This is a genomic window from Sphingomonas sp. 28-62-20, from assembly GCF_002281505.1.
Window position 1 is genome coordinate 1 of record NZ_NCGH01000003.1, and the last position, 57,531, is coordinate 57,531.

52 protein-coding genes, 2 tRNA genes and 1 pseudogene (1 of these 55 only partly in view) are annotated in these 57,531 nt (G+C 60.0%); 28 read left to right on the forward strand and 27 right to left on the reverse strand.

Annotation, left to right across the window (positions count from 1 at the left end):
- Positions 1-120: 120 nt before the first annotated feature.
- Positions 121-501, reverse strand: coding sequence for a heat shock protein HspQ (gene hspQ, locus B7Y43_RS03305; protein WP_374130201.1), 381 nt, complete (start codon positions 499-501; stop codon positions 121-123).
- 132 nt (positions 502-633) lie between these two features.
- Between hspQ and B7Y43_RS03310 the strand changes: the two genes are divergently transcribed.
- Positions 634-720, forward strand: a tRNA-Ser gene (locus B7Y43_RS03310).
- Between the two features lie 113 nt (positions 721-833).
- Here B7Y43_RS03310 and B7Y43_RS03315 read toward each other — a convergent pair.
- The 5 genes from B7Y43_RS03315 to cysS form a co-directional block, all read right to left on the reverse strand.
- Positions 834-908: transfer RNA gene (locus tag B7Y43_RS03315), tRNA-Glu, on the reverse strand.
- A gap of 43 nt (positions 909-951) precedes the next feature.
- Positions 952-2,325: a 3-deoxy-7-phosphoheptulonate synthase class II gene (locus tag B7Y43_RS03320; protein ID WP_374130202.1), complete on the reverse strand. Its 1,374-nt coding sequence runs from the start codon at positions 2,323-2,325 to the stop codon at positions 952-954.
- A gap of 106 nt (positions 2,326-2,431) precedes the next feature.
- On the reverse strand, positions 2,432-3,367 hold the full coding sequence (locus B7Y43_RS03325) for a D-2-hydroxyacid dehydrogenase (RefSeq protein ID WP_374130203.1): 936 nt from the start codon (positions 3,365-3,367) through the stop codon (positions 2,432-2,434).
- A complete protein-coding gene (locus B7Y43_RS03330; RefSeq protein ID WP_374130204.1) occupies positions 3,364-4,368 on the reverse strand; it encodes a phytanoyl-CoA dioxygenase family protein in 1,005 nt (334 codons plus the stop codon). The genes B7Y43_RS03325 and B7Y43_RS03330 overlap by 4 nt, the downstream gene beginning before the upstream one ends.
- 54 nt (positions 4,369-4,422) lie before the next feature.
- Positions 4,423-5,862, reverse strand: a complete 1,440-nt coding sequence (gene cysS / locus B7Y43_RS03335; protein ID WP_374130205.1) for a cysteine--tRNA ligase — start codon at positions 5,860-5,862, stop codon at positions 4,423-4,425.
- A gap of 158 nt (positions 5,863-6,020) precedes the next feature.
- On the opposite strand from cysS, the gene rpsU reads away from it, so the two are divergent.
- Together rpsU and B7Y43_RS03345 are read left to right on the forward strand one after the other, a co-directional pair.
- A complete protein-coding gene (gene rpsU / locus B7Y43_RS03340; RefSeq protein ID WP_034160206.1) occupies positions 6,021-6,227 on the forward strand; it encodes a 30S ribosomal protein S21 in 207 nt (68 codons plus the stop codon).
- An 80-nt stretch (positions 6,228-6,307) separates the two neighbouring features.
- Positions 6,308-6,919, forward strand: a complete 612-nt coding sequence (locus B7Y43_RS03345) for an FKBP-type peptidyl-prolyl cis-trans isomerase (protein ID WP_374130206.1) — start codon at positions 6,308-6,310, stop codon at positions 6,917-6,919.
- Between the two features lie 466 nt (positions 6,920-7,385).
- Here the strand turns inward: B7Y43_RS03345 and B7Y43_RS03350 are convergent, their stop codons facing one another.
- From B7Y43_RS03350 to B7Y43_RS03360, 3 genes are all read right to left on the reverse strand, one after another.
- Positions 7,386-7,832 carry a hypothetical protein gene (locus tag B7Y43_RS03350; RefSeq protein WP_374130207.1) on the reverse strand — a complete coding sequence of 149 codons (447 nt, stop codon included), beginning with the start codon at positions 7,830-7,832 and terminating at the stop codon, positions 7,386-7,388.
- 132 nt (positions 7,833-7,964) lie between these two features.
- Positions 7,965-8,723 (reverse strand): metallophosphoesterase family protein, encoded by a 759-nt coding sequence (locus B7Y43_RS03355; protein WP_374130208.1) that lies wholly within the window; start codon positions 8,721-8,723, stop codon positions 7,965-7,967.
- 149 nt (positions 8,724-8,872) lie between these two features.
- On the reverse strand, positions 8,873-10,066 hold the full coding sequence (locus B7Y43_RS03360) for a glycosyltransferase family 4 protein (RefSeq protein WP_374130209.1): 1,194 nt from the start codon (positions 10,064-10,066) through the stop codon (positions 8,873-8,875).
- A 368-nt stretch (positions 10,067-10,434) separates the two neighbouring features.
- On the opposite strand from B7Y43_RS03360, the gene B7Y43_RS03365 reads away from it, so the two are divergent.
- From B7Y43_RS03365 to B7Y43_RS03375, 3 genes are all read left to right on the forward strand, one after another.
- The gene (locus B7Y43_RS03365; RefSeq protein WP_374130210.1) at positions 10,435-11,619 is read left to right on the forward strand and encodes a glycosyltransferase; all 1,185 of its coding nucleotides are present in this window, start codon (positions 10,435-10,437) and stop codon (positions 11,617-11,619) included.
- The gene (locus B7Y43_RS03370; RefSeq protein WP_374130211.1) at positions 11,616-12,785 is read left to right on the forward strand and encodes a glycosyltransferase; all 1,170 of its coding nucleotides are present in this window, start codon (positions 11,616-11,618) and stop codon (positions 12,783-12,785) included. The genes B7Y43_RS03365 and B7Y43_RS03370 overlap by 4 nt, the downstream gene beginning before the upstream one ends.
- Before the next feature lie 238 nt (positions 12,786-13,023).
- Entirely contained in the window at positions 13,024-14,358 is a 1,335-nt protein-coding gene (locus B7Y43_RS03375; RefSeq protein ID WP_374130212.1) for an oligosaccharide repeat unit polymerase, read from the forward strand.
- A gap of 30 nt (positions 14,359-14,388) precedes the next feature.
- On the opposite strand, the gene galE is transcribed toward B7Y43_RS03375, so the two are convergent.
- A complete protein-coding gene (galE, locus tag B7Y43_RS03380) occupies positions 14,389-15,378 on the reverse strand; it encodes a UDP-glucose 4-epimerase (protein WP_374130213.1) in 990 nt (329 codons plus the stop codon).
- Positions 15,379-15,613: 235 nt separating this feature from the next.
- On the opposite strand from galE, the gene B7Y43_RS03385 reads away from it, so the two are divergent.
- From B7Y43_RS03385 to B7Y43_RS03400, 4 genes are all read left to right on the forward strand, one after another.
- Positions 15,614-16,363, forward strand: coding sequence for a polysaccharide biosynthesis/export family protein (locus B7Y43_RS03385; protein ID WP_374130214.1), 750 nt, complete (start codon positions 15,614-15,616; stop codon positions 16,361-16,363).
- Between the two features lie 19 nt (positions 16,364-16,382).
- Entirely contained in the window at positions 16,383-18,638 is a 2,256-nt protein-coding gene (locus B7Y43_RS03390; RefSeq protein WP_374130215.1) for a polysaccharide biosynthesis tyrosine autokinase, read from the forward strand.
- Positions 18,639-18,849: 211 nt separating this feature from the next.
- Positions 18,850-19,824: a tetratricopeptide repeat protein gene (locus tag B7Y43_RS03395; protein WP_374130216.1), complete on the forward strand. Its 975-nt coding sequence runs from the start codon at positions 18,850-18,852 to the stop codon at positions 19,822-19,824.
- On the forward strand, positions 19,821-21,212 hold the full coding sequence (locus B7Y43_RS03400) for an O-antigen ligase (protein ID WP_374130217.1): 1,392 nt from the start codon (positions 19,821-19,823) through the stop codon (positions 21,210-21,212). Before B7Y43_RS03395 ends, B7Y43_RS03400 begins: the two co-directional genes overlap by 4 nt.
- Positions 21,213-21,285: 73 nt before the next feature.
- Here B7Y43_RS03400 and B7Y43_RS03405 read toward each other — a convergent pair whose 3' ends face one another.
- Positions 21,286-22,245 (reverse strand): UDP-glucuronic acid decarboxylase family protein, encoded by a 960-nt coding sequence (locus B7Y43_RS03405; RefSeq protein WP_374130218.1) that lies wholly within the window; start codon positions 22,243-22,245, stop codon positions 21,286-21,288.
- 438 nt (positions 22,246-22,683) lie between these two features.
- Here B7Y43_RS03405 and B7Y43_RS03410 point away from each other — a divergent pair, with 438 nt between their 5' ends.
- Positions 22,684-23,886 carry a glycosyltransferase family 4 protein gene (locus tag B7Y43_RS03410; protein WP_374130219.1) on the forward strand — a complete coding sequence of 401 codons (1,203 nt, stop codon included), beginning with the start codon at positions 22,684-22,686 and terminating at the stop codon, positions 23,884-23,886.
- A gap of 1 nt (position 23,887) precedes the next feature.
- Here B7Y43_RS03410 and B7Y43_RS03415 read toward each other — a convergent pair whose 3' ends face one another.
- Entirely contained in the window at positions 23,888-25,180 is a 1,293-nt protein-coding gene (locus B7Y43_RS03415; protein ID WP_374130220.1) for a sugar transferase, read from the reverse strand.
- 178 nt (positions 25,181-25,358) lie between these two features.
- Complete coding sequence (locus tag B7Y43_RS03420; RefSeq protein WP_374130221.1) at positions 25,359-26,300, reverse strand: GDP-L-fucose synthase; 942 nt, start codon at positions 26,298-26,300, stop codon at positions 25,359-25,361.
- A gap of 306 nt (positions 26,301-26,606) precedes the next feature.
- On the opposite strand from B7Y43_RS03420, the gene B7Y43_RS03425 reads away from it, so the two are divergent.
- The 9 genes from B7Y43_RS03425 (at position 26,607) to B7Y43_RS03465 (ending at position 35,554) form a co-directional block, all read left to right on the forward strand.
- A complete protein-coding gene (locus tag B7Y43_RS03425; RefSeq protein ID WP_374130222.1) occupies positions 26,607-27,533 on the forward strand; it encodes a glycosyltransferase family A protein in 927 nt (308 codons plus the stop codon).
- A complete protein-coding gene (locus tag B7Y43_RS03430) occupies positions 27,530-28,093 on the forward strand; it encodes an acyltransferase (RefSeq protein WP_374130223.1) in 564 nt (187 codons plus the stop codon). Before B7Y43_RS03425 ends, B7Y43_RS03430 begins: the two co-directional genes overlap by 4 nt.
- Complete coding sequence (locus tag B7Y43_RS03435) at positions 28,083-28,970, forward strand: glycosyltransferase family 2 protein (protein WP_374130224.1); 888 nt, start codon at positions 28,083-28,085, stop codon at positions 28,968-28,970. Before B7Y43_RS03430 ends, B7Y43_RS03435 begins: the two co-directional genes overlap by 11 nt.
- Positions 28,967-29,821, forward strand: coding sequence for an ABC transporter permease (locus B7Y43_RS03440; RefSeq protein ID WP_374130225.1), 855 nt, complete (start codon positions 28,967-28,969; stop codon positions 29,819-29,821). Before B7Y43_RS03435 ends, B7Y43_RS03440 begins: the two co-directional genes overlap by 4 nt.
- Positions 29,818-31,161 carry a polysaccharide ABC transporter ATP-binding protein gene (locus B7Y43_RS03445; RefSeq protein ID WP_374130226.1) on the forward strand — a complete coding sequence of 448 codons (1,344 nt, stop codon included), beginning with the start codon at positions 29,818-29,820 and terminating at the stop codon, positions 31,159-31,161. Before B7Y43_RS03440 ends, B7Y43_RS03445 begins: the two co-directional genes overlap by 4 nt.
- Complete coding sequence (locus tag B7Y43_RS03450; protein WP_374130227.1) at positions 31,158-31,964, forward strand: FkbM family methyltransferase; 807 nt, start codon at positions 31,158-31,160, stop codon at positions 31,962-31,964. Before B7Y43_RS03445 ends, B7Y43_RS03450 begins: the two co-directional genes overlap by 4 nt.
- Positions 31,965-31,979: 15 nt before the next feature.
- Positions 31,980-33,188 carry a glycosyltransferase gene (locus B7Y43_RS03455; protein ID WP_374130228.1) on the forward strand — a complete coding sequence of 403 codons (1,209 nt, stop codon included), beginning with the start codon at positions 31,980-31,982 and terminating at the stop codon, positions 33,186-33,188.
- A gap of 114 nt (positions 33,189-33,302) precedes the next feature.
- Positions 33,303-34,352 (forward strand): NAD-dependent epimerase/dehydratase family protein, encoded by a 1,050-nt coding sequence (locus B7Y43_RS03460; RefSeq protein ID WP_374130229.1) that lies wholly within the window; start codon positions 33,303-33,305, stop codon positions 34,350-34,352.
- A 29-nt stretch (positions 34,353-34,381) separates the two neighbouring features.
- Complete coding sequence (locus B7Y43_RS03465; RefSeq protein ID WP_374130230.1) at positions 34,382-35,554, forward strand: hypothetical protein; 1,173 nt, start codon at positions 34,382-34,384, stop codon at positions 35,552-35,554.
- Between the two features lie 58 nt (positions 35,555-35,612).
- Here B7Y43_RS03465 and B7Y43_RS03470 read toward each other — a convergent pair whose 3' ends face one another.
- The 3 genes from B7Y43_RS03470 to wecB all read right to left on the reverse strand — a co-directional run bounded on the left by B7Y43_RS03470 (position 35,613) and on the right by wecB (position 38,933).
- Positions 35,613-36,377 (reverse strand): DUF268 domain-containing protein, encoded by a 765-nt coding sequence (locus tag B7Y43_RS03470; RefSeq protein ID WP_374130231.1) that lies wholly within the window; start codon positions 36,375-36,377, stop codon positions 35,613-35,615.
- Between the two features lie 122 nt (positions 36,378-36,499).
- Positions 36,500-37,798 (reverse strand): UDP-N-acetyl-D-mannosamine dehydrogenase, encoded by a 1,299-nt coding sequence (wecC, locus tag B7Y43_RS03475; RefSeq protein WP_374130232.1) that lies wholly within the window; start codon positions 37,796-37,798, stop codon positions 36,500-36,502.
- Complete coding sequence (gene wecB, locus B7Y43_RS03480) at positions 37,782-38,933, reverse strand: UDP-N-acetyl glucosamine 2-epimerase (RefSeq protein ID WP_374130233.1); 1,152 nt, start codon at positions 38,931-38,933, stop codon at positions 37,782-37,784. Before wecB ends, wecC begins: the two co-directional genes overlap by 17 nt.
- 120 nt (positions 38,934-39,053) lie before the next feature.
- Here wecB and galU point away from each other — a divergent pair, with 120 nt between their 5' ends.
- Both galU and B7Y43_RS03490 read left to right on the forward strand, forming a co-directional pair.
- Complete coding sequence (galU, locus tag B7Y43_RS03485) at positions 39,054-39,929, forward strand: UTP--glucose-1-phosphate uridylyltransferase (RefSeq protein ID WP_374130234.1); 876 nt, start codon at positions 39,054-39,056, stop codon at positions 39,927-39,929.
- A gap of 77 nt (positions 39,930-40,006) precedes the next feature.
- Entirely contained in the window at positions 40,007-41,086 is a 1,080-nt protein-coding gene (locus tag B7Y43_RS03490; protein WP_374130235.1) for a dTDP-glucose 4,6-dehydratase, read from the forward strand.
- Here B7Y43_RS03490 and B7Y43_RS03495 read toward each other — a convergent pair.
- The 3 genes from B7Y43_RS03495 to dut are packed head-to-tail and all read right to left on the reverse strand — an operon-like array spanning position 41,083 to position 42,688.
- The gene (locus tag B7Y43_RS03495; protein WP_374130236.1) at positions 41,083-41,448 is read right to left on the reverse strand and encodes a peroxiredoxin; all 366 of its coding nucleotides are present in this window, start codon (positions 41,446-41,448) and stop codon (positions 41,083-41,085) included. The two genes, B7Y43_RS03490 and B7Y43_RS03495, sit on opposite strands and share 4 nt — an antisense overlap.
- Positions 41,445-42,212 carry a HesA/MoeB/ThiF family protein gene (locus B7Y43_RS03500; RefSeq protein ID WP_374130237.1) on the reverse strand — a complete coding sequence of 256 codons (768 nt, stop codon included), beginning with the start codon at positions 42,210-42,212 and terminating at the stop codon, positions 41,445-41,447. The genes B7Y43_RS03495 and B7Y43_RS03500 overlap by 4 nt, the downstream gene beginning before the upstream one ends.
- Positions 42,212-42,688, reverse strand: a complete 477-nt coding sequence (gene dut, locus B7Y43_RS03505) for a dUTP diphosphatase (RefSeq protein WP_374130238.1) — start codon at positions 42,686-42,688, stop codon at positions 42,212-42,214. The genes B7Y43_RS03500 and dut overlap by 1 nt, the downstream gene beginning before the upstream one ends.
- Before the next feature lie 103 nt (positions 42,689-42,791).
- Here dut and B7Y43_RS03510 point away from each other — a divergent pair, with 103 nt between their 5' ends.
- Positions 42,792-44,246 (forward strand): glycosyltransferase, encoded by a 1,455-nt coding sequence (locus B7Y43_RS03510; RefSeq protein WP_374130239.1) that lies wholly within the window; start codon positions 42,792-42,794, stop codon positions 44,244-44,246.
- Between the two features lie 6 nt (positions 44,247-44,252).
- Here the strand turns inward: B7Y43_RS03510 and coaBC are convergent.
- From coaBC to B7Y43_RS03530, 4 genes and pseudogenes are all read right to left on the reverse strand, one after another.
- Positions 44,253-45,427, reverse strand: a pseudogene (gene coaBC, locus B7Y43_RS03515) (bifunctional phosphopantothenoylcysteine decarboxylase/phosphopantothenate--cysteine ligase CoaBC).
- Complete coding sequence (locus B7Y43_RS03520; protein WP_374130240.1) at positions 45,424-46,542, reverse strand: hypothetical protein; 1,119 nt, start codon at positions 46,540-46,542, stop codon at positions 45,424-45,426. Before B7Y43_RS03520 ends, coaBC begins: the two are co-directional and overlap by 4 nt.
- Positions 46,543-46,556: 14 nt before the next feature.
- Positions 46,557-48,092 carry a 2-polyprenylphenol 6-hydroxylase gene (ubiB, locus tag B7Y43_RS03525; protein WP_374130241.1) on the reverse strand — a complete coding sequence of 512 codons (1,536 nt, stop codon included), beginning with the start codon at positions 48,090-48,092 and terminating at the stop codon, positions 46,557-46,559.
- A gap of 31 nt (positions 48,093-48,123) precedes the next feature.
- Positions 48,124-48,855 (reverse strand): class I SAM-dependent methyltransferase, encoded by a 732-nt coding sequence (locus B7Y43_RS03530; protein WP_374130242.1) that lies wholly within the window; start codon positions 48,853-48,855, stop codon positions 48,124-48,126.
- 60 nt (positions 48,856-48,915) lie between these two features.
- On the opposite strand from B7Y43_RS03530, the gene mutM reads away from it, so the two are divergent.
- From mutM to dnaA, 3 genes are all read left to right on the forward strand, one after another.
- The gene (gene mutM, locus B7Y43_RS03535; RefSeq protein WP_374130243.1) at positions 48,916-49,728 is read left to right on the forward strand and encodes an Fpg/Nei family DNA glycosylase; all 813 of its coding nucleotides are present in this window, start codon (positions 48,916-48,918) and stop codon (positions 49,726-49,728) included.
- A 101-nt stretch (positions 49,729-49,829) separates the two neighbouring features.
- Positions 49,830-50,093, forward strand: coding sequence for a 30S ribosomal protein S20 (gene rpsT / locus B7Y43_RS03540; RefSeq protein ID WP_374130244.1), 264 nt, complete (start codon positions 49,830-49,832; stop codon positions 50,091-50,093).
- A 452-nt stretch (positions 50,094-50,545) separates the two neighbouring features.
- Positions 50,546-51,937 carry a chromosomal replication initiator protein DnaA gene (dnaA, locus tag B7Y43_RS03545; protein ID WP_374130245.1) on the forward strand — a complete coding sequence of 464 codons (1,392 nt, stop codon included), beginning with the start codon at positions 50,546-50,548 and terminating at the stop codon, positions 51,935-51,937.
- Positions 51,938-52,033: 96 nt separating this feature from the next.
- On the opposite strand, the gene B7Y43_RS03550 is transcribed toward dnaA, so the two are convergent.
- From B7Y43_RS03550 to secB, 4 genes are all read right to left on the reverse strand, one after another.
- On the reverse strand, positions 52,034-52,711 hold the full coding sequence (locus B7Y43_RS03550) for a DUF4136 domain-containing protein (protein ID WP_374130246.1): 678 nt from the start codon (positions 52,709-52,711) through the stop codon (positions 52,034-52,036).
- 108 nt (positions 52,712-52,819) lie between these two features.
- Positions 52,820-53,827, reverse strand: coding sequence for a tryptophan--tRNA ligase (trpS, locus tag B7Y43_RS03555; RefSeq protein WP_374130247.1), 1,008 nt, complete (start codon positions 53,825-53,827; stop codon positions 52,820-52,822).
- A complete protein-coding gene (murJ, locus tag B7Y43_RS03560) occupies positions 53,827-55,413 on the reverse strand; it encodes a murein biosynthesis integral membrane protein MurJ (protein ID WP_374130248.1) in 1,587 nt (528 codons plus the stop codon). The genes trpS and murJ overlap by 1 nt, the downstream gene beginning before the upstream one ends.
- 35 nt (positions 55,414-55,448) lie before the next feature.
- Complete coding sequence (secB, locus tag B7Y43_RS03565; RefSeq protein ID WP_374130249.1) at positions 55,449-55,952, reverse strand: protein-export chaperone SecB; 504 nt, start codon at positions 55,950-55,952, stop codon at positions 55,449-55,451.
- 194 nt (positions 55,953-56,146) lie between these two features.
- Here secB and B7Y43_RS03570 point away from each other — a divergent pair, with 194 nt between their 5' ends.
- Positions 56,147-56,827 (forward strand): Tim44/TimA family putative adaptor protein, encoded by a 681-nt coding sequence (locus tag B7Y43_RS03570; protein ID WP_374130334.1) that lies wholly within the window; start codon positions 56,147-56,149, stop codon positions 56,825-56,827.
- A 5-nt stretch (positions 56,828-56,832) separates the two neighbouring features.
- Positions 56,833-57,531, forward strand: partial view of a murein transglycosylase A gene (locus B7Y43_RS03575; RefSeq protein WP_374130250.1) — the 5' portion only. 558 nt of this gene lie beyond the right edge of the window; only the first 699 of its 1,257 coding nucleotides appear in the window; the start codon lies at positions 56,833-56,835; the stop codon falls past the right edge of the window.

The window sequence follows — 57,531 nt, forward strand, 5'->3', positions numbered from 1 at the left end:
ATAATCTGCTCTTCGCTGAACCTGCTTGCCTTCATCATCCGACTCCCTTGGTGGGCCGGACTCTACTCAAATCTGGAGGAAAACGCGGGGCTCAGACCACATGATCCACCGCAACTAACCTTAATGTCGGTGTTCGCGGCGCAGATTGTAGCGGCCATCAGCATAGCCAGTGAACAGCCCGGCGATGGCGGGATGATCAACTGGCTCCTCGCTTTCGTCCAAAATCAGATTTTGCTGGCTGACATAGGCAACATAGCTGCTTTCCACATTCTCGGCGAGCAAGTGGTAAAAGGGCTGGTCCTTGGGCGGCCGGATGTCGAGCGGGATCGCATCATACCATTCATCGCTATTGGCAAAGATCGGGTCGACATCGAAAATCACGCCGCGAAAATCGAACAAGCGGTGCCGAACGACATCGCCAATTGCAAAATTCGCATGGGCGACCGCCGGCAGCGGGACGGAGGAATTGGCAGGGAGGGCGGGGATGTGAGAGCGGTGCATGCTGGTAATCTAGTGGTTGTTGCGCGCGGCACAAGCGGGATGCTTGTATCTGCGGAATGATTGGGCTAGTGGCCCGCCTTCGACCGGTCAGCGGGGGCACTTTTACGGGTGGCCACCGCGCGATTCCCTCGCGGAGAGGTGGCAGAGTGGTCGAATGTACCGCACTCGAAATGCGGCGTGGGTGCAAGCTCACCGTGGGTTCGAATCCCACCCTCTCCGCTTGGTTCAGCGCGAGGGGGCTGCCCTCAAACGATGGCGCAATCGGTTGGCTAACTTTTGCGCAAGGACTGAGCGGCCCGCAGCAATGTCCTGTTGGGGTTTTGGCTTGGCGATGGTGACCCCTACGAGAATCGAACTCGTGCTTACGCCGTGAGAGGGCGTCGTCCTAACCGCTAGACGAAGGGGCCGTGCGCAGTGAAGGCGGCGCTCTACGGTGGTGGTGGGGGCGCGTCAAGCTGCCGCGCGCCGCCTTTCTTCCATCTCCACATTCAGCATTTCCGCCAGCAGGAAGGCGAGTTCAAGGCTTTGCCCTGCGTTCAGGCGCGGGTCGCAATGGGTGTGGTAGCGATCGGCCAGGTCCATCTGCGTCACATCCATCGCCCCGCCGGTGCATTCGGTGACATTCTGGCCGGTCATTTCGACATGGATGCCGCCCGCGATTGATCCTTCGGCGCGGTGCACGGCAAAGAAACCGCGTACCTCGGCGAGGATGCGTTCGAAGGGCCGCGTCTTATAGCCATTATTGGTCTTAATGACGTTGCCGTGCATCGGGTCACAGCTCCACACCACCGGATGGCCTTCGCGCTGCACGGCGCGGACCAGCTTGGGCAGGCCGGTTTCGATCTTGTCATGGCCATAGCGCGTGATCAGCGTCATTCGCCCGGCGATGCGGGCCGGGTTGAGCGTATCGAGCAAGCGGAGCAGCGCATCGGGTTCCAGGCTCGGGCCGCATTTCATGCCGATCGGATTGCCGACACCGCGCAGGAATTCGACATGCGCCGACCCTTCAAAGCGGGTGCGGTCGCCAATCCACAGCATGTGCGCCGACGTGTCATACCAATCGCCGGTCAGCGAATCCTGCCGCGTCATCGCCTGCTCATATTGCAGCAGCAATGCTTCGTGGCTGGTATAGAATTGCGTGCCCTTCAGCTGCGGCACCGTTTCCGGGTTGATGCCGCACGCCTCCATGAATTCCAGCGCTTCGCCGATCCGGTCGGCGACATCGGCGAATTTCTTCGCCCAGGGGCTGCGGCCCATGAAATCATGCGTCCAGCGATGCACCTGGTGCAGGTTCGCATAACCGCCGCTGGCAAAGGCGCGCAGCAGGTTGAGCGTCGCGGCGGACTGCAGATAGCCCTGCACCATCCGCTTCGGGTCGGGCGCGCGGCCTTCGGGGGTGAAGGCGATGTCGTTGACATTGTCGCCCCGGTAGCTGGGCAATTCGACGCCATCGATGGTCTCGGTATCGGCCGATCGCGGCTTGGCGAACTGGCCTGCCATCCGCCCGAGCTTTACGGTTGGCAGCTTCGACGCGAAGGTGAGCACCACCGCCATTTGCAGCAGCACGCGGAAGGTGTCGCGGATGTTGTTCGGGTGGAACTCAGCGAAGCTCTCCGCGCAATCGCCGCCCTGCAGCAGGAACGCTTTGCCCTCCGCCACGCGGGCGAGGTCTGCGGTCAAGTCGCGCGCTTCGCCAGCAAAGACCAGCGGCGGGTAATTGCGCAACGTATCGGTCGCCGCGGTCAACGCGTCGGCATCGGGATAGAGCGGCAACTGGCGTGCTTCATGCGCGGTCCAGCTATCGGGGGCCCAGTTGGTGGCCATTGGTTTGCGTCCAGTCGTCTTGAAATTTGGTCAAATTCCATGCGCGTAAATGGCTGCGCGCGCAATCAGGGATTAACGATCAGCCTGATCGGTTCTGGCGCATAGCCTAATAGCCCGCGTCGAGATCGACCTGATTCTCCAGCGGTTCACCAGCCATGAATGCCTTCAAGTTCCGCAGGAACAGCGCCGTGGCGCGCTGGAACATCTTGGTCTGGCTGCGGCCCGACAGGTGCATCGTGTGGATGGCGTTGGGCGCGGACCAGAGCGGGTGCTCAGGCGGCAGCGGCTCGGGCGTCACCACGTCGAGAAACGCACCGGCGATGCGGCGCTTGGTCAGCGCCTCGATCAACGCGTCCTGATCGACCATATCGCCGCGCGCGATATTGATCAGCCAGGCGCTGTTTTTCATCGCGGTGAACTCGTCCGCGCCAAGCAACGCCTTGGTCTGGTCGGTCGACGGGGCGGCCAGGATCACCCAGTCGAAATCGCCAATCCGGGCTGGCCATTGATCAGGTGTCAGCGTGCCGTCGCGGCCCGATCTTGTGACGCCGGTCACCGCCACCCCGAAAGCCGCCAGCCGGTCGCCAATCAGCTTGCCGATCGCGCCATAGCCGATGATCAGCGCGGTCGTATCGAGCAGTTCGATCTGGCCGGGGGCGGTAATTGTCCATTCGTGCCGGTCGGCGATCCGCACGACTTCATCGAAGCGCTTCGCGGCGGCGAGCACCCCCATCACCGCATATTCGGCGACGGCGATGGCGTTGATGCCGACACCGTTGGTCAGCACCGTCCCGCGTTCTTTGAGCAAAGCGAGCGGAAAGGCATCCAGGCCTGCATAAATCGTGCTGACCCATTTGAGCGTGCTGCCCGCTGCCACGGCCTCCGCGGTCCATGCCGGGCGCTGCATATCGACCCAGGCGATATCGGCATCGGCCACCATCGCGGTCGCCTCTTCGTGATTGGTGAACCACGCAACGTCGAGCCCGGCGGGCAATTGCGGCCCAATCAGTCGGCGAGCGAGGGCGGGGAGGACGGCTTTCATGCGACGGTAAGCTCCAGTGCCGTGGTGTAGGCAGTCATGTCCCAGCCCGGCCAGCGTTGCTGGGTGCGGGCGAGCGTGGTCGGCGTCCAGAAGGGGTCGCCGGGCAGGGGAATGCCCAGGCACGCGAGTTGCTCCGGAGTTGCGGCCTCGATCAGCCGCCGCCAGGGGCGCAGGAAGTGGAACGGCCACGCGGCCCAGCCGATCATGTCGTTGCCCGCCGCCTTATAGCTCGCGGTGATTGTATAGCGGTGCCCGCCCGGTCGGGTAAGGTTGGTGCCGCGATGATAAACGTCGATGCCGTAGGCAAAGATCGATCCGGCGGGGGCGGCACCCGATCGTTCATGGGCCTTCAGCGCATGCTGGGCGGGGTGGCCGAAGCCGGTTGCCTCGGTCTGGTCGAACGAGATCGTGCTGCGGTTAAGCCCTTTGCCGTCAAACGCTTCTTCGGGCAACACGGTGCGCAAGGGGCCAACCACGTCCGTCGCAGCAGGATTGGGCACATAGTGGATCGCGCCCAGATCATCGCTGACGTCGGTCACATAGATCATGAAGTTGATGGTCTTTTGGTCGGCGTCGTCGCCCGGCACAGTCAGCGTGTGGTTCTTGAAATCGCAGTGGAAGGGCTGATCATAATCGGCATCACCGGTATATTTCGCCCAGGCGTCGCATTGGTAGAGGCGCACATCTTCCACGCCCAGCGCAGCGCGGGCAAAGGCGATCAGCCGGGGATTCAGCCCGATCAGGTTGATCGCCGCACTGGCAGCAAAGGGCAGCTGCTCCTGGTTGCGGAACTGCGCGGGATCGAACACCCCGATGCCGCCGCCGGGCTTGCGATCGATCGCTTCTTTCGCCGTGGCGCGCCCGGCGAAGATGGTGTCGCAATCGGCGCAGACCGGGGTGATCTCTTCAGAGCTGAAGAAGCGATCGAGCACGACGGCACCGTCGCGGTGCCATGTCGCCAGATCGCTGGCATGTTTCTGCTCCCCTGCGCCCGTTGACATCAATCCGCTCTCCTTCTTTCTTTGGCAAAGGCTAGCCGTTCCGGCGCGGCGATCCTAGACGTCGATTTTCCAGTCCCAACCGAGCGGGTCGCCATCCATGACCTCGACACCGGCTGCGGTGAGCTGGTCGCGGATGGCGTCGGAACGGGCAAAGTCTTTGGCAGCGCGGGCCTCTTTGCGGGCGGCTAGGTGAGTTTCAATGTTGGTTTCGGTCAGGGTGGCCGAAGCGGGGCGGACGCGCAGGTCAGCGCGGGTGAGCGTTAGGAGGTCCAGACCGAGGACCTCATCAATTTTCATTATCGCTGCCAACCGCGATCGTGCGCTTGCATTCATCTTGGCAGCTGAAAGTATTTCCAGATGAGTAAGTGCTCTTGCGGTGTTTAGATCGTCTGACACCGAAGCGTCAAAAAGTCGGACTTGTTCATCAACCAGGGGTGAGGTTTCGGTAGCATCTGGTTCAGCGCGATTTCTCAGCAGGCCAATAGCGATCACCAGTCGCTTCAGCCGCACACTGGCCGCCGCCAGATTGTCCCAGCTAAACTCTAATTCGCTGCGGTAGTGCGCCTGCAGGCACATCAGCCGATAGGCGAGAGGGTGGAAGCCGGCGTCGATCAGCGTTTGGAGCCGCAAAAACTCGCCCGCCGATTTGCTCATTTTGCCGCCGCGATCGACCAGGAAATTATTGTGCATCCAGATGCGCGCGCCGCTATCCTCGCACCCGCAAAACGCCTGATTCTGGGCAATCTCATTGGGGTGGTGAATTTCGCGGTGGTCGATGCCACCGGTGTGAATGTCGAACGGGTGGCCAAGGTGCTGCAGGCTCATCACCGAGCATTCGAGATGCCAGCCGGGTGCGCCGCGCCCCCAGGGTGAATCCCATTCCATCTGGCGCTGCTCGCCCGGTGGCGATTTCCGCCAGATCGCGAAGTCTTGCGGATGGCGCTTGCCGGAAACGGGGTCGATCCGGCTTTCGCCCTCATCGGTCGCGGCGCGCGCGAGGGCACCGTAATGCGGCACCTTTGATGTATCGAAATACAACCCGCCCTCAATCTCGTAGCAATCGGCTTCGATCTTCTTCGCGAAGTCGATCATCTGCGGAATGTGATCGGTGGCGACGGTCCATTCAGTCGTTGTGGTAATGTTCAGCCGCGCGACATCCTGCTTGAATGCCTCAGTATAATGTGCGGCGATTTCCCAGATCGATTTGGCCTGCGCGGCGGCGGCTTTCTCCATCTTGTCGTCGCCGGCGTCGGCATCGCTCGTCAAATGGCCGACATCGGTAATGTTGATGATGTGCTTTGTAGGATAGCCTTTCCAGCGAAGCACCCGCCCCAGCGTATCGGCGAACAGGAAGGCGCGCATGTTGCCGATATGCTGATAGTTATAAACGGTCGGCCCGCAGGTATAGACCCGCACATTGCTGGGATCGATCGGCACGAATGGCTCAAGCGATCGCGTCAGGCTGTTATAGAGGGTGAGGGGGCTGCCGGTCATCCGCGCGCCATAGCGGCGTGGGGGCTGGCCCGCAAATCCCCCGAATGACTTGGCCAAATGGCTTGATATCCCCCACCCACGCTGTTAGGGGCTGCCCAATACGGCGCGGACCAACGTCTGCGACGACATATTCCTATTGATCGGAGACTACGGCGTTTATGCAAATCATTGTTCGCGACAACAACGTCGATCAGGCGCTGCGCGCCCTGAAAAAGAAGCTGCAGCGCGAAGGCGTTTATCGTGAGATGAAGCTGCGCCGTCATTACGAAAAGCCGTCGGAAAAGCGGGCGCGTGAGCGCGCGGCTGCGGTTCGCCGTGCCCGCAAGCTTGAGCGTAAGCGCCTGGAGCGCGACGGCGCGCGGTAATGTGCTAACGGGGGACGTGGTCCCCCGCTGCGCCTTTTGGCGTCTAGTTTGACGATTCTCGAACATCTGGACCTTTCCCCATGTCGATCACCGCCGTGCCGATTCCGCCCACCAAGCGTGGTACGCTATTGATCTTGTGGCTGGGGATTGCGCTGGCGGTGGCATTGGCAGGCTTGCTTGCTTTTTACGGCACCGCGCATGCCGTGGCTGAAAAGGGCGATAACGCCGCATTCCTGGCCTATAACAAGACCCAGGCTGGCGTGATCGAGACCGAATCGGGCCTGCAATATCGGGTGATCAAGCCGGGTACAGGTGATCTGCAGCCGACCGATGCCGATGTCGCGCTGATCAACTATTCCGGGTCGCTGCGCGATGGCAGCGTGTTCGACGCGTCAAAGCAGCCGACGCCGCTGCCGGTCGCGGGTGTGGTGAAGGGTTTTTCCGAAGCCCTGAAGCTGATGAAGAAGGGCGAAAAGATTCGCGCCTGGATCAAGCCAGAGCTCGGCTATGGCGAGCAATCACCTGATCCGAACAAGATGCCGCCGAACTCGCTGCTGGTGTTTGATATCGAACTGCTCGAATTCCTGCCGGAAAGCGTGCTTCGCCAGGCGCAGCAGCAGCAGCAGATGCAGCAGCAGATTCCGGGTGGCCCACCCCAGGGCGCCGCGCCGCCGCCCGCGCCCGGCCAGTAACGCTCGACTTCGGTCAGCGAAGCGTTGGGTTGGTCGGCGGCGATAGGCCAGGCATCAGCTGCACCCAACCCATTGCCGTCGGGCTCCATCCATTCCGAACGCGGCATTGGGTAGCCGAGGCAGTCGGCAATCGTCATGTTGCGGCTGGATCGCATCCGCCTAGAGCGCCGTGCCATAATTCTGAACCACCCGTCATTGCGAGCGCAGCGAAGCAATCCAGCGTGCCGCATGCGGAAAGGCTGGATTGCTTCGCTGCGCTCGCAATGACGATTCATATTTCAAGCGCGATGCTCTAGCGATTTTGATGTGGCTGGCTCAGCCCATCGAATCGAAGGAATAGTTGGAGCCGTCCTTACCGATTCCCTGCACGCCGTATGGCCATTCGCCCGAGGTGAACGCACAAAAAAAGGGCCGGGAATTGATCCCGGCCGCTTTTTCTGATCACCATGTTACGGTATCGACGCCCTTAGGGGGAAGTCGATAAGCCAATCGCCAGGCCAGTAGCCAACCCAGCCCCGCCAACGCCGATCCCAATGAGCGCAGCGGTGCTCAACCCCTCACCGCCGCCAAGTACGGCGCCACCAACGGCTTCTTCTTCCTGGGGAGCAAAAGATTGCGCTTCACTGCAGCTATTGCTGATCGGCAGGATAGAGGTTGGCTGCATCACGACGGTGCACCCTTTCATCGCCACCTTCGCGCGCGCTTTGCCACGGGTGATCACCCGATCACCCATGAAAAGGGCCTGGCCTGACCGCGCAGTAACGAGTTTGCCGTTACGAACGATGAATGTCCCCTCCGACGCGGCCTGGACCTTGCCAACCGCCAATGCGGGATTGGTGGATGCGGGCTTCGCAAAAGCCGGGGCCGCCATGGCAATTACTGCCAGCGTTGCAGCGATCGTTCCGATCTTCATTGGGGTCTCCAGATGCGTGAGTCCACAGTCAATAAGATAAATCATTATCGTAGAAATCATGAATTGTCTAGCGCAGGATCGTCCAGAGAAGCGTCGTGCATTTAGCGTTATCGCGACAATTCATCTGTCACCTCAAGTCGTGATATAACGCCGTTCTGTTCCTTCGATACATAGGGCAGTAAGGATGCCGGACGAATAGGCGCCGGTATCAATGCCGATCCGGTTATGCTGCTCATCGGGACCGGAAGAGATTGTATGGCCGTGTATCACCATGAAAGGGTATCGCGCCGGACTATCGAGGAAATCTTCGCGAATCCAGTGAAGATCAGCAATTGTCTGCTCTTCAACTGCAATGCCGGGTCGAATACCGGCATGAACGAATAAATAATCACCTAGCCGAAAACTATCCGCAAAACTGGCGATAAAGTCGAGGTGCGCCGCTGGAATCGCCGCCCGAAGCCGCTGCTGTGCGGCCTCCGGACTGATATGCAGCAGGGCTGCGGCGTCGATGCCATAGCTTTCAACGCATTGCCGCCCGCCATAATTGAGCCATTCCGCCAGTTGGCGACCGTCATGGCGCAGGATCCGCAGCAGCATCTCTTCATGATTGCCCGCCAGAAAGATTGGCTGGTTGAGCGTTGATCGCGCGCGCAGCAGATAATCGATCACCTCGGCCGATTGCGGACCGCGATCGATCAGGTCGCCCAGGAAGATGGTGTAATCGCGTGAGGTCGGCCGTTGCTGGCGGTCTTTGTCAATCTTGGTGAGGAGCTCGCTGAGCAGATCGAGCCGACCATGCACGTCCCCGATCGCATAGGCGCGCGTATTTGGTGGCGTGCTGAACGCTGCCGGGGCCGATCGTCCCTGAAAGAGTTTGCCGAATAATCCCATGCCGCGTTCATAGGGGACTCATCGGCGAAATGCCTAGCTGCGGCGTATCACGGGCCGAAATTTCATATTGCTGACACATAGCTTCTGGCGTTCAGACCGTCTACGCCGGCGTGGTGGGCGGCCTGCGCGACCCTCCGTTGCAGCCCCGCTTAGCTGTCGAAAACATCGGTCCAGGCTTTGCCGATCGACTGCACTGTGGGGAAATCCTCCTGAGCTGCCGCCATCATCGCAAGCGCCGCCGGGTTGTGAAGACAGTGCATCAGCGCGCTGGTAATTGCGCTGGCGCTGACATCGTCAAGCAACAGCCCATTCACGCCGTGACGGACGATTGCGGCGCAATGCCGTGAGGTGATGATCGGCACCCCCATGGTTCTTGCCTCTATTTGGGTAAGGGCAAAGCCGTCCGAATAGGTTGGCAGGATGAAGACATCGGCTTGTTCATAAAAGGACCCGGTGACTTGGTGGGGTTTCGATCCGTGGAACCGGACCCGGGGATCGCTGGCAATGTCATCGGGAATGGCCATCGTCGTTGGACCAACGAAATCAAAGCGTATCGGGACCGCGTGATCGATCGCCTGGATCGCCGAAAACAAGGGGGACAGGCCTTTGCGCTGCGTGATTTGCCCCAGGAACAATACCCGCATTGGCCGCCCCGCATCGAAGCGCGCCGGATAGTGATGCCGCGCGCGCGATCCAGTTACCCCTTCATAGGCAAGCGGGATGATGCACATCTTGTCGCTGGGCACCCCCTGGTCAACCAGGGCCTGTCGCGTCCAGTCCGAATTGACGACGATGACATCGGCAAGCGTAGTTTCCACCTGCCAGCGCTCCCAATAGGCCGCCGGCCAGTGCGGTATGGCGTCCGCTGGGTGCAGCCGCTGAATCAGGCGTTCCTCGGCCTGTGCAGGATCAATCTGGTCCAGCACGGTGCGCCAGCCGCGCGATTTGGCATAAGCGAATAACTGGTCACAGGCATAGCTGAAGGCCACCAGCGTGCGGGGCGCATCATCGGTAATCTGCTCCAGCCGCCGCACCGCTTCCCGCTGGAACAGGCGATTACGCGCCATTGTTCGGCGGATGACATCCGTTCGCTGCAGCCGCGACTGGGCCTCCAGCGCCAGCATCTGGGCATTGGGCGCCCAAACCGACGTGCTGGACAGGGCTGGGTGATATCGGCCAGCCAGGCGCTTGGTCAGCGCCAGCGGATGACTGGGCGGCAACCAGATGTCGGTGATGAAAAGTCCCAATTCTCCCGCATCGGCGATCGCGCGCGGCACCAAATAATGTTCGCGCGCACCAATCTGCGCACAAATCCAATTTTTGCCAGATGGGACCTCTGCCATGAACCCGCCTTGACGATTTATCGCGCGCATCTTTGTTACTGTGTAGCTGGGGTAGCGCAATTGCTGACACTGCCGATAATGAGGGATTAAGCACCAAATATCTGGCGACGCCCGGCGTTATGGAGTCTAATGGCAGAGATAATTCAATGACGATGCACCTACGCCAATTCCGGATCATTCTAAGATCGCTTCGAATGGCGCAAATCTCGCATATTCAAATCGCCAGACCACGATCATCAAAGGAGTGATTAGCGACTCATTCGAGCAGTGAGATACGTTATTTTGAGAATGTTGAGTGATGTTTGAGATAATGACCCTGATGCACTGTGTGTTGGCTCGTCGCGCGGGGGGGTAGAAGGATTGGCAGTTTGCGCGTTGCAGTGATTTTCGACAATTTTGGGCCTTATCATATCGCCCGGTTAACGGCGGCGTCGTCTCTGATGACCGTGCTTGGCGTGGAGGTTGCGGGAAGCTCGCAGGATTATGCCTGGGTACGCCCCGCCGGGGATCGACCATTTGAGCAGGTGACGCTGTTCCCCGATGGGCGCAGCGCCCAGGCGACGCCGTTTGACCTTGCGCAGAAAATCGCAGCGACGCTTGATGCGTTCCAGCCCGATATCGTCGCCATTCCCGGCTGGCATGATCGCGCGGCGCTCGCCGCGCTCCTTTGGGTCGACAGCAAGCCAGATACCGTCCGTATTATTGTGATGAGCGAGAGCAACCGCGACGACGGTCAGCGGTCCTTTCACAAGGAATTTGTGAAGCGCCACATTGTTGGCTTGTGTTCGGCCGGGCTGGTGGGTGGCACCCGGGCAGCGCGCTATCTTGAAGGGCTTGGCATGGCCCCAGACCAGATCGCGCTTGGGTATGACGTCGTGGACAACGGCTATTTCGCCGCACATGCCGCCGCTGCGCGATCCAATGCAGCGGCGATACGATCGCGGCTGAACCTGCCCGATGACTATTTCCTGAGCAGTTGCCGATTCATTCCGAAGAAGAATTTGCCCTTCCTGATTGATGCCTATGCGGCGTTCCGGGCCAGTCGGCAGGGCGATGCATGGCCGCTGGTGCTGATGGGCGACGGGGAAATGCGGCCAGCGCTGGAGGCGCAAGTCGCGGCGCTTGGGCTGGGCGATATGGTGCGGTTTCCCGGCTTCGTCCAATATGAATCGCTGCCGGCTTATTACGGCCTGGCGCGCGCGTTTGTGCTGGCGAGCACCGTCGAACAATGGGGGCTGGTGGTGAATGAAGCCATGGCATCGGGACTGCCGGTGCTGGTGTCAAACCATTGCGGCTGTGCCGCCGATCTGGTGGTCGACGGGCAGAATGGCTTTACTTTCGATCCGAACGATCAAGCCGATTTGGTCAGGGGATTTGGCGCGGTTGCTGATCATGCCGCGGCGCTAGGTGCCGCCAGTGCCGCGCTGATCGCCCCCTGGAGCCCCGACCGCTTCGCTAATAGCCTGGCGGCACTAGCGCAGGTTGCGTTAGCTGCGCCGTCGCCACGCGCCTCGGCGATCGCGCGGCTGACGCTGCGATGGTTGGCGCGATGAACATCGGGTTCCTGTCGCCTTCTTTGTCGCGGGTGTTGGGTGGCATCTTTGAAATTGAGCGCGATCTGGCGCTGGCGCTTGATGCGCTGCCCGACACACGCGTCACCGCCTATGGCCTGATGGATCATGAGACGGCCAATGATGCCCCCGCCTGGCGCCACATTCCCTGCCATGTCGGCGCGATCAGGGGCGTGCGCGCATTCGGCTATTCACCGCAGTTGCGTGCCATCATGGCCCGTGCGGATGAGGATATCCTGCACCTGCATTCGTTATGGACCTACACGTCGGTCTTGGCGCTGGCCTGGAAGCAGCGAACGGGGCGGCCTTATGTGACGACGGCCAATGGCATGCTGGAGCCATGGGCCCTCAATAACTCGGTGCTCAAAAAGCGCGCCGCCGCGCTCTTTTATGAACGTCGCGCGCTGCGGGCGCTTGGCTGCCTGCATGTCAACACCGTCAGCGAGCTCGAATCGGCGCGGGCATTCGGCCTGCAGGGCCCATTTTGCATCATCCCCAACGGCGTCGCTCTGCCTGGGCCGGTCAGCATGGACAAGGCTCCCACGGTTGTTCGGTCGATCCGCGCCGCTGGTGGGCAGATCATGCTGCAGCTTGGTCGATTGCATCCCAAGAAGAATATCGCGGCCGCGATAGAGGCCTTTGCCCAGGTCGCGCCCGCTCACCCGAATTGGCATTTCGTGATCGCCGGCTGGGGCGATGATGGCTATCGCAAGGCGCTCGAACAACAGGCGCAGAACAGCCAGGTCGCCAGCCGCATCCATTTCGCCGGACCCGTATTTGGCGAGGAGAAGGCAGCGACGCTCGCCGCAGCCAATGCCTTCATTCTGGCATCGCACAGCGAAGGCTTCCCCATGGCCATATTGGAGGCATTCGCCAATGCGCTGCCCGTCATCATGACGCGACACTGCAACCTGCACAGTGGCTTCGACATTGGAGCGGCGATCGACGTGGGCCCTAAAGCCCATGAAATTGCCCGGGGGATGGCGGATATGCTCGCCGCCAGCGATCAGGATCGGCGGGCGATGGGCGCAAAGGGCAGGGGCCTGGTCGAACAACGGTTCAGCTGGAATCACGTCGCGCAGGACATGCGCGCCGTCTATGCTTGGCTCCTTGGTGGCGGCAGCCCGCCTGCTTCGGTCGTTTCATGATTGCGCCGGGGCCACCAAAATCCGCCACTGGCTCGCCTGAAGACCTGCCAATAACGTTCGCGCTGGCGGCTTTCCGACAGAACCAGTCTGCGACAGATCGGTGTCTGCATGTAATGACACTTCAACGGCTGGGTCGTTGAACGAGAAAACCAGCTAATGTCGTCTGCAATTGCGATTGCCATGTCGATCGATGGCTAAATCGTGGACGTGTTTGTGCGGATGCTGTTAGGAATGGCTAATGGCACCGGGTGTATCGATCATATCGGATTTTCCAGTCAGCTATTGGTTGGCCGGCATTGTCCTTGGCAGCTTTGCGATTGAAGCCGGAGTCCGAATTCGCGAAAAATGGTCTGTGCCAGCGCTGATGGTGTATCTGACGGTATTTGGCTGGTACATGGTCGAGCCAATAATCTCTTCTGAAATGCGCGATTTTCCCAGCGAAGCGATTAGCGGTGGCTATATCTGTGTTTTGATTTTTGTTTGCGCCTTCCGGCTGTTTTGCACGCCGATCGCCAAGGCCATGGCACCGCGGGAAAGCATGGCCATCAATGCCCGCGATATTCCGGTGGAAACCGTATTGATCGTTACCACGGTCATTTGGCTGGTGCTGTTGGCCTATGGCACGGCGCGGATGGATGGCGATTTGTTCGCCGCGTTATTCCCGGTCGAAGCACGATCGGGCAATTCGATGTGGTTACGCGCCGCTGGCGCGGATGCCGGGAAGCTTGGCTTTGTCGTTTCGGTGGCAGGCTATATGTATACGCTTGTATTATCGTTATTCGGCATGATTCTACCAATTCTTAAACGCCGATCATATCAAATACTTTGTATATTATTGATATTGATATCATGGCCTTATGCATTTTTGCAGGGTAGTCGAAATATTGCGCTCGCCGTATTCATTCCGATGATATTCTCATTCGTATTTTTTAGTAAAATACGCGTTTTTATGAAGATATTGATCGCAATATGCGCTGCATTTTTTCTAGAATGGTCTATGCGACAAATAATTTCTTATCGTAATTTTGGTTTTGATTATCGTGGTGAAATAGAAAATATCGGCCATTCAGGACTAAATATGGCAACGGAGCTTACATATTGTAGATCATTTGTGGAAAATGAAGTTTTACAGAAAACATATGGGTCGCATATTTTAGCTGATATGTTGAATTTCATCCCCAGGGTGATCTGGACGGACAAGCCATTGCTGGGAATCGATTATGCGATTGCGCGGGGCTATGGGGGGGGCACAAGCGATATCGGCGTGGTCGCAACCATTTCCTCGGGCATGATCGGCCAGGGCGTGCTGGAATTCGGGCCCTATATCGGGCCGATCTTCAGCGCCATGCTGATGGCATTGTGGTCGGGTTGGTTATCGCGTCTCTACGCGCAGGGCACCGTCACGCGGGTGTGCCTATTCCTGGTCGGTATGGGGCTGACCTTCAACCTTGGCCGGAACATTACCTTGCTGGTGCTCTGGCCAATGGTGTTCGCCTTTGGATTGGTGCTGGTGCTGGAATATTATGCCAGAAGGCGACGCACGCTGCCGGACAGAGTTGCCTTTGATCTCTAGCCGTGCCGCCGGCCAGGCCAATTGGCGCTGTCAGCGATCGGCGCGCTGGTGCCAGGCCCAGGCAGTTTCGACGATCGATTCGATGGACGTGCGCTGCGAGGCCCATCCCAGCAGTGTTCGCGCACGCGTGGCATCGCTGATCAATATCGGCGGATCACCGTGGCGTCGCGGTGCCAGGCAATAAGGCACGTCCAAACCAGTCACCCGTTTAACCGCTGCCACAATGTCTAACACCGAATAGCCATCGCCATTGCCCAGATTGATTGCTTGGGAGGGCAGCCCTTGATCGAGCGCCGCGAGCGCCAGCACATGGGCGGCGGCCAGATCGCTGACATGGACATAGTCGCGCAAGCAGGTGCCATCCGGCGTATCATAATCGCTGCCGAATATCGTCAGGCTGGGGCCGCGCCCCGATGCTGCGCGTATCGCCAACGGAATCAAATGGGTCTCAGGGTCATGGGCTTCGCCAATCTCCTGATCGGGATCGGCCCCCGCCGCATTGAAATAGCGCAGCGCAATCCAGCCAATTTCATGAGCTGCACCGAAATCGGCGATCATCCGCTCGGCCATCAGTTTGGAGGCGCCATAGGGGTTTATGGGTCGCTGTGGCGTCGCCTCTGTAATCGGGAGTTGATCGGGGATGCCATAGGTCGCGCAGCTGCTCGAAAAGACCAGCCGATTGATGCGGTGGTCGCGCATCGCTTCAAGCAGCGTGAGGGTCCCGGCAACATTGTTGCGGTAATATTTGCCAGGGTCACTAACCGATTCGCCGATATAGGCAAAAGCGGCAAAATGCATGACGGCATTTGGATGATATCGCTCGATAACGGCATTCAGTCTTGCGCGATCAGCAATATCGCCTTGTTCAAGATTGCCCCATTGCACCGCCGATTGATGACCATGAATCAAATTGTCATAAACAAGCGGAACATAACCAGCAGCGGCAAGCGCCTTACATGTATGGCTGCCAATATAGCTCGCCCCACCAGTGACCAGGATCGTCTTCTTTTCAACCGTCATCTTGATTCTCTGCCGCCGCGAAAACTAGGTCGCGACATGACAGATTCATGCATTACCGTATTTGGCACGAGATCACATGATTGCGGGCCCCATATGCGCTGCGAAAATAGCGCAGCAGTCCGCATTTTCTCCAATCGTTGCATCTGGCATGATTCCGATGTTTGATAGCGGCAACGAGTAAGTTAATGCGTTTTTGCAAAGCGTTCATCGTAATAGCAATGTTCGCGGAGAATATATGAGAAGTCGCCGATTTGATAAATATCTCTCTACGATTGTGGCAAAAGGTCGGCTAACAAATTTTTCACGTTTGGTGTTTGGCTTGCTTGCCGTGGCTTTGGTAAGTGCCTGTGCAACAAAAGGCGGAAGAATTCCTTACTCCCCTGCCAATTTTGGGGCGCCAGATGCCTTAGCCGTCTTACCAGCAACAGAAGCCTATCGGATCGGCCCTTCAGATATATTGGCTGTTAATGTCTTCGGTGTGCCTGAATATTCAAATGATTTTCTGGTGGACAGTCTTGGACGCATACAATTGCCGCTGGTCGGCAACCTCCCGCTAACCGGCCGCACCCCAGACGAAGCTGCGCAGGACATAACGGCGGCGCTGGATAAAACGTTTTTGCGTAATCCCCGGGTTCAGGTGCAAATCAAGGTGGCGGCGAGCCAACGCGTAACGGTTGATGGATCCGTCGGTGCTCCCGGGGTGTATCCGATCGGTACGAACCCTACGTTGTTGCAGGCCGTCGCGCTCGCCAAGGGCACCACGGATGGGGCGAATCCCAGACGCACGGTTATTTTCCGCACGATCAATGGCCAGCGCATGGCCGCTGCCTTTGACCTGACCGACATCCGCCGCGGCATCAGCAAGGATCCAGAGGTGTTCGCCAACGATATCATCGTCGTCGACGGCAACGCGAATCTGAAAACATGGCAGCTGATTTTGCAGACCATTCCGCTGACGGCGGTCTTCGCCCAGTTGGCGTTGTGATGAAAAGGGGCAGGGGCGCATGAACCTGATCGCTGATACAGACGCCCCTCGTGATCATCGGCAGGAGTTGACGGTGCCGATGGGCGACGCTGTGCCGATGGTTCATGCGCGTGTTCTGCAGCCGAATTTTGCGTTGGCGCAGCCAGAACCTCACATGTTTGGCCTCCGCGAAATAGCCCGGATCCTTTACCGGTGGCGCTGGCTGATTCTGGTCGTGATCCTGGCGGCCGTTACGCTGGCTTCGGTCATCACGTTGCTGACGCCGCCGAAATATCGGGCGATCGCGTCGCTGGAGATAACCCAGCCCGCTGCTGAGCTGATCCAGGGATCGGGCGTGCAACCCATCGCGCTGCGCGACCCGCAGTTTCTGACGACTCAATATGGATTGCTGCGCAGCAAATCCTTGGCGCGGCGCGTGGTCAGGAGCCTTAATCTGGCAAAAAACCCGGCGCTCGCCCCGCAAAACGCCGCACCCAGCGCACGCGAAGAGATTGCGACGGCCCGCGTGGCCGGGAATTTTGCCGTGTTGCCGGTTGCAACCAGTCGGCTGGTCGGCATCAGCTATACCAGCAGCGATCCTGCCTTGGCCGCCGCGATTGCCAATGGTTTTGCCGACAACTTCATTGCGGCCGATCTGCAACGAAAATTCGATGCAACAGCAGACGCTCGCAGATTTCTGCAAAGCCGGATTGCAAGTACCAAGACCGCGCTTGAAAGCTCTGAACGCGCGTTGGTTCAATATGCGCAATCCCAGGGACTGGTGCAGGTTGGCGGCGGCGAAGGGGGGGCTGGAACCAGTTCGGATAGCACTTCGCTTGATTCAGCGTCGCTAATGGCAATCAACGCATCACTCGCCGAGGCGATCAACGCACGCATTCTTGCGCAACAAAAATATCGCCAGAATGCGCAAAGCGGGCAGACTGCCGACTTGATCAACGATCCCACCGTGCAGGGGCTGATCGCCGAACGCGCCAAGACGCAATCCGAATATGACCAGAAGCTATCGCTGTATAAGCCCGAATTTCCCGCGATGCAGCAGCTTGCCGCGCGCATTGAGGCGATTGATCAGCAACTGAAGCGGCAGCGCGGTGGCGTCGTGACAGCATCGCGATCTGAATATGAAGCGGCGGTCGCGCGGGAGCGCGAATTGCGCGCCAAGGTAGATCAGCTCAAATCTTCTGTGCTCGATACCCGCGGTCGTGGCATCCAGTATAATATCCTGCTGCGCGAGGTTGATACCAACCGAACGCTTTATGACGCGTTGCTGCAACGGTATAAGAATATTGGCGTTGCTGGTGGCATGGGATCAAGCGTCGCTTCCATCGTTGATCGCGCGGAACCCCCAGGGGGACCCTTTAGCCCAAATCTGACGTCCAATCTGCTGATCGCCATTTTCATGGGCTCAGCGATTGGTATCGGGTTGGCGTTTCTCGTCGAATTTATCGACGACACCATCAAGTCACCTGACGATATCCGCAAAAAGATCAACGTGACGCCGCTTGGCGCCATCCCGGTCGTTGGGCGCAATGTGACGCTGTATGACGCCATTTCGGAACCGCAAAATCCGATCGCAGAGGCCTATTTGTCCGTCTGCACCGCGATTGAATTCGCGACGGCGGCCGGGCTTCCCAAATCGATTCTGATGGCCAGTGCGCGTGCCGGCGAAGGCAAATCAAGCTCTGCCTTTGCCATAGCCAATGTCTTCGCGCGGCGTGGGCTCTCGGTGCTGCTGATTGATGCCGATATGCGCAAACCAACCTTCAAGGTGAACGCCGGGGACGGCCAGCCAGTGACGGGTCTGGCGAACCTGTTGACGTCGGATGCGCCGTTGCGATCACATGTCACGGCCACCAAATTTGCCAATCTGTCGCTGCTGCCCTGTGGCCACATCCCCCCCAATCCGGCCGAATTACTCTCCAGCAGCCGGATGCGTGACATCATCGCGCAGTGCGAGGCGGGATATGATCTGGTGATCGTCGATGCCCCGCCTGTGCTCGGCCTTGCGGATGCGCCGGTGTTGAGTTCGATGTGTGAGGCGACGGTGTTCATTATCCAGGCCTCGGCGGTCCGCCGCCCCGCCATGGTGAGCGCGGTGGAGCGGCTCCGTGCGTCGGGCGGTACCGTCATTGGCGCGATCCTGACCAAGCTCAGCGCCAAGACGGCCGGTTATGGGTACGGCTACGGTTACGGTTATGGTTATGGCTACTCGCAATATGCCTATGGCGGCGATGCCGGCACCGATTCAAGCGGCCGCAGGATTGAGCTGGTCAATTGAGATGGCAGTGCGCGGTGCCCGGCAAATGACGCTGAGTGACCCCCGCATCCGTCTCATATCGATGTTGGTTGTTGTTGGTTTTTTTGCGGCTACGATCCTTGTGTCTGTGCCCTTTGATCTCGGTAGGTCGGGCCGTTTTCCGCATCGTGCTGACGAGGTGCTCGGCCCGGCCCATTCTTGGCTCCCAGGCACGGGCGGGGCAGCGGGTCAGTTGGCCTGGGCACCGCTGGCGGCGTTCCCGTTGTGGGAAGAAGGGGCGCGGCTCGGTCGTCGCGGCGAAACGGTTCGCGCGCGCCGTTTGATCGCAGAAGCCGTGCGCCGCGATCCGCAATTGGTCGATGCACGGCTTTGGCTGGCTAAAGATGCCCTCCAGCACCGACTTTATGCCCGCGCCCTCGATCAGCTCGACTGGTTGTACACTTTGGTGCGGCCCGCCCGCCCGCGAATTTCCGTCGCACTTGCCCAATTGGCGCAAGAACCGGCCGCGCAGTCCAGCATCATCGCCTTTGCCAGCCGCCGGCCGCTCTGGCGTCAATCGGTCGTTAGCGAGTTGCTAAGGTCCAACGCAGATCCTGCACTGATTTTTGCTTTGTTGGGCGGTGCAGATGGCCGGAACGGATCAACGCTTGTCGGCGAATCCGGCTTGGTCGCGATCCTGGTTGCGCGTGGTCGTTACGACCAAGCCTATCTCGCCTGGGTCGCCGCGCTGCCCGCATCCGCCTTGACCTCAATCGGCTATGTCTATGACGCTCATTTCCGGCAATTGCCGGGGGCGCTGCCATTCAACTGGACCCTTGCCAATTCTCCCGACGCCAGCGTGGATTTCGTCAACGGTGGAGGGCTGGAAATTTCCTATTTCGGCGAAAAACCTGCCCATCTGCTTGATCAGCTGTTGGTGCTGCCGCCCGGTCGCTATCGCTTCATCGCTACAGCCCATAGCCTTGGCTCGTCCGAATCGAGCAAGATCGGGTGGACGCTTTTTTGCGGTGACGATCAAACGCGCCTGCTGGGCAAGGCTGACGTGCCGGTCGCGCCAATGCCGGTAAGTCGGGGCTTTGCTTTTGCCGTCGCCGCCGATTGCCCTGCCCAAAGGCTTAGCCTTGATGGCACGCCAGCGGATATTTCTGGGGCCGCAGAGATGCAGATCCGGACCGTTCGGATCGTTAATCTGGATAGCCCGGGATGACGGCGCGGCTGCGCGAAGCAGTGCCGTCCTGCTACTTGGCGCTGTGTCTGGTGCTGGGCGGGTCGAGCAGTGGTGGGGTGCTGGCGAATGCCGCACTGCAGGTATTTGGGCTGCTGATTATCGTCTTTGTCGCGTTGCGCAAACCGCTCAGGATCGTGCAGGCTGAGCGCCAGTTGCTGTTGCTGGGGGCAGGGGTCGTCGTCATTGGCCTTGTCCAGCTGGTGCCGTTGCCGCCGTCGATCTGGGCGCACCTGCCGGGACGATCTGCCACCATCAATGGCTTTGCATTGCTGAACGCGCCACTCCCCTGGCTTCCGATTTCGCTCTGGCCAGCCGCGACGCTGTCCCAGCTATCGGCGATGGTTCCGCCCTTTGCCATGGCAATCATTATCTTCGTTGGCGGATCGCAAAGCCTGAGACTTTTCGCCTGGACTCTAGTGGCGCTGGCAGCGGCGTCGTTCCTGTTGGGTTTCGCACAGCTTGCTGGCGGGCGGGAATCGCCGCTCTATTTCTATCTCGTCACCAATCGGGAGCAGCTGGTCGGTTTTTTTGCGAACAGCAATCACCTGGCGACGCTCGGCGTCGTGTCGCTGCCGTTGCTTGCCGCCTTGACTGTCAATGACGGTGGCGACTTCACCAGAAGACCATTGGCCGGCAATATTGGCAAATGGGCGGCGATGGCGTGCCTGGCGGGTTTCATCATGCTGGGCGTCGTCGCCGATCGCTCGATTGCAGGGTTGCTCCTGCTCGTGCCATCCGTGATCGGCAGCTTTGTCCTCTTGCGGGTCGAAAATGCACGGATTGCTTTGCCGGTGGTCGCCGGTTTGCTGGCAGTTTCGGCAGCGATTTTTGTCGTCATTGCTTTTCAAAGCCCGTTGCTGAACGGGTTGGGATCGACTGATCTCGGCACAGGGACCACCTCCCGGACAGAAATTTTTGCCCGTACCTATCTCGCGATTATCGACTTCTTTCCGATTGGGTCTGGGCTTGGCTCGTTCCTGCTTGTCTATCCCAGCTATGCCGATAACGCGGCGGCATCAGAATTTTACGTCAATCACGCGCATAACGATTATCTTGAGGTGCTGCTCGAGACAGGGCTTGCCGGACTTTGCCTGGTTGCGCTGTTTTTGGCGTGGTGGGTGCGGCAGGCATTTTTTGCCTGGCGCGAAGGCGGCGCCCGCGCCCGATTTGCGCGCGCTGCGAGTATCGCAACGGCACTGGTCATGGCCCATAGCCTGGTTGATTATCCGCTGCGTACGACCGCCATCATGGTCCTGTTCGCCGCCTGTTGTGCAATCATGGCCCGGCCCTTGTCGACGGTGACATCGCAGCTATTTGCAGAAGGCGCGAAGCGTGAGCGCGGCAAAATGGTGATTGCCGATGCATAAGGGATCACGAGCCCCGCAGCGATAATGCGGTTGCGATGATCAGGTCGGGGCAGCGATCAGCGGCGAGCGCCAGTCAAGCTGCGCGCAGGGACTGAAAATAGGCGATTGTTGCGGGCAGCCCCTGTGCAAGCGGAATGGCAGGTTCCCAGCCCAGCCTGGTTTTTGCCAGCGTAATGTCAGGCTTGCGTTGTTGGGGGTCGTCGGCCGGGAGCGGCATTTCGATCAACGGCGAGCGCGAATTGGTAAGCGCGATCACTTTTTCCGCCAGTTCGCGGATCGTAAACTCAACTGGGTTACCCAGATTGATCGGCCCGACGAGCTCGGCGGGGCTCTCCATCAGCGCAACTAGCCCATGCACAAGATCATCGACGAAGCAGAAGGATCGCGTTTGCGATCCATTGCCATAAATGGTGATGGGTTCTCCAGCGAGCGCCTGGACGATGAAATTGGAAACGACCCGCCCGTCGGATGGATGCATGCGCGGGCCATAGGTGTTGAAGATTCGCGCAACCTTGATTTCAACACCGTGCTGGCGATGGTAATCGAAGAACAAGGTTTCAGCGCATCTCTTGCCCTCATCATAGCAGGACCGCAGGCCAATCGGGTTTACATTTCCCCAATAGTCTTCCGTCTGCGGATGCACAGCCGGATCGCCATAAACCTCGCTTGTCGATGCCTGAAGGATGCGGACCTTCAACCGTTTGGCCAGTCCCAGCATATTGATCGCGCCATGAACTGACGTTTTGGTCGTTTGAACGGGATCGTGTTGGTAATGGATAGGGGAAGCGGGACAGGCCAAATTATAGATTTCGTCTACCTCCACATAGAGCGGGAAGCAAACATCGTGGCGCATGAATTCAAGTCGTGGATGGTTGTGTAAGTGCGCGATGTTGCGCTTTGAACCAGTAAAAAGATTGTCAACACAAAGGACTTCGTGACCATTTGAAAGTAGATGATCGATCAAATGCGATCCGACAAAACCGGCGCCACCAGTGACGAGTATGCGTCTTGTCAAATCATATGCTCGCGCCATACATCTCTCCGGTCCAATACTCTAAAATGGTCAAATTTTGAAAATTTGATGATTGAAGTGATACAAGCCTGGGAAATGATCCCAGTGATATGGCTAAAATTTCGTCCGGATAGCGTTGCCTTAGGAAGTCGATCATTATGCTGATGGATAGGGGCTGAGAATGTGGAAAACAACGGCTGCAGCAAATTGTGACGGTGAGACTTTACCCGCTAACGGGAAGGCGAGAAGTGAAGGACAACTGACAGCGCCGATCCATGAAATTGATACGTACGAATCTCCGCAAATCCGTTTAATCAGCCAATCTAGTTTTCAAACGATGGGCTATCCTACGCTTCCCTGTATCGAGTTGACCGGCTTGCTCAGGCTTAAAGAATATTTTCACGCCAGCGATCGGTATCCTGCACGATGATTGTTGCCCGAAGACGCCGGGTGATTTTTGTGAACCGATTTTATTATCCGGATCACAGCGCAACTGCACAAATATTGACCGACTTGGCCGAAGCGTTGGTAGTTGCCGCGTGGCAGGTTGAAGTTGTCACCAGCCGACTACAGCATGAAAACCCGGCAATCCGGCTTGATTCGCGCAGCGCACGCGCAGGGGTCGCCATTCACCGCGTCGCCACCACATCTTTTGGGCGAGCCGGTATCGTCGGCCGCCTGGTCGATTATCTTTCCTTCTATTTTTCAGCGTTTTTCGTCCTCTTTGCCATTGCCCGGCGCGGCGATCTGATCGTTGCAAAAACGGATCCGCCCTTGCTCTCGGTGATGGCTGCGCTTGTGGCCCGCCTTCGGCACGCGCGCCTGGTGAATTGGCTGCAGGATCTATATCCGGAAGTTGCTGCCGAACTGGGCGTGGCGACATTGCGCGGGCCGGTCGGCAGCACGCTTCGGCGGCTGCGCGACGTTTCGCTGCGGACGGCGGTTGCGAATGTGGCGATCGGCGACCGGATGGCTGAGCGGCTGACCATGCTGGGTGTACCAGCGGACCGCATCGCCGTTATTCCAAACTGGGCGGACGATGCTGCTATCCGGCCGATCCCGCCGGATCAGGCGCTATTTCGCCGTGAATGGACGCTCAACTCAAAATTTGTGGTCGGCTATTCAGGCAATCTCGGTCGTGCGCATGAATCGGATACCCTGTTTCGGGCGGCGCTGTTGCTCCGCGACCGGCCAGACATTGTCTTTCTGATGATTGGTGGCGGTCGGGAAAATGTGACTCTGTCCAAACGCGTTCAGGCTTCCGGCCTGACGAACCATTTTCAGTTTCGCCCCTACCAACCACGCGAGGCGCTGTCTCAGTCGCTGGCGGTTGCCGATGTGCATTGGCTATCGCTGCTGCCTGAGCTTGAAGGATTAATCGTCCCAAGCAAATTCTATGGCATTGCTGCGGCGGGGCGCCCTGTCATCGCCGTGACTGATCCAGACGGCGAAATTGGCCGGATTGCCGTCCGCGAAGGGTGCGGCTTAGCGATCATGCCGGGCGATGCCGATGGGTTGGCTGAGACTATCAGGGCCCTTGCCGGCGATTCTGGCCGAGTTGCTGCGATGGGTAGGGCGGCGCGCGCGCTAATCGATCGAGACTATAGCCGCAGCGCGGCGATCGGTCGCTGGAAAATGCTGCTAGAGCGCGTCGCGACTTAGCTTATTTTGACCCATAGCCAGTCAGCATCGTGCGGATCGTCCGCATAACAATCAACGCATCGAGCCAGGGCGAGAAATATTTGATGTAGTAAAAATCAAACTGCAGCTTGATATGCACTTTCTCGACGTCGCCCACATGCCCCTGATTAACCTGTGCCCAACCGGTAATGCCTGGTCTGACGATATGTCGATACCGGTAGAACGGAATTTCCGATTCATACCATTCGGATAACGCGCAGACTTCCGGGCGCGGGCCGATCCAGCTCATCTGACCGCGCAGGATGTTCACAATCTGCGGCAACTCGTCAATTCTGGTGCGCCGAAGAAGTTGGCCGAGCCGGGTTATTCGGGCATCGCCGGTCTGGGTAATCGCGGCTTCGCGGGATTCAATTTGCTCGAACGGTTGGTGGGCCATGGTCCGAAATTTGAAAACGGTGATGCTCTTGCCGCGATAGCCCATGCGCCTTTGCCGGAATAACGCCGGGCCGGGTGAATCAATTTTGATGGCGATCGCAACGGCCAACAGCATCGGCAACAACGCCACGCCGATCACAAGTGCCGACGCCATATCAATCCACTGCTTTATCTTGATATAGGCAAGGCCTGGGATAAGCGAGCCGAAGTTGTTTTCAGAAAGATGCTCGATATCAACTCTGCCGGTGACCGATTCCTCGATTTGTTTGAAATGATAAACCGGCATCCCCGTTATTGCCCGTTCGGCAACAAATCTTTCCCAATGATCAGAAAGTTTGGAACGAAAGTCGACCACGATTCCGTCGCAATCAGGCAAATCCAGCAATTCGTCCCGAAGCCACAGCCAGTCGATGCTCCTTATCTGACCAGCATTAATCGCCTTTCCTAGCGGGATGACCGCCAGTCGTAGCTTTCTGGCGCGATTTCCCATAAAATGGCATAGAAAATACCACCCAATACAGGCAACATAGCTTAATATTATATAGGATCGATTATAATCGGCGCGCAGGAAGAACATTATTGCGATTGATAAGATGAAGGCCGAGCTGAAAATCGGCAATATGTATGAAGAACTTCTCGCGCCTGGAAATGAAATCAGTCTTCGAAAAAAATAATGGCCAATCATGACCATGAATGCGATTGAGAAGTAAATTTCTAACTGAGTTGTCGGTAGTAATTTCCAGCCAAACAGCTGAAATACAAATGTTGGTAACAAAAATGATAATAAAAGAGCGCCTGATAACTGAACAAAATCATCACGAAACAGAGAGTTTCGATCAACAACGGATACCTCAGAAGCGATGATTTGCTTCACATTCACCGAAATTCGACCTCCCTTGATCACAGATCGGCATCACATGCTGGCAGAGAATCAGAGTTTCTCCGATTCATCTGAACCACATAAGCACATAGGAGGTTGTCGTGAAGTTGTAAATATTCTTAGGAATTACGGATATTTGCTGTCGCTATCGAATCGGGAAAAATTGGAAACATTCACGCTATTCTTCCGTGCTGGCTTTGAACCAATCATAGGTTTCCAAGACCCCCTGTTTTAGCGATATCGCAGCGCGCCAGCCAAAACTATCGAGTATTTGGGTATCGAGGCGCTTTCGCGGTGTGCCATCCGGGCGCGACTGATCAAAAATCAAGGTACCGTTAAAGCCGACTATGTTTGCGACCAATGTCGCCAGATCACCAATAGTGATCTCGTCACCGCTACCAATGTTGACGAAACCATTTTCACTGTAGTGGCGCGCCAAGAACACTAAAGCGTCAGCCAAATCGTCGACGTGCAGAAATTCGCGATACGGCGCGCCGCTTCCCCAGACTGTGAATCTTGCTGCACCGGCTATTTTCGCTTCATGGGCTTTCCGAATAAGGGCCGGTAGCACATGGCTTGAGGTAAGATCGAAATTGTCGAAGGGGCCGTAGAGATTGGTCGGCTGCGCGGCGATGAAATCGCACCCATATTCGATCCGATACGCCTCGCATAATTTCAGGCCGGCAATTTTGGCGAGCGCATACCATTGGTTGGTGGGTTCAAGCGGGCCACTGAGCAATGCGTCCTCGGTAATCGGTTGGGGAGCCAAACGGGGGTAAATGCAGGAAGAGCCTAGGAAAACGAGCTTCTTGACACCGGCGCGGCGGGCGCCTTCGATCACATTGGCTGCGATCAGCAGATTGTCATAAAGAAACTGGGCAGGCTGGGCGCTGTTTGCTGCGATGCCGCCAACCTTGGCGGCCGCTAAAAATACCAGATCAACGGGGTTCGCCTCCATCCAGGCAAAGGTCGTCGCCTGATCGCGGAGATCAATGCGGGTTGGGGGGGTGATGATCGTCACGGTCTCACGCGACAATCGGCGGGTAATCGCGCGCCCAACCATGCCCTGGTCGCCGGCAACCCAAATCCGGCTTCCCGCTAGGTCAAATTGATCGGCCATGGACTGTTATTCTCCGGTGCAACGGCGGGGCATTTTTCCTATCGGCAATAAAGCATGCCGCTGAGCTCGCCATTTGGCTACCGAATATGCAGCGTCATTCTTGGTTGCTACCGAGTGCGCCTGGAAGTGATGATCCTGGCAATTACCTCCCCGTAAAATAGTGAACTCTGTCGACATCGTCTTGCTTACGCGCGATATAACAGTGCAGTCGGCTCATCGGGCTATCCAAGGAACTATGCCCCACAGATTTTATTATTGACGCCCTGGGGAATGCTGAAAAAGAAATACGACCGCCAGGAGGGTTGAGTGACGGTCACTATTGCGACGGATATAGCTTTTTCCATAATCGTCCCGGTTTACAATAGCCGGAGGACGATTGAAGCCTGTATCGACAGCATTCGTACGCAGCATTTTCAGGATTTTGAGCTAATCATTGTCGATGATGGTTCGATCGATAATTGTACCGATCAGTTCGCCGGATCGACCGATTTGATTGTGCTGACCAAGGACAATCAGGGCCCCGGTTCGGCGCGAAATTGCGGTGCGCGCATAGCGCGGGGGGACTATCTTTTCTTTATCGACAGCGACGATCTCGCGCCGCGCTGGGCCTTATCCTGTTTCGCCGAGGCGCTTGCCTGGGGGGATCGTCCGGCGATCATCTGTGGGAATTTTGTCGAATTTTTCGATGTTGCGCCGGCGCTTGAATATTGCCCACCAGACATCGTGGAATACCAGGATTATCTGGAGGCGGCGGCCGCTGGCCTCTACGCTGCGGGCGGTATGGTGGCTGTCCGGCGCGACATATTTATCGAGGCCGGCGGCTTTGATGAAGCCATGAAGGTGGCCGAGGACCATGATCTCATGCTCCGGTTGGGGGAGCAGCCCGGCTTCATGCATATTGTCGCCCCGCCAACCTATGCCAAGCGCGACCACCCTGGATCGATTTCAAAATCGCTATTGCTAGCATTTTATGGGTGCAAGGCGTTGCTCGCGCAGTGGCAGTCGGGTCGTTATGGGATCAGTGCCCGAGCCCGGACCATCACGCGCGGCATGGTCGGGATTCACCTTCGCGCTGCAATTTTGGCACTTGGTCGCAATCACATGCCCAGGCGGAGCATGGAGTTATATCTGCGGTCCTTTGCATTGAATGCCCGGATCGGTCGGCTGCGCTTTTTGTTAGGGGCGCCGGTCATCATCGGCCTTGGGCTAATTTCAGCCAGGGGCCAGCGTTGAGCTTAGCGGCAAAGCTGATCCAGATCGCGCGTGGTGCCAGTTCCCGACGGCGCAACTGGTGGTTCCGCGCGCTTGGGGTACAGATCGAAGGTCGCGCCTGGCTGCGCAACATCTCGATCCCGCGCGATTGGCACAGCATCCGCTTGGCGGATGGCGTGGCGCTTGATGATCATGTGGTCTTGCTGTGCACCGCCTGCCCAAGCGGCGGCGGCATTTCGATTGGCAATAGCAGCTATATCAATCGGTTCACGATGATCGATGCCTCTATTGCGATCATGATCGGGCGCAACTGCATGATTGGGCCGCATTGCTACATTACCGATCATGATCATGGCTTTGCACCGGGCATGCTTGTCCGGGACCAGCCCTTGCGCGGCGCCGCGACGACAATTGGTGACAATGTGTGGATTGGGGCTGGGGCGATCATTTTAAAAGGGGTGACGATCGGCGATAATGCCGTGGTTGCGGCCGGCGCGATCGTGACCAGCGCTGTTGCGCCTGGGGCAGTGGTGGCTGGGGTGCCTGCCCGGCAGCAGCGGATGATCGCCGATGCTGGATGACAAGGCCCTACCAAGCGCCACCATTGTGATCACCACTAAGAACCGCAAGGATGATCTTGCGCGGGCGCTGCGTTCCGCAATCGCCCAGACCGCGGCAGTAGAGGTGCTGGTGATCGATGATGGGTCGCACGATGGCACCAGCGAGATGGTGCGTGCGCAATTTCCTGCGGTCAGGATCGAACGCTTTGAAACATCTGCCGGGCTAATCGTCCGTCGGAATATCGGCGCTAAACTGGCCCGTGCACCGATCATCGTGTCGATTGATGATGATGCCGAATTTTCGACGCCACATGTTGTTGCACAAATTCTGCCGCTCTTTTCTGATCCCAAGATCGGGGCCGTCGCTATCCCGTTCAAGGAACCCAGCAAGACTGGCGATATAGTGTTTCAGGTTCCGCCATCTGACTCCGGCATTTGGCGTTGTGCCTATTTTATAGGCACCGCACATGCATTACGCCGCGATATTTTCTTGTCGCTGGGCGGCTATCGTGGTGATCTGGTGCACCAGGGCGAAGAATTGGACTATGGTATCAGAATGATCGATGCGGGATATTGTACAATCATCGGGCGGTCAGATCCAATATTGCACCATGAATCGCCGATACGCGATTGGCACCGGATGGATTATTACGGATCGCGCAACACGATTCTTTTCGCCTGGCAAAATGCGCCGGCGTTGAGCCTGATCCCCTTGCTGGCCGGGTCGACAATCAAGGTCGCGCTGTACACGCTTGAATGGTCCCGATTGAAGACCCGCATCGGTGCGATCGTTGATGGCTATCGCTGCTTTATGCGCTTTGAGCGCCGACCCGTCTCGCGCGCGAGTTTTGCGCTTTTTCGGCGGCTGAAGAAGCAGGGCCCGGAACAGCTGCGATGAACGGTCCGCCCGCCCAAGCGCAGAAATCGCGCGCCGTGCTGATCCTGGCGCCCGGGCGATCGAGCGGGCAATATTGGGGGGACCTGTGGCGCTATCGCGAGTTGTTCGTGGTGCTGGCGTGGCGGGACATCGCTGTTCGCTACAAGCAGACCGTCATTGGGGTCGCCTGGGCGTTGCTGCGGCCATTGTTGACGATGCTGGCGCTGACGTTTGTATTCAGCCGGGTTGCCAAGCTGCCGACACCTGCTGATGTGCCCTATGCGCTGCTGGTTTTTGCGGCGTTGCTGCCCTGGTTCTTGTTCACGACGATCCTGAGTGAGGCATCCGCAAGCCTGATTGGCAACGCCAATCTGATCAGCAAAGTCTATTTCCCAAGGCTGATCATCCCCGTGGCGGCGGCGATGGTTGCGCTGGTTGATTTGGGCATCAATTTCATCATCCTGATGGCGTTGTTCCTTGGCTATCGGTTCGCGCCTGGGGTCGAGATACTTGCCCTGCCTGTTTTTACGGTCCTGTGCTTGTTGGCCAGCCTCGGACCAGCGCTGCTGGTGACGGCGCTGAACGTCAAATATCGCGATTTTCGCTATATTATTCCGTTCATTATTCAGTTCGGCGTCTATGTGACCCCAGTTGGCTTTTCGATCACGATTTTGCCGCCGCAATGGCAGGTTCTGCTCTATCTCAACCCTGCGGTAGGCGCGATTGAGGGCTTCCGCTGGTGCCTTCTCGGCGGGACCAACCCGCTCAACCCGGTGGGCATGGTGCTCAATGTTGGCGTGGTGGCGATCATGCTCGCCCTGGGCATTGGCTATTTTCGCCAGACGGAACGCAGTTTCGCGGACAACATATGACCGACGATTTCGCGATCCGGGTGCAGGGACTGGGCAAAAAATACACGATCTCGCATGATCATCGGCCAGCACCCTATCGTTCGCTGCGTGACGCTGTGATGGGCGCGGCCAGATCGATGTTCACCAAACCCAAAGCCGAGATCAAAGAAGAGTTCTGGGCCTTGCGCGATGTTAGTTTTGACATCGCCCGTGGCGAGGCGATCGGCGTAATCGGCCGCAATGGGGCCGGCAAAAGCACGTTTCTGAAGATCTTGTCGCGCATTACCGAGCCGAGCGCAGGCGAGGTGCGCGTGGCTGGCCGCGTGTCGAGTCTGCTGGAGGTGGGCACGGGGTTCCACCCGGAATTGACCGGCCGCGAGAATATCTACCTCAACGGCACGATACTGGGCCTAACCCGCCGCGAAATTGACGCGCGGTTTGATGATATCGTTGCTTTTTCAGGCGTTGAGCAATTTCTCGACACGCCAGTGAAGCGCTATTCCAGCGGTATGTACACGCGTCTGGCTTTTGCCGTTGCCGCTCATCTCGATTCCGAAATCCTGGTGGTCGATGAAGTGCTCGCGGTGGGCGACGCTGAGTTTCAGCGCAAATGCCTCGGTCGGATGCACGACATTGCTGGCGAAGGGCGAACAGTGTTGTTTGTTAGCCATAATATGGCGGCCATCAAAAGCCTCACCAGCAGATGTATCGTGCTCGATCGCGGCCGGATCGTTTTTGATGGGGCCACCGACATGGCGATTGCGGCGTATCAGTCTGCGGCCAGTGCCGCGCGGGCGCCGGACGCGGAGTTTGCGGGGGCCGGCCTGCACACGCGAATTATTTCTGCCCAGATTGTCAACGATCTGGGGTCTGCAGTGGCGCTTTATGACGTTGCGCAAGCGCTAAACATAGAGATTGTCGTCGAGACTGATGGCTCCCCGCGTCTGTCCATAGAAGCAATGTTCAACGATGCGCAGAGCGCGCCGCTTGGCATGTTTTCGCTGGCCCATTTTACCGATCTCGCCTTGCCGAAAGTCGCCGGGCGCTATCGGGTTCGGGTATCGCTAGGGCCGGTCTTGCTAGCCGCCGGCCGCTATCATGTCGATCTCTATACGTCGGTTGTGAACAGCAATTGGGACCATATCGTCCGCGATGCGCTGACGTTCGAGGTGGCGTGGTGCAGCCCCGGCGGCAATACACATAATTTTCAGCAGTCATCTGGCCATGGTGCCTATGCGCTGATGCCGCATGGAGATGTGGTCATTGAGCCCGTCTTGCCGGGTGCCAGTGCCACGCCGGATGCGGACAGATCGCAGTCGAAGCGCAACCCGGCGGTCTCTGCCCTTGGCAGCGCCGCATGATGGCTGACCATTTCTTCGCCCGGCTGGCGAACCGACTTGGCTATCGGCTTGAACCCAAGACCGATCCCGCCCGGATCAAGGCACTTGTGAGACGGATGCGCCCCATGGATGCCGGCCCGCAACTGGTTCGTCTCGGTGGCGCCGGTGACGGGGGCTATCTGGTTCCGGATGATTTCTCAGACATAGACGCCTGTTTCTCCCCTGGCGTTTCGACGAGCTCGACCTTTGAGCGTGACCTTTACGAGCGCGCCGGTATCCGGTCCTTCCTCGCGGATTGGTCAGTCGAATCGCCGACGATCGATCTTCCGGAATCGGTGTTCCTGAAGAAGTATCTGGGCATTGATAATGATGATCAGTTCATCACGCTTGACGATTGGGTGCGATCGTCAGTCGGCGATCACAGCGGCGATTTGATCCTGCAAATGGACATTGAAGGCGCAGAGTATCAGGTCCTCTATCGCACACCGCCTGCCTTGCTCGCACGGTTTCGTATCATCGTTATCGAACTTCATGGGCTCAACCGGTGGACGGAGCGGCCATTTTTTGATTTTGCCGAGGAAGCGCTTGGCCACCTCCTCAGTCGCTTCACCTGCGTGCACTTGCACCCCAATAATTATTGCGAAAATTTCTCCTATGCGGGGATCGACATGCCCTGGGGGATTGAGGCAACATTTTTGCGTAATGATCGGGTTGGCGAAAAAGCACCTGCTTCATCTTTCCCCCACCCACTCGACGTGCCGAACTTCAGTGATCGACCGAATATGGCGTTGCCGGGGTGGTGGTATGAAGATGGCCATCGTTGATCGCTTATAACGGTCATGCGCATCTTCACCGGCATTCGGCACGCCCAAGATCCTGGAAAATATCACGCTGAATTATGGGCGAGCAATTTTTTGCCAGCGCTGGCGAGGCTTGGGCATGAAGTTGTGGATTCAGCGGTCGATCTGCAGGGCGCCAGCGATTTCATGCAGATTGCGCATGATTTTACGGCGCAAGAACGGGAGGTTCGCGCTCGGATTACACAGGCCGTTATCGATGAAGTGCGCGCAGCGCATGCCGCAAAGCCGATCGATCTGTTCCTCAGCTATTTTTACAATGCGCATTTCGATCCGGCGGGGTTTGCGGATATCCGCGCGCTGGGCATCCCGACGATCAATTTCTATTGCAACAGCATCTATCAGTTCGACCTGGTCTCAGCGATTGCGCCGGCCGTAGATTTTGCGTGGCATGCGGAAATGGACGCCGGCCCGGCCTATCGGGGGATCGGTGCCAATCCTATTTGGGTGCAAATGGCGGCAGACCCCAATGTCTATCAGCCCTATCCTGGCGTGACGCGCCAGAATGACGCGTGTTTTGTCGGTCAACGCTATGCGGATCGCGCAACGCTGCTCGCCGCGCTGCATCAATCGGACGTGCCGTTCAGCGTCTATGGGCGCGGCTGGGGCGATGCGGACAGCACGCCGACGACGCCTGCAGCGGAACAAGCCCGGCTTGGCCGACTCATCGTCCCGCCCGGAAGTGCGCGGGCCTATCTGGCCGAGATGCAATATCTTATTGCGCATGACGGCTTGGCCGCCGCGACATGGCGGATCGCTCGCCGTCTTGGCCAGCGCCGCCGTGCGCGCAAGGAACGGGCGATGCTGGCACCGCATGTCCGCGGCTATGCCCGTGGTGTTGCGGAAACCTTTGCTGCACATGCCGTCGTCCTAAACTTCAGTAATGTATGGAGCGACGGCCGCCCCGGATCGCGATTAATCCCGCATGTGCGGCTCCGTGATTTTGAGGGGCCGATGTCCCGTTCATGCTTTCTGACCGGCTACACGCCAGAGATCGAGCATTTTTACGAGATCGGCCGAGAAATCGATTGTTATCGTTCGTCGGACGAGTTGATCGACAAGACGCGCTTCTATCTTGCCAACACTGAAGCTGCAGAACGCCTGCGGGAGGCTGGATGGCAGCGCGCACGCCGGGATCATTGCTGGGAAAACAGGTTCAATCAATTATTTGCGGCGTGCGGCCTGCAGTGATCAACCCGAAAATTCAGCCAATTGGGTAATTATTTGGGACCTATATTTGCTCCATCTGTCACGCTATTGAGCTAATATGGGTTTGATACTGTTACGAGAATTGATGGGAACAGTATGAAGACAGGATTGGTTACGGGTTCCTCGGGGTTGATCGGTTCCGAAGTTGTCGCTCGACTTGCCAATGATGGCTGGCGCGTTGTCGGTATCGACAATAATATGCGGGCCGATTTCTTTGGGCCGGGGGGCGATACGCGCTGGAACCAGGCCCGGTTGCTAGAATGCTATCCACGATTTGAGCATGTCGAGCTCGATATCCGTGATCGGGCGGGCGTGCTGGCGCTGGTTGCGGCATTGCGCCCGGATGCGATCATCCACTGCGCAGCGCAGCCCAGCCATGATCTGGCGGCGGCGCGCCCGTTCGACGATTTCGATACCAACGCCGTCGGCACGCTCAACCTGCTGGAGGCCGCGCGACAGCATTGCGGGGAGAGTCCGTTCGTCCATATGAGCACCAACAAGGTCTATGGCGATGCGCCCAATGCCATTGCCCTTGTCGAGCTTGAAACGCGCTGGGACTATGCTGATCCCGCCTATGCAGCTGGGATTGCCGAGTATTTTCGGATCGATCAAAGCAAGCATTCGATTTTCGGCGCGTCAAAAGTCGCCGCTGATGTGATGGTGCAGGAATATGGTCGCTATTTCGGTATGCCGACCTGCGCTTTGCGGGGCGGGTGCCTGACCGGGCCGAGCCATAGCGGCGTCGAGCTCCACGGCTTTCTCAGCTATTTGGTCCGCGCCAATGCCGAGGGGAAGCTCTACCGGATTTTCGGCTATCTGGGCAAACAGGTGCGCGACAACATCCATAGCCATGATGTCGGCGAATTCATCGTCCGCTTCATTGCCAAGCCGCGCGTGGGCGAGGTGTACAATGTGGGCGGCGGCAAGGAAAATTCGGTGTCGATCCTGGAGGCATTCAAGATCGCCGAACAGGTAAGCGGCAAGCCGATGATTTCGGAATATGTCGATCAGCACCGCGCCGGCGATCACATTTGCTATTATTCCGATCTCGCCAAGATCAAGGCGCATTATCCCGGCTGGGAAATCACCAAGTCGGTTGGCGTAACGATGCAGGAAATCTTTGAAGCGCAAGCGGTGCGCGGGTGAGTGATGCGCGGCGGGCGTCCGGCTCCCAAATGCTGCCGCGATTGCTCTACATTGCCGATGTCCCGGTGGAGAATAGTCTGCATGGATCGGCGCTGCTCTTCCGTTTGTTGCTCGATTATCCGCGCGATCGATTGCGCATTGTCGAGACGGGCGCGCAGCAATCCTTGCCGCACCGCCGGTTGCCCGGCGTTGACTATCGGCATGTGCCGCAGCGGATGGGACGGCTTCGGCGGACTCGGCTCGCGAAGCTCGTCGATAGCGTGGCGATGATAGGCGCAGCGCATGTATCGCGCGCGATCCGCACCGCCACGATCGGTTTCGATGCCGACGCAGTGCTCACGGTGACGAATGGCAATGGCTGGCTATCGGCGGTCGCCCTCGCTCGCTCGCGTAAGCTTCCCTACTACCTGATCTGCCATGACGAATGGGCTGGCGGCGGCGCGACGCTGGCGGCGTTGGCAGCGATGAAGGAGCGCATTTTCGCGCAAGCCTATCGCGGGGCGGCCTCGCGCTTGTGTGTGTCGCCGGCGATGGGCGCGGCGTATCAGCGCCGGTTTGGCGTCGCCGGGGAAGCGCTTTATCCGGCGCGGTCACCCCATGGGCAGGTCTATGAAGGCCTTTCGCCACGGTTAGCGGCACGGACCCGTGGCCGCGTCGTCGCCTTTGCCGGATCGATGAGTACCTTGGCGATGGTTGAGGCAAATCGCCGCATGGCGCAGGCGATTGCCCCCTTGGGCGGGCGGTTAATCATCTATGGCCCTGCTACCGTCGAAGCGCACCCGTCGCTCGCGCAACCCAATATTGAGCTGCGCGGGTTGCTGCCGCCCGATGCCCTGGTCGCGGCGCTGCGCAATGACGTCGACATCCTGTATCTGCCGATGTGGTTTGGCCCCGGCGAAAAGGTCAATGAGCGCCTGTCGTTTCCAAGCAAGCTGACGGACTATACCAATGTCGGCCTGCCAATCTTTGTGAGCGGCGACGCCGATTGCGCTGCGGCGGTCTGGGAACGCGATCATCCCGGAGTCGCCCTGGTCCAGCATTCCACCGCCATCCCAGACATTGCCGCGGATATGCAGAAATTGTTCGAGAACAGGCAGCTGGCGCGGTCGCTCGCCGAGCGGGCAAAGGCTGTTGGCGACCTCATGTTCGCCGCGACAACCGCTGAGCAAAGCTTTTATCGGACCCTAACGCATCGATCCTAAATCATGGGCGCAACCGTTGTCGTTTCGGCGCGTGGATGTGGGCTTGGCCCAATCGGCATCACCTGGCCTTGCGCAACGTGTAGATTCCGCAGCCATAATCGAGGCCATCGGCATCGGCAGGTACCTTGTCCAGCTGCAGCGCGCCGCGATCATCGACATAGTCGAACCGCTCAAGGGTGAACTGCCCGGCTGCCCATGACAGTGGTTCGTCGGGGGCAAAGATGCGGTGGGCATTGAACTCAATACGCGGACGGCCAACCGGCACGCTGAGATAAAAGACGCCGCCCGGGGCGACCAAAGCTGCGATGGCCGCGAAGCCCTTGCGGTGGCCATCCGGATCAATGCTGTCAGTGTAGCGGCCAAGGCCGAAATGTTCGAGCGCGTGGAGACAGCTGACAGAGGGATAGCGCCCGGCCAGATCGGGTTGCGGCACCATGAGGTCGCGCTGGAGAAAGCGGATATTGGCGTGGGCAGCGGCTTGGAGCGGGCGAACATCCATCACGTCGATCGCGCGGAAGGCCGCCACATGGGCGACGAAGCCATCGATCCGCGAGGCGATGTCGAGATGGTCGGCCGGATTTGCTGAAAAGATGAACTGGGCGACCAGCAAGTCTTGGTGAAAATAATGGCCTGAAGCGGTGCCAGAATCGTCCTGATAGTCAGTCAGGATCGGCCAGAGCCGGTCAACCACGCCTCCCTGAGCGCGGAAAGCGGAAAGTTCGCGGAAAAAACGCGGCAAATGTTTGAGAGCGATCAGGGGGGCCAGCGAAAGGCCGGTCAATCGCCGGATAAACCAATAGGGGCGCTTGAGGACCGCCTTCATGTGCTGCGCATCCCAAATAGAAATCCGCAATTATGCTAGCATGTCGATACATCCCGGAACAGGATTATTGGCCAGTATTGGGCGTACGTCCCGCTTTACTGTTGATTGGCGCTGGTTTTTGGTCACGCAATCCGGCGCAGGGGCACCGGTGGCGCGCTGGCTGGCGGTTGATCGGGCCAGATGCCGCGTGTGTCATAGACCAGCTTGGTAGCGCGCTCGTCGAGCGGGACCGATTTGAAGACCTCATGATCGACCAGCACGATCATGATCGGGCAGCGCTCGATCGCCGTATCGATGTCGATCAACCGCGCGCCCGTGCCGTCAAAGGGCGTGGGTAGGGCGCTCGCATAGGGTTCGACAATGCAGATGCGATCGCCGAAGCGATTGGCGAGATCGGCGGCAACCTTCAGCGCCGGGCTCTCGCGGAAATCGTCGATATTGGCCTTGAACGCCAGCCCGAGGCAGGCGACCGGCACGCCCGGCAATTGCTCGATCAGCTCAATCGCGCGAGCGGTCGTATGTGCAACCTTGCCGTCATTCACTTCGCGCGCAGTGCGGATCAGCGGCGTCTGATCGGGTGCGGCACTGACCAGGAACCAGGGATCCACCGCGATGCAATGCCCGCCAACGCCGGGCCCGGGCGACAGGATGTTGACGCGCGGATGCCGGTTGGCGAGCCGGATCACTTCCCAGACGTCGACGCCCATCTTGTCGGCGATCAAGCTCAGTTCATTGGCGAAGGCGATGTTGACGTCGCGAAACGCATTTTCGGTGAGCTTGGTCATTTCCGCCGCTCGGCTCGTCGTCGTTACACAAGCACCGCGCACGAAGCGCCGGTAAAAGGCCAGTGCTTTGCGCGCGCAGCGCGGGGTGATGCCGCCAATGACGCGATCATTGTCGATCAGTTCGACCAGGATGCGCCCCGGCAAAACGCGTTCGGGGCAATAGGCAATCGCGATATCAGCGCTTTCGCCGGTTCGGCCCGGCACCTTCAGATCGGGGCGTAATTGCGCGAGCAGGTCGCGCACCTTTTCGGTCGTGCCGACGGGGGAGGTGGATTCGAGGATGACGACGTCGCCCGCCTTGAGCACAGCGGCAACCGTGGTCGCGGCTTGCAGGACATAGCCGATATTGGGCGCGTGATTCTCGCCAAACGGGGTTGGCACGGCGATGACGAAGACATCGGCCGGTTCGATCATCGTCGATGCGCGCAAATTACCGCGCGCGACCACGCCGGACACTAGCCCGTCGAGATCGACTTCCTCGATATGGACCTTGCCCGAATTGACCGTATCGACAACGCTCTGGGTGACATCGACGCCAAGCACCTGAACGCCAGTGCGCGCAATGACCGCGGCGGTCGGCAGGCCGATATAGCCTAGCCCGAGAACGGCGACCTTGAGTTCAGAGTCCGAAACCATCCGCGACGACCTTTGCAATCCGAGCCGAAGCGTGGCCGTCGCCGAACGGATTATGGGCGCGCGCCATCGCTTGATGCGCGCCATTGTCGTCAAGGAGGGTGAAGATTTCGGAAACGATCCGATCTTCGTTGGTTCCAATTAGTTTGGCGGTCCCAGCGGCGACGCCTTCGGGGCGTTCGGTCGTCTCGCGCATGACGAGCACAGGCTTGCCGAGCGCCGGTGCTTCTTCCTGGACGCCCCCCGAATCGGTGAGCACGATATGGCTAAGCCCCAGCGCGCGGACGAAATGGGGGTAATCGAGCGGATCGATTCGGGCGATATTGGCTTGGCCGCCCAGCACTTGATCCATGACGCTGACGACATTGGGGTTGGGATGCACCGGGAAGATCACCGCGACATCGTCGCGCGCAGCGATGCGGCGGATGGCGCGGGCGATGTTTTCCATGCCCCCGCCGAAATTCTCGCGCCGATGCGTGGTGACCAGGATGATGCGCTTGCCGGCAAAACGGGTAGCGATGGCGTCGAGCCCAGCGGCGAGCGACGCATCGGCGGCGAGCGCGGCACTGGCCGCATGCAGCGCATCGATCACTGTGTTGCCGGTGACGTGGATGGTGTCCGCCGCGATGTTCTCACGCAGCAGCGCATCCGCCGCCGTTTGGGTCGGCGCGAAATGCTGATCAGCGATCGGCGCGACGATCCGACGGTTCACCTCTTCGGGGAAGGGGTGGTAGATATCGCCCGAGCGCAAGCCCGCTTCGACATGCGATACGGGAATTTTGCGATAATAGGCAGCGAGCGCACCGACCATCGCGGTGGCGGTATCGCCCTGCACGATCACGCGATCTGGCTGTTCGGCGTCCATCACCTCGCCAAGGCCAGTCAACAACCGCGCGGTGAGCCGATCGAGCGTCTGGCCGGGCTCCATCAAATCAAGATCAATGTCCGGGACAATCCCGGCAATGCCCAGCACCTGATCGAGCAACCCGCGATGCTGTGCGGTCACACAGGTCCGCACGTTCAGGCCCGGTATCGCCGCCAGCGACCGGATCACCGGAAAAAGCTTGATCGCCTCTGGCCGCGTGCCGAACACGATCAGCACCTTGGGGGACAGCTTGGGCGCATGTGCGAAAGTCATGACGATGCCATAATCGTGGCTGCTTAAGGCCACGCTAACGGACATCGCAGAGTCGCTGAAGGCTGGAGTTTGCCAGCCGTCCTTCCGCGCGATAGGGTCAACGCTTCAGTGGAGAAGATCATGACGTTCAAGCGGCTGCGCAAGGCAGTTTTCCCGGTCGGTGGCCTGGGCACGCGCTTTTTGCCCGCGACCAAGGCGTTGCCCAAGGAGATGCTGCCGGTCGTCGATCGGCCGCTGATCCAATACGCCGTCGATGAGGCGCTGGAGGCGGGCATCGAGCAGATGATCTTCGTCACCGGGCGCGGCAAATCGGCGATCGAGGACCATTTCGACATCGCTTATGAGCTGGAAGCGACGATGGCGGCGCGCGGCAAATCGATGGAATTGCTTCACCAAACCCGCCTCACGCCGGGGGCGGTTGCCTATGTCCGTCAGCAAGAGCCGATGGGGCTTGGCCACGCGGTATGGTGCGCGCGTGATATCGTTGGCGATGAGCCGTTTGCAGTCCTACTCGCCGATGATTTCATGGTCGGTGCACCTGGCTGTCTGAAGCAGATGGTCGAAGCCTATAACCGGACCGGCGGCAATATGATTTGCGCGCAGGAAGTGGCCGACGACCAGACCGACAAATATGGCGTGATTACCCCCGGTACGCGCGATGGCCGACTGACCGAGGTTCTGGGGCTGGTTGAGAAACCCGCGCCGGGCACCGCCCCGTCGAATCTGGCCGTGATCGGCCGATATGTCCTGCAGCCCGAGGTGATGCGCGTGCTGGAGACGCAGGAAAAGGGTGCAGGTGGCGAAATCCAGCTGACTGACGCCATGGCGCGGATGATTGGCAATCAACCCTTCCATGGACTGACCTTCGACGGCACGCGGTTTGACTGCGGCGACAAGGCCGGCTTCATCCAGGCCAATCTCGCGCTGGCGCTGGATCGACCGGATATTGGCCCGGCCGTGCGGTCATTTGCGCGCGCGTTGCTCGGGCGCGATTAACCCCGATTGGTGCAAACACCGTTTAGGGTTTGGGCATAAATTTCGCGGGTGATGAACCGACCAGCGAGACCAATGCCATGACCGTCAAGACGCGCGCGCCGATCGAGATCAGCTACACGCCGCCAGAGCGAACCATTCTCGTTACGGGCGGGGCGGGGTTTATTGGCTCGGCGGTCTGCCGATTGCTGGCGAGCAATGGATCGATCCGTGTGATCAATCTCGATTCGCTGGTCGATAGCGTCGCGCCAGAGGCGTTGGCGGTGCCCGCTGATCAGCCCAATTATCGCTTTGTCGAGGGCGATATCCTTGATCGCGCTTTGCTCGCTGCGGTTATGGCGCAGGAACAGGTCGATGGCGTTATCCATATCGCAGCCGAAGGCCGCGCGGATCGGCCCGGGGTCGATATCCCACCCTTTATCGATACCAATGTCGGCGGCACCTTTCAGCTGCTGGAGGCGTCGCTCGCGCATTGGCGAACGTTGATGCCCGATGCGCGGGCGCGGTTTCGCTTTCACCATGTTTCGACCAATGCGGTCTTTGGCGATCTGGCAGCGGATGCCCGCCGGATCGATGAGACCGCGCCCTATCGGCCGGGCGCGCCCTGTGCCGCGACACGCGCGGCTGCCGATCATCTCGTGCGCGCCTGGCACAGCAGCTTTGGCTTACCCGTCGTGATCTCGCATGGCGGCAATTGTTATGGCCCCTATCAAAAGCCCGGCAAGCTGATCCCGCATGCCATTTTGGCGGCGATTGGGGGCGTATCGGTACCGGTTTATGGTTCTGGATCGGAACTGCGCGATTGGCTGCATGTCGAGGATTATGCGCGCGCGCTGACGGCGGTGCTGATCCACGGCCAGGTTGGCCAGCATTACATGATCGGTGGCCGCGAAGAGCGCAGCAGTCTGGCGGTAGTGGCGATGATCTGCGATCTGCTCGATCGGCTCGATCCGCGCGCCGATGGCCGCAAGCGTCGGTCGCTGATCAGCTTCCTGCCCGATCGCCGAGCAACTGATCGCCGGCACGCGATTGATCCCGGCAAGATCGAACGCGAACTGGGCTGGCGGCCGCAAATCGGCTTGGTCGACGGGCTAACTGAAGCGATCGATTGGCATCGCGATCAGGCGCGCGTGGCGCGACGCGAAGCGGCTGTGGGTTAAAAGCTGACCAGCCGGTCCGCGCCGAGCGTGGCGAGCAGGCTGACCATGCCCCCCGCTTCAACGCCCTCGGCAAGCGCCTCCAGCGTCACGCCGGTGAGCGCCAGGCCGGTCTGACAGGCGATGAGGGCGATGCCCGCTGCTTGTGCCATGGCGATCAATGCTGGCCGGTCGGGGAGGCCAGCGGCGGCAAGGCCCGGACCATCGTCGTCATCGCGGGGCGCGCGGGCGAGCAGCGCGACGCTCGCTTCATGGCAATAGAGCCGCACGCTGCCACCGAGCGCCGCTTGGGCGAGCGCGGTCGACATGGCGGCGCGGAATCTGGCGGCATCGGCGCTGGCAATGATGATCGTCAGGCCGGTCATGCGGCACAGGCCGGGCAGCCTGGATCCTTGGGCAGCCGGATCGTGCGGAAGCGGAAATCGAGCGCATCGACGATCAGCAGATTGCCCGCGCTATCGGCGCCAAAGGGCACGATCGCGCGCATCACCTCCAGGGCGGCGAGGCTGCCGACGACGCCGGTCATCGCGCCCAGCACCCCTTGATCAGCACAGCTGACATCGGCGCGATCGGGATCATTGCCGACAAAGCAGCGATAGCAGGGCTTGTCGGCTTCCCAGCCGCGAAACACCGCCAATTGCCCGTCAAACTGGCCGATCGCGGCTGAGACGAGCGGCGTTTGCGCCGCGCGCGCTGCATCGGCGACCGCGAGCCGGGTCGCGAAATTGTCGCTGCCGTCAAGCACGACATCGGCCCCGGCGAGCAAGCTGGTGGCATTGACGGCGGTGATCCGTTCGCTGATTGGATGCACCACGACATCCGGGTTGAGCCGCGCAACCGCGACCGTGGCGGCGCTGGTCTTGAGCATGCCAATATCGCTGGTGGCGAACAGCGTCTGGCGTTGCAGATTGCTAAGATCGACGCGATCGTCATCAATGATCGTCAGCCGCCCGACGCCTGCCGCCGCCAGATACTGGATCGCGGGTGATCCGATCCCGCCCGCGCCCACCACCACGACATGCGCCGACAGCAACCGCGCCTGGCCGCGCCCGCCAATCTCTTTCAGGACGATATGGCGCGCATAGCGGTCAAGCTGGGCGTCGGTGAGCGGGGCTGGGATTGCGGCCATCAGACGCCGGTCGAGCCGAATCCGCCCAGCCCGCGATCAGTCTGCGCGCTGAAGTCATCGACGATCGTGAACGCGGGCCGGACAATCGGCAGGAACACCAGTTGCGCGATCCGATCGCCGGGATTGATCGTGAAGGATTCACTGCCCGGCGGGGTGCGCAGCCAGGCGCTGATGAAGATCTGGTTGGCATAATCGGCATCGATCGTACCGACAGCCTGGCCGAGCACCAGCCCTTTCTTGTGCCCCAGCCCCGATCGCGCGAGCAGGAAGGCGACGAGGTGCGGGTCGTTCATCAGCACCGCGATACCCGACGGGATCAGGACAGCGGGGGCCTGGGGCTCCAGCGTGAGCGGCGCATCGATACAGGCATGAAGATCGATCCCCGCCGACATCGCCGTCTGATAGCGCGGCAGCCCCCAATCATTGAGCCGGGGATCGAGGATCTTCAGTTCAAGCTGGGGGCAGAGATCGCGCATCGAGGTTCCTTGGCTGGGCTACTACGCGACTAGCCTCGCTGCGCCGCGCGGTGCAAGCGGCGTTAACGCCTCCTACGCGCGCGCACGCTAAGGTCAGGGCGTGATGACCGTGCCAATCAGCCGCCCGCCGCTGGCATGGGCCCTGGGGTTGCAGCTAATGCTGGCGACCCTTGCCCTTTATGGTGCCGTGTCGCTGCCTGGGCTTGAGGCGCACTGGATGTTCTCGGCAACGGGCATAGCGCTTTTCGTGTTGTGGCTGGGGGTGGCGGGGGCGACAGCGTGGATGCTGTTGCGCGTGTCACCGTCCAGCGAGCAAATGGCGATGCTGGCGCTTGGCATTATCGCGCTCAGACTGTGCTTTGGGGCACTGGTACTTGGCCGACTGTCGACCGGGGATGCGGATATCTATCCAGTGATCGCGCGGCAGCTGCTGGCGGGCCAGGGCCTGTATTTCGATCAGGCCGATATGGGCGAGCGGGTGTTTGCGCTCTATCCGCCCTTTTACCCGGTGCTGCTGGCGGCATGGGGCGCGGTGGCGGGCTTTTCGACCTGGTCGCTGATCGCGATGAACATGGTGGTCGATTGCGGTGCCGCATGGCTGATCGTGCAGATCGGTGCGGCGCTAAAGGCGCCGGCGGCCGGGCGGGGCGCGGCGTTCCTCTACCTCGTCTGGCCATCGGTACTGTTCTCTGCCCCGCTCGCGCAAAAGGAGGGGGTGGCGATCGCGCTGATCCTGCTGCTGGCGTTGGTGTGGATCAGAATGAGCCAGCGGGCAGCGAGCGAAGGAAGCGGCTGGCGCGGGGCACTGGCGCTGGGCGTACCGACGGGATTGCTGGCCATGACGCAGCCGGGGCAGGCACCGCTGGCGGCGCTGTTCGGGCTGATGCTGGTCGGGCGGATCGGAGTTCGGCGGCTGATACGATTCGGGCTGGCGGGGGCGTGTGTCGCTGTAATCGTGATGTTGCCCTGGTGGGTGCGCAATTGGGTAGTATTCGGCGCTTTCGTACCGCTGACGAGCGCGGGCGGCATCAGCCTGTGGATCGGCAACAACCCTGATGCAACGGGCAACTGGATGCCGCAGCCTGAGGCGTGGCGGGGCTTGCCCGAGCTCGATTACGCGCGGCAGGCGAGTGGTGAAGCGGTGGCATGGATAAAAGGGCATCCGGCTGATTTCGTGCGGCTAACGATCGCCAAATTCCTGCACGCTGTCGGGGTTGGCCAGTTTGGGCTGTTCCGCATCGCGATCATGTCACCGGCGATTTCGCCAGCCTTGGCGGCGATGCTGTTTCCGCTCTCCTTTGGCGCGCACTGGCTGATGCTGGGCGCAGGGGCGGTGTCGCTCCGGCTACGTCAGGTGCCGGGGATTTGGGTGATGACTTTGCTGCTGATCGCGGGGTTCTTGCAGCTGGCGCTGTTCGGCGTGTGGTTCGAATTCGGCGAACGCCACCGCGAATTCCTGACGCCATTTCTACTGCTGCTGGGGTGCATGGCGGCGGGGGCGGTGCAGTGGCGAAATGGGGTAGGCGTGCGGGCTGCGATGGCGAAAGTGGGCGGGTAGCGGCCTTTATCCAAGCACCGCCGCTGCGATCCGTTTCGCGAGAAGGCGGGCGACTTCTTCCTTTGGCATCCGGTCCCAGCTTTCGACGCCCTGTGCCGTCACGATGTGGATGCTGTTCGCGGCGCCGCCCATGACATCGCCGGAGACGTCGTTGGCGATGATCCAGTCGGCGCCTTTGCGGACGCGTTTGCTGCTGGCGTGTTCGGTCACGCGTTCGGTTTCTGCCGCAAAGCCGATCACCAGGGGCGGGCGCTTGGGGCTCTTGGCGAGCGTTGCCAGGATATCGGGGTTCTCGACCAGCATGAGCGTCGGCGTGCGCGCGCCCTTTTTGATCTTTTGCGGCATCGGGGTGACGCGCCAGTCAGCCACGGCGGCGACCATGATCGCGGCGTCGGCGGGCAGGGCCTGTTCGACCGCAGCGGCCATTTCAAGCGCGGTCTCGACATCAATCCGGTCGACGCCCGCTGGAGTTTCGAGCGTGACGGGGCCAGCGATGAGGGTCACGCGCGCGCCGAGCGCGGCAAGCGCTGCAGCAATAGCGAATCCCTGCTTACCCGACGATCTGTTGGCGATGTAGCGGACCGGATCGATCGGCTCATGCGTCGGCCCGGCGGTGACCAGCATGTGCCGACCGGTAAGGCTGGTCATAGGCCGAGCGCGCGGTTGATGGCGGCGAGGATCGCGTCGGGCTCGGGCAGGCGACCGGGGCCGAATTCGCCGCAAGCCATGGGGCCTTCATCGGGCTCCATGACGGTGATGCCGTCGGCGCGCAGGGTGGCGATATTGCGGCGGGTGGCGGGGTGCTGCCACATGCGGACGTTCATCGCTGGCGCGGCGAGCACGGGCTTGTCGGTTGCAAGCAGCAAGGTGGTGGCAAGATCATCGGCGATGCCTGCGGCCATCTTGGCGAGTAGATCGGCGGTCGCTGGCGCGATGACGACGAGATCGGCTTCTCGGCTGAGCTGGATATGGCCCATCTCGGCCTCATCCTTCAAATCCCACAGGCTGGTATGGACCGGGTTTTCGCTCAGCGCCGCGAGCGTCATCGGCGTGATAAACTGCGCGCCACCAGCGGTGAGTACGCAGCGCACGCCAATGCCCGCCTTGCGCGCGAGGCGGATCAGCTCGCAGGCCTTATAGGCAGCGATGCCGCCACCGACGATCAGGAGAATGCGTTTCATCGAACCGACCTTGTCACGGTAATGCGCCGACTGTCGAGCGCAGCGACATAAAGGTCGCGCAGCGCATCGGGGATGAAGGCAAGCCCGACCAGACTGACCGGGGCCACCAGCAGCACCCAATAATAGGTGTCGGTGCGGCAAAACAGGCTAACCAGCACGGCATAGGCACCCAGTACCCCAAGCACGCGCGTTGCCGCGGGATCGCGCCAGGCCAGCCAGCCGAACAGGGCAAAGCCAACGAATGGTGCGGCAATCCATGGGGGCAACACGCTCAAGGCGGTTGTCACCGACAAGGCTTTCACGAAAAAACCAAAACCGAGCAGCCCGCTCCACCCCGGTCCCGCCGGATCACTGGGCAGGATGATCGCGCTCCACGCAAAATAATGGGCGGTGACGGCCGCACCAACCATCGCAAACGCGACCGCCCAGCCGATCGCTTCGCGCCGATGGCCGCCCGCCAGCGCGCACAGGGCCATGACGATCGCATATAGCGCAGCAGTTTCGCGGATCAGCATCGCGCAGGCGCCGATCGCAACCGCCTCTACCCAGCGATCGTCGCGCCACACCGCCAGCGACAAGGCGACCAGCAGTCCGGCCCAGACTTCATGAAAGGCGACCAGATTAGTCTGCACGAAGATCATCCCCCCGCACCCGACCAAGGCCAGCGCAATCAGTCGGGGTGGTGGGCGCGCGAAGACACCCCCCAGTTGGACATACCAGGCAGCCAACACCGCCAAGCACAGCAAATACAGCAGCAGGATCGTCACGGGGCGCGGCAACGCGGCCTGGACAATAGCCAGCGTGGGCAGGCGCATCGTCACAAAGGGGCGGACGGGGTAGCCGCCGCTGCGCTGCGCCTGTGCGGCCACACTGTAATAATCGCCGCCGCCGCGCACCGCCGCGACAATCGATTCGTACAGCAGCACATCGGCTCGGTCGCTGTCGGCAGCAGCCGGGTCTGGGCTAGCGGGCGGCGGGCTAGGCGCGATGATCGCGCTGAGCGACAGCAGAATGAGCAGCGCCAGCCCGGCGAGCACCAACCTGGCCGGGCGCCGCTTGATGCCGGCAAACCGGCTGGGCTGCGCAAGCCATAGGGGTGGGGACACCCGTGCCACTCAGCCCGGCCTTATCAAGGCAACCACAGCCACGAACCAAGGGCGCCGATTGCCGCTGCGCCAAGAGCGACCGCAGCATAGCGCCAGCCGCCGCCGATGCGCACCACGTCGATCTCGCCGAGCGGCGGGGCGGGGGGCGCACCACCGGGATCGGGGAAATGTCGTTCGATATTGCGGATCAGCTGGGGCAGTCGCGCCAGCGTTTTGAAATCGGCGTTCAGCCGATCAGCGACAAAGGTTTCAGGGCCAAGTTCGGTCCTGATCCATTCGCGGACGAAGGGCGCTGCGGTTTCCCACATGTTGATATCGGGATCGAGCGCGGTCGCCACGCCCTCCACCATCACCATCGTCTTTTGCAACAACAGCAAATGCGGCTGCGTTTTCATGTCGAAATCGCGGGTGATGTTGAACAGCCCGTCGAGCATATTGCCGACCGACATATCCTTCACTGACATGCCGCGCATTGGCTCACCGACCGCGCGCAGCGCGGTCGCGAATTCGCCGACATTGTGGTGGGCGGGAACATAGCCGGCTTCGAAATGGATCTCGGCGACGCGCTTATAATTGCCGGTGATCAGGCCATAGAGAATTTCGGCCAGCCACACCCGGGCGCGGCGATCAATCCGGCCCATGATCCCGAAATCAATCGCCGCGATCCGGCTGCCAGGGAGCGCAAAGAGATTGCCCTGATGGAGATCGGCATGGAAGAACCCTTCCGCGATGGCCTGCCGTAGAAAGGCGTGGACCAGAATATGCGCCAGCCGGGCGGGATCATAGCCGGCCGCGAGCAGCGCCGCGCGGTTCGATAATTTGATGCCGTCAATCCATTCCAGCGTCAGCACGCCGCCCGTGGTGCGCTGCCAATCGATCGCGGGCACGACGAAATCGGGCTCGGCGGTCATCGCTTCGGCAAGTTCGGAGGCTGAGGCTGCCTCACGTCGCAGATCAAGCTCGCGCGCGGTCCAGCGCTTGAAGGTTTCGATCACCAGGCGCGGCTGCAGCCGGGCGAGTTCGCCGCCCATCGATTCAAGCTGTGCCGCGGCCCATTGATAGGTGTCGATGGCGCGGGCGAATTCTTCCTCCACCCCAGGGCGCAGCACCTTGATCGCCACGGCGCGGCCATCGGTCGTTACACCCCGGTGGACCTGCGCGATCGACGCAGCGCCGACCGGCACTGGATCGATTGAGGCGAACAGGTCTTCCAGGGGGCGGCCAAAGCTCTTAACCATCGCTGCATTGATGACCGCAAAGGGCACCGGGGGCAGCGCATCCTGCAGGCGCGCAAGATCGCGCGCGGCCGCCTCACCAACGATATCGGGGCGAGTAGCGAGCGTCTGGCCAAACTTGATTGCGGCCGGCCCAATCTCCTGAAGCGCGACGGCATAGGCTGGCGTTTCCGGCAGCCGGACGCCAATACGCGCGATCCGAACAAGCCTGCGGACGGGGGCAGGGGTATTGGGATCGCGCTCGATACCGCTCAGCGCACCATGACGGGCGAGCGTGCGGCCCCATTTCAGGACGCGCCAGAGATGGACGATGGGGGCGGTCATGCGCAACCAGCCTTGGCGGAATGGCGCAAGATCAGATCTTCCAGCCGCTATGGATCGCGACCAGTCCGCCGAGCATCGGTTCCACTTTGGTCTGCACAAAGCCCGCCTCGGCAATCATGCCTTCGAACTTGGCCATGTCAGGAAAGCGGCGGATCGATTCGATCAGATAGCGATAGCTGTCTTCATCCTTCGCCAGCAGTTTGCCGAGTTGCGGGACCAGCTTGTGCGAATAGCCATCATAGATTTCCGCAAAGCCCGGCCACAGCGTCGTCGAGAACTCCAGGCAATAGAAGCGCCCCCCGCGTTTCAGCACGCGGTGCGCCTCGCGCAGCGCCTTGGGAATATCGGTCACGTTCCTGATGCCAAAGGCGATCGTATAGGCATCGAAGAATCGGTCAGGAAAAACCAGCGTTTCGGCATTGGCCTCAGTCCAGACCAGCCCGTCAATGCCGCGCTTTGCGGCGCGTTCGATGCCGACCTCCAGCATCGCCGGGTTGATATCCGCCACCGTAATCGCCGCGCCAGACGGTGCCATGCGAAAGGCGATGTCGCCGGTGCCGCCAGCCATATCGAGGATCGCATCGCCAGCACGCGGCTTCACCCGGCGGACGAATCGATCCTTCCACAACCGATGCATGCCAGCCGACATGGCATCGTTCATCAGATCATAGGATGGGGCGACGCTTTTGAAGACGTCTCCTACGCGGGCGGTCTTTTCTTCGGGGGCTATTTGTTGATAGCCGAATGAAACGGTGTCGGTCATGAGCGTCGCTCTAGCCAAGGCTTGTGGACGGAGCAAACGCAACCTAGCTGCTGGTGGATCATGCCGGAACTTCCCGAAGTCGAAACCACCGTCCGCGGCCTGCGTCCCGTGCTGGAAGGCGCGCGGATCGAGCGCGTGCTGCTCCGCCGCGCCGATCTGCGCCGTCCCTTTCCCGCCGATATCGGCCAGCGATTGACTGGGGCGATCGTCACCGGGCTCGGGCGGCGCGCCAAATATGGCCTGATCGATACCGATCGCGGCGACACGATGATCTTTCATCTCGGCATGTCGGGGCGATGGCGGGTCGATCCTTCCGAAACGCTGCCGCATGATCATCTGGTGCTGACCACAGCCGTCGGGCGGACGCTGGCGCTCAACGATCCACGTCGATTCGGCTCAGTCGATCTGGTCGAGACGGCAGCAATCGCTGCCTATCCGCCGTTTATGACCATGGGGCCGGAGCCGCTCGGGCTGGGCTTTACCGCCGACTATCTCGGCAAAGCATTGGCGGGGCGCGGGGCACCGATCAAGGCGATGCTGCTCGATCAGCGGATCGTCGCGGGGCTCGGTAATATCTATGTGTGTGAGGCGCTGCATATGGCGGGTATCACCCCGGCACGGGCCGCCGGCCAGATCGCGTCGGCGCGACTCGCCACGCTGGTTGAGTCGATTCGAACGGTGCTCGCTTCGGCCATCGAGGCAGGCGGATCGACGCTGCGTGATTATGCCCGGCCGGATGGCGAACTCGGCTATTTTTCAAAACAATGGCTGGTCTATGGACGCGAAGGCGAGCTGTGCCGTTGCGGCGCGCTGGTGAAAAGACGCCCTGAAGGTGGGCGTTCGACGTTCTGGTGCAGCAAATGCCAGCGTTGAGTTGTTGACCGGAGCCACCGGCGCGGTTAATAGGCGCGCTTTCGAAGGGCGATCGGGAGCATCTCCCCCGCCCTTTTTCATTGAAAAGGTTCGAGGACGGCATGGCGAATACGCCACAGGCGAAAAAGCGTATCCGGCGGAATGACCGCCGTGCGGAGATCAACACCAATCGCGTTGGGCGCATTCGCACCTTCGTGAAAAAGGTCGAGTCGGCGCTCGAATCGGGTGACAAGGATGCCGCCGCGACCGCGCTGGCCGCTGCGCAGCCAGAACTGGCGCGGGGCGTTGCCAAGGGCGTGCTCCACAAGAATACCGCCTCGCGCAAGTTCGCGCGGCTGACGAAGCGCGTTTCCGCGCTCGCTTAAAACGTTACGTTTCCGTGACAAATGGCCCGCCGGGAGCTTCCCAGCGGGCCTTTTTGTCGTGGCTGCTGCATCGAATGCGCCAGGTTTTGACCGTCGAGCTGCCACAATGGCGTCCGGCATACCGCTGATATCAAAACCTAGGATTTACCGCGATTCGCCAAGGTTTCAAATTAGTGACGGTTTTATTATAGTCTAGAATCAAAGACTTGTTAAAATTTTGACGGGTTTGCGCGGCTAAGGCCGAGTCAAATGGTTTATTTCAGATTCTTGACTGCCCGGCCTCTTGATCGACTCGGTCATGTCCTCATAATCAGCCTTCGCCGCGATGATTACCGCATCCGGTATTTAGCATAACTTCATCGTCAGGCGGACGCGATTCCGGCTGCGGGGGGATATTTTCGATCGAAAACAGGGCGTCCAGGGGAGTTACCTGGCCGCGAGGAGAGTTGCGCGTGGCGATTGCTGGAGCATTGAAGGCGACATCTGGCACTGAACTGGACAAGGCATGGGTACGGATTCGCGGGCATTTGCGCGAATCGGCTGGCGCGCGCTTGTTTGATCAGTGGCTGAAGCCGCTTGCCCTGGCGGCGAGCGACGAGGCGGATACGGTGCGGCTCTCGCTGCCGTCTGCCTTCATGACCAATTGGGTCCGCAACAATTATGCGGAACGGCTGTTGCAGGAATTTCGGGCCATCGTCCCGACGATCAGCCAGGTGATCATTGAAACGGCCAGCGCGTCGGCGCCGTTGCCAGTGCTGGCGAGCATCGATCCGGTTGCCGCACCTGCAGCACCAAGCGCGATCGCGGCCATGGCCGGTGCGCGCCCTGCGCTCGATTCGCGCTTCACCTTTGATCGGTTTGTCGTCGATGGCTCAAACCGGGTTGCGTGGAACGCCGCCAAGGCGCTTGCCGAGCCAGGTACGCCGCGCTTCAGCCCGCTATTTCTGCACAGCGGCACAGGGATGGGCAAAACCCATCTGATGCATGCGATCGGCACGGCTTTTCTTGAAGCGCAGCCAGGGGCCGATGTGATTTACATGTCGGCCGAACGATTCATGTTCGAATTCGTCCAGGCGATGCGCGCGCGCGATACGTTCGCGTTCAAGGCGCGGTTGCGGTCGGTTGATCTGCTGATGATCGACGATCTGCAGTTCATTGCCGGCAAGGATGCAACGCAGGAAGAGTTTTTCTACACGATCAACGAGGTGATGAGCGCCGGCAAGCGGCTGGTCGTCAGCGCTGACCGCTGTCCACAGGGGTTGGACGGCGTTGAAGCACGGATCCTGTCACGCCTGTCGGTTGGCTTTGTGGCCGATATCAAGCCGGCTGATCTGACGTTGCGCCGCGCTGTGCTGGCCCGCAAACTGGCCGATATGCCCGATGCCAGGGTGCCCGCTGACGTGCTGGAATTGCTGGCCGTCCGGCTGACCTCAAGCATTCGCGAACTGGAGGGCGCGCTCAACCGGCTGGTCGCTTATGCTCAGTTGACGGGTGAGGCGATCGATATGGATTTCACCCAAGCCACGCTCGGCGATGTGCTGCGCGGCGTGCAAAAGCGGGTGACGATCGACGAAATCCAGCGGGCGGTGTCGAGCTATTTCGAACTCAAGCCGATCGAGCTGGTTTCAGCACGTCGCGCGCGCGTCGTGGCGCGTCCGCGGCAGATTGCCATGTATCTTGCCAAGCGGCTGACGACTCGGTCGCTCCCTGAGATTGGCCGCAAATTTGGCGGACGCGACCATTCAACGGTAATCCATGCGGTGCGCCGCATCGAACAGCTGCGCGATACCGATATGGATGTCGATAGCGCGGTGCGGACATTGCTGCGCGATCTGGAGGGGTAGAACACCCGCCATTCTTGGCTAAATCAGGTGCTATAGTCGTCCCCGGCTTCCTGGCGTTCAACGCCAGCAAGCCGGGCGTAACCGTTAGCCCTGGGATTATTTCACCGCCTTGCGTTCTGGCGCGATCGTGATCTTCACCGTTTCGCCCGAATTGCCGGGAAAGCCCGTGAACATCGCATCGACGAGATTGGGGACAATCTTGGGCAGTTCGTCAGTATTGGATTGCGCGCGGGCGGTGCCCTCGAAAACGCGCTTGCCATTGTCAGTCCGTTCGATCTGCAAATCGAGTTCGCTGGTGAACACGGTGTAGCTATAGGTATCGTTGAAGCCACCACCGAACAGGAATGGATCGTTCCAGCCAAAGGCATAGCCGCGCGGCCCGAATCCGCCACGGCCATAACCAAAGCCACCATAACCGAAGCCACCATAGCCGAATCCGCCATAGCCGAAGCCACCAAAGCCGCCATAGCCAAAGCCGGTTGAACGGACGCGTTCACGGCCACGATCAACATCGTAATGCATTTTGACGATCAATTGCGCCTGGGCTGGGTCAGCGGCAGGCTGATACCCCTGTTCAACAAGGCGAGCGCTGACCAGCTGCGCATATTGGCCAAATTCGATCCCGCCCTGAAGGTGCGGATTGCTCGCCTGGACAATGAAGGTCTGCCCGGATGGGGGCGCAAGCATCTGGAAGCGGGATACCTTTGCGGTAAATGGGGTCGCACAGCTTGAAAGCATGAGTAACGCGGCGACGGCGATGAATGATTTCTTCATTGGATCACTCTCTTGGCTGTGCGTAAAATTGCTTGCGAACAATCACTTGACGATCGTGCCATGCGCAAGGTGAATGGCAGTTGAACGCGTAATAGTACCGAGCTGCCGTCAAATCTGCAATCCGATTGCACGTTGCGCTGCTGCCAGAGTTGGCGCTGCCAATGCGCTTGCACGACTGGCCCCTTTGATCAGGGCATCGGAAACGGCGGGGCGGTCGCTCAGCAGCCCGGTCAGCCGGTGCCGAATTGGTCCCAGCGTGGCAATGGTCAGATCGGCGAGCGCTGGCTTGAAGGCGCCAAACCCCTGTCCGGCGAAGTCTGCCAGCACCGAATCGGGCGTGCGATCAGCAAGCGCTGCATAGATCGTTACCAGGTTGCGTGCCTCGGCCCGATCAGCAAGCGCGGCAATAGTGTCGGGCAGCGGATCGGCATCGGTGCGCGCCTTGCGGCATTTTTGGGCAATCACGTCGTCGCTATCGATCAGGTTGATCCGGGCCATGTCTGACGGATCTGACTTTGACATTTTCGCGGTGCCATCACGCAAGCTCATGATCCGGGGGGCGGCGGCACTGATCAGCGGTGCTGGCAGCGGGAACAGATCGACGCCGAAATCCAGGTTGAATTTGGTCGCGATATCCCGCGCCAGCTCCAGATGCTGCTTTTGATCCTCTCCGACGGGCACATGGCTTGCCTTGTACAGCAGAACATCGGCCGCTTGCAGCACGGGATAGCCGAAATAGCCGACACTCTGGCTCGATCCGTCCCTGCCGGCCTTGTCCTTCCACTGCGTCATCCGGTTGAGCCAGCCCATCCGCGCAGTGCCGTTCAGAATCCAGGCAAGCTCGCTATGGGCGGGGACGCGGGCCTGATTGAACAGGATCGATCGATCGGGGTCGATCCCGCAGGCGATTAGCGCGGCAGCCATCTCGATGGTCGCGTTCGCCAGCTCGGCCGGGACGACCGGCTGGGTTAGAGCGTGGAGATCGGCCAGGAAGAACAGGCAATCGCCGCCGTCTGCCGTCACCTGGTCCTGCATCGCGACCCATTGCTTGATCGCGCCCAGATAATTGCCGAGGTGGAGATTACCGGTGGGCTGAATGCCGGAAACAACGCGCATCAAGGGGCCTTTTTGGTTGGAGTTGCGCTGCGTCGCCGCAACACCGCCCGCAAATCGGACGGCAGATACGCGCGCAGCACAAAACAGGCAGCGACATAGACGAGCCCGCCAATCCCGACCAGCACCATCATCGCGGTCCAGCGGGTGACGCTTGTTCCCAGGGTGTAGGGCGTGAAACGATCGTTGAGGAAATACATCACGACCCCCATCAGCAGTGCAGCGCCAGCCAACCGCCAGACTCGCCGCTTGAGCTGCGCATCGGGAACAAAATGCCCGCGCTTGGCGAGCGTGCGATAGAGCAGTCCCAGATTGACGAGACTGGCCAGCGCGGTCGCGAGCGGCGGACCCATATGTTTAAGGGGCAGGATAAAGGCCAGATTGAGCAGCAGGTTCACGGCGATCGAGATCGTCGCATAGCGCACCGGCGTCTTGGTATCGGCGCGCGCATAATAGCCCGGCGTCAGCACCTTGATAAGGATATAGGCGGGCAGCCCCAGTGAAAAGGCGGCCAGCGCCTGCGCGGTGAAATTCGTGTCGCCGGGCGTGAACTTGCCGTGCTGAAACAGGGCGGCCACGATCGGCACGCCGCAAACAATCAGCGCAACCGTGGCCGGCAGTGTAAAGAACAGCGCCAGCTCCATGCCCCGGTTCTGCGTGTCCATCGCTTCCGCCTCGTGCCCGCCACCAAGCTGGCGCGAGATCGTCGGCAGCAGCACGGTACCCAGCGCGATCCCAATCAGCCCGAGCGGCAGCTGGTTGAGCCGATCCGCGAAATAGATGTACGAAACCGTGCCCTCGCCGAGCAGACTATAGGCAAGCGCAGATGAAATCAGCAGATTGAACTGGACCGCACCCGCGCCGAGCGCTGCCGGGCCGATCAGTGCGATCAGCGTCCTGACTTCGGGGCTCCACACGGGCAGCTTGGGACGCAGGTTAACGCCGTTGCGCAGGCACGCCAGCCACAACCAGATTAGCTGCAGCGCCCCCGATAGGCTGACCGCGATCGCCTGATTGCGCGCCGTGAGCAGCGGATCGGGATCGTGGAAGAACAGCAACGCCGCGATCAGCGTCAGGTTGAGGAGGATCGGCGCAGCCGCATTGACCCAGAATTTCTGCAGCGAATTGAGGATGCCGCCGAGCAGCGAGACGAGCGAGATCAGCAGCAGATAGGGCAGGGTGAAGCGCGACAGCATCACCACATAGTCTGCTTGATCGGGCGTCGCCTTGCCGAAGCCGCCGGTCAGCGCCCAGGTGACGGGCCAGGCGAAGATTTCCAGCAGCACCGTCATCACGATCAGCACCGGGAGCAGCACTGACAGCGCATCTTCGGCAAAGCTCAGGCCCGCCGCCAATCCGCCGCCCTTTTCGGCGACCTTTTTGTTGAACATCGGGATGAACGCGGCAGAAAACGCGCCTTCAGCGAATAGGGCGCGAAACATATTGGGCAAGCGAAACGCGATCAAAAACGCGTCGGATGCAAAACTCGCCCCGACGAAGCGCGCAAATAGCGAATCGCGCACCAGCCCCAGGACGCGGCTGGCGAGCGTCAACCCGCCGACCGAGCCCAGGGCGCGCGCCAGATTCATGCCAATGTCACCGGCATCGCCCCCCGATATGCGATTTAGGCGTGGCCGATATCCTCAGCCGGCATCCCAGCGCCGGGCTGGTTTTCGACCTGCTGCGAATAGAGCGCGTGGAAATCGATCGGCTCTAACAGCAGCGGCTGGAAGCCACCGTCGCGCACCGTATCGGCGAGCACGCGGCGCGCGAAGGGGAAGAGCAAGCGCGGCGCTTCGCCAAGCAGGAAGGGCTGCATATGCTCCTGCGGCACGTTGCGGATGCCGAACAGCCCCGCATAGCTAAGGTCCACCACAAAGGCGACGCCGTCATCGGTTTCCGAACGGACGTCGATCTTCAGGATGACCTCATGAATATCGTCCGCGATTTGCAGCGTGCCGATGTTGAACTGCACATCGATGCGCGGCATCGCCTGGCTTTGGTAAATCGCCGGGGAATTGGGATTTTCGAACGACAGGTCTTTCACATATTGCGAAATCATGCCCGCTACCGGCGTGGTATCTGCGCCATTTGCCAAGGGTGCGCCGCCATTTTCCTGCTCGTCCATCAATCCATCTTTCTATCTATGTGTCGCAAAAGACATGCCGGGTGAACGGCCATGTCCCGTGAATTCCCATCAAGCCGATGCGCGTCGCGCCTAGCAGGGGCTGCGTGCCAGTTCAACGCCGCGTGGTTGTCGTGATCTTGGGGCTATCGGGCAATGCGGGATTCGGGTATTTGAAACCCTGGGTTCATGCGCCTATGTTAGGGATTGGTCGCACGACTGGAGGCAGAGTGGTTTACGTAGTTCTTCTTGCAATGATTGCCGCGTTTCTCGCGTTGCGCCTGTACATGGTGCTGGGCAAGCGGACCGGGCATGAGCAACCCCTGCCCAAGCCAGCCGAAGAGCGCGTCGCGCTGGCGCCGTCACCTGCGCGCACAATTGAGGGCACGGCAGAAACGCGTGACATTGCCAACCGTCACATCGAATCTGGTGCAGAATCTGGTGTACGAGCGATTATTGCGGCGGATTCGTCGTTCGATGTGGGCCAGTTCATTGACGGTGCCAAGGCAGCGTATCGGATGATCCTTGATGCCTATTGGAAGGGCGATACCGATACGTTGGGCTGGTTGGTCGAAGACGAAGTTCGGCAGAGTTTCATCGAAGCGATCGACGCACGCAAAGCGGCGGGGCATGTGCTCGACAACCGCCTGGTCAGCATTGAGCGCGCGGTGATCACCGATGCCGAGGTGAAGGGCCGTGCTGCGCGAATCATGGTCTTGATTGAAGCCGATATCGCCGCCACCACCCGCGATGCGGAAGGCAATCTGGTTTCGGGGTCGATGACCGATGCGGTCGCCACCCGCGAAATTTGGACGTTTGCGCGGACGCTGAAAAATAGCGACCCGAACTGGAAGCTCGCCGAAACCGACGAGGCATAAGTTTGATGGAGCGTCCGGGCCGCTTTGGCTGCGAGTTGGTGGCGCTTGCGCTGCTGCTGGCGGGGTGCAGCAGCAAGATCGTGCCGCCGTCGCAAGGGCCCGCTCCGCCAACGCAGCCGTCGGTCGTCGCAACACCGCTTCCCCCGGCTCAAACGCCGTCGGCACCAGCAGGGCCGGCTAATGCCGTGGCTGCTGGGGTGGTGATGGGGCCACCGATCACTGCTCTGCCGATCAAGCGCGATCAGGCCGTGCGTGCGCTCGCCGCCTTCCGCACCTCCTGCCCCAGTCTGGTTCGCCGGACGGACGGATCGGGGCTGACCCGGCCAAGTGATTGGCAAGAGGCATGCAGCGCCGCCAATGCGACCGCCGACGCCGAAGCGCGCGATTTTTTCAGCCGCTATTTCGAAGCGGTACAGATCGCAGACGGCAAGGCCTTCGCCACCGGTTATTACGAACCGGAAATCGCCGGGTCGCGCGACAAGCGGGTCGGCTATGAAACACCGATTTATGGACGGCCAAGCGATTTGATCGATGTCGATCTTGGTTTGTTTTCCGATGCGCTGAAGGGCAAAAAAGTGCGCGGTCGCGTCGATGGCACGGCGCTGGTTCCCTATCATGATCGTGCGGCGATCGAGAATGGCGCGATTGCCAAGACCGCGCCGATTATCGCCTGGGCCGCTGATCCGGTGGAGATTTTCTTTCTG

Coding starts and splice junctions, on each gene's coding strand:
- B7Y43_RS03370 (WP_374130211.1), top strand. CDS start 11,616: ATGAACATCGGGTTCCTGTCGCCTTCTTTGTCGCGGGTGTTGGGTGGC.
- murJ (WP_374130248.1), bottom strand. CDS start 55,413: ATGAATCTGGCGCGCGCCCTGGGCTCGGTCGGCGGGTTGACGCTCGCC.
- hspQ (WP_374130201.1), bottom strand. CDS start 501: ATGCACCGCTCTCACATCCCCGCCCTCCCTGCCAATTCCTCCGTCCCG.
- B7Y43_RS03550 (WP_374130246.1), bottom strand. CDS start 52,711: ATGAAGAAATCATTCATCGCCGTCGCCGCGTTACTCATGCTTTCAAGC.
- B7Y43_RS03455 (WP_374130228.1), top strand. CDS start 31,980: ATGCGCATCTTCACCGGCATTCGGCACGCCCAAGATCCTGGAAAATAT.
- B7Y43_RS03345 (WP_374130206.1), top strand. CDS start 6,308: ATGTCGATCACCGCCGTGCCGATTCCGCCCACCAAGCGTGGTACGCTA.
- galU (WP_374130234.1), top strand. CDS start 39,054: ATGACGTTCAAGCGGCTGCGCAAGGCAGTTTTCCCGGTCGGTGGCCTG.
- B7Y43_RS03355 (WP_374130208.1), bottom strand. CDS start 8,723: ATGGGATTATTCGGCAAACTCTTTCAGGGACGATCGGCCCCGGCAGCG.
- B7Y43_RS03385 (WP_374130214.1), top strand. CDS start 15,614: ATGAGAAGTCGCCGATTTGATAAATATCTCTCTACGATTGTGGCAAAA.
- cysS (WP_374130205.1), bottom strand. CDS start 5,862: ATGACCGGCAGCCCCCTCACCCTCTATAACAGCCTGACGCGATCGCTT.
- B7Y43_RS03460 (WP_374130229.1), top strand. CDS start 33,303: ATGAAGACAGGATTGGTTACGGGTTCCTCGGGGTTGATCGGTTCCGAA.
- ubiB (WP_374130241.1), bottom strand. CDS start 48,092: ATGACCGCCCCCATCGTCCATCTCTGGCGCGTCCTGAAATGGGGCCGC.
- secB (WP_374130249.1), bottom strand. CDS start 55,952: ATGGACGAGCAGGAAAATGGCGGCGCACCCTTGGCAAATGGCGCAGAT.
- B7Y43_RS03420 (WP_374130221.1), bottom strand. CDS start 26,300: ATGGCCGATCAATTTGACCTAGCGGGAAGCCGGATTTGGGTTGCCGGC.
- B7Y43_RS03510 (WP_374130239.1), top strand. CDS start 42,792: ATGACCGTGCCAATCAGCCGCCCGCCGCTGGCATGGGCCCTGGGGTTG.
- B7Y43_RS03495 (WP_374130236.1), bottom strand. CDS start 41,448: ATGACCGGCCTGACGATCATCATTGCCAGCGCCGATGCCGCCAGATTC.
- B7Y43_RS03465 (WP_374130230.1), top strand. CDS start 34,382: ATGCTGCCGCGATTGCTCTACATTGCCGATGTCCCGGTGGAGAATAGT.
- B7Y43_RS03570 (WP_374130334.1), top strand. CDS start 56,147: ATGTTAGGGATTGGTCGCACGACTGGAGGCAGAGTGGTTTACGTAGTT.
- B7Y43_RS03350 (WP_374130207.1), bottom strand. CDS start 7,832: ATGAAGATCGGAACGATCGCTGCAACGCTGGCAGTAATTGCCATGGCG.
- wecC (WP_374130232.1), bottom strand. CDS start 37,798: ATGGTTTCGGACTCTGAACTCAAGGTCGCCGTTCTCGGGCTAGGCTAT.
- galE (WP_374130213.1), bottom strand. CDS start 15,378: ATGACGGTTGAAAAGAAGACGATCCTGGTCACTGGTGGGGCGAGCTAT.
- B7Y43_RS03500 (WP_374130237.1), bottom strand. CDS start 42,212: ATGGCCGCAATCCCAGCCCCGCTCACCGACGCCCAGCTTGACCGCTAT.
- mutM (WP_374130243.1), top strand. CDS start 48,916: ATGCCGGAACTTCCCGAAGTCGAAACCACCGTCCGCGGCCTGCGTCCC.
- rpsT (WP_374130244.1), top strand. CDS start 49,830: ATGGCGAATACGCCACAGGCGAAAAAGCGTATCCGGCGGAATGACCGC.
- B7Y43_RS03470 (WP_374130231.1), bottom strand. CDS start 36,377: ATGAAGGCGGTCCTCAAGCGCCCCTATTGGTTTATCCGGCGATTGACC.
- B7Y43_RS03530 (WP_374130242.1), bottom strand. CDS start 48,855: ATGACCGACACCGTTTCATTCGGCTATCAACAAATAGCCCCCGAAGAA.
- B7Y43_RS03450 (WP_374130227.1), top strand. CDS start 31,158: ATGATGGCTGACCATTTCTTCGCCCGGCTGGCGAACCGACTTGGCTAT.
- B7Y43_RS03325 (WP_374130203.1), bottom strand. CDS start 3,367: ATGAAAGCCGTCCTCCCCGCCCTCGCTCGCCGACTGATTGGGCCGCAA.
- B7Y43_RS03360 (WP_374130209.1), bottom strand. CDS start 10,066: ATGGCAGAGGTCCCATCTGGCAAAAATTGGATTTGTGCGCAGATTGGT.
- B7Y43_RS03400 (WP_374130217.1), top strand. CDS start 19,821: ATGACGGCGCGGCTGCGCGAAGCAGTGCCGTCCTGCTACTTGGCGCTG.
- B7Y43_RS03405 (WP_374130218.1), bottom strand. CDS start 22,245: ATGGCGCGAGCATATGATTTGACAAGACGCATACTCGTCACTGGTGGC.
- B7Y43_RS03445 (WP_374130226.1), top strand. CDS start 29,818: ATGACCGACGATTTCGCGATCCGGGTGCAGGGACTGGGCAAAAAATAC.
- B7Y43_RS03440 (WP_374130225.1), top strand. CDS start 28,967: ATGAACGGTCCGCCCGCCCAAGCGCAGAAATCGCGCGCCGTGCTGATC.
- rpsU (WP_034160206.1), top strand. CDS start 6,021: ATGCAAATCATTGTTCGCGACAACAACGTCGATCAGGCGCTGCGCGCC.
- B7Y43_RS03330 (WP_374130204.1), bottom strand. CDS start 4,368: ATGTCAACGGGCGCAGGGGAGCAGAAACATGCCAGCGATCTGGCGACA.
- dut (WP_374130238.1), bottom strand. CDS start 42,688: ATGCGCGATCTCTGCCCCCAGCTTGAACTGAAGATCCTCGATCCCCGG.
- trpS (WP_374130247.1), bottom strand. CDS start 53,827: ATGCGCGTTGTTTCCGGCATTCAGCCCACCGGTAATCTCCACCTCGGC.
- B7Y43_RS03375 (WP_374130212.1), top strand. CDS start 13,024: ATGGCACCGGGTGTATCGATCATATCGGATTTTCCAGTCAGCTATTGG.
- B7Y43_RS03435 (WP_374130224.1), top strand. CDS start 28,083: ATGCTGGATGACAAGGCCCTACCAAGCGCCACCATTGTGATCACCACT.
- B7Y43_RS03320 (WP_374130202.1), bottom strand. CDS start 2,325: ATGGCCACCAACTGGGCCCCCGATAGCTGGACCGCGCATGAAGCACGC.
- B7Y43_RS03390 (WP_374130215.1), top strand. CDS start 16,383: ATGAACCTGATCGCTGATACAGACGCCCCTCGTGATCATCGGCAGGAG.
- wecB (WP_374130233.1), bottom strand. CDS start 38,933: ATGACTTTCGCACATGCGCCCAAGCTGTCCCCCAAGGTGCTGATCGTG.
- B7Y43_RS03490 (WP_374130235.1), top strand. CDS start 40,007: ATGACCGTCAAGACGCGCGCGCCGATCGAGATCAGCTACACGCCGCCA.